The following is a 57,671-nucleotide window of genomic DNA, read 5'->3' as shown; positions in this document are numbered from 1 at the left end:
GCCGGCCACCGCGGCGACGAGCGGCCAGCCGCCGTGTTCGTACAGCGGGCTCGCGAGCGCGGAGCCGATGGCGCCGCCGACGAAGATGCTCGTCATGTACAGCGCATTGAGCCGGTTGCGGCTCGCCGCATGCAGCGCGTAGATCTCGCGCTGGCCGAGCACCATGTTCATCTGCACCGCGAAGTCGAGCACGATGCCGGTGACGACGAGCCCGTACAGGCCGGCGCCGTGCACGACCCCGACCGCATACGCGAGCGCGCCGGCAACCAGCGCGATCAGCGTCGCGCGCACCGTATGGCCGGCATCCGCGAGGCGTCCGGCCACCGGCGCCGACGTCGCGCCGATCGCGCCGACCAGCGCGAACAGGCCGATCGCCGATTGCGACAACCCGTAGTGACGCGTCAGCTCGACGGGCACGGCGGTCCAGAACAGGCTGAACGACGCGAACATCAGGCCCTGGTAGAACGCGCGGTGACGCAGCACCGGCATCGTGCGAACGAGGTGCAGCAGCGAGCCGATCAGTTCGAAATAGGTTGCGCGATGATCGGGCTGGCGCGACGGAATCGTCAGCGCGAGCACGGCCGTGACGAGCGTCATCAGCACGGCCGCGGCCGCGAACACGAAGCGCCAGCCGAACGCGTCGGCGACGACGCTCGACAGCGGCCGCGCGAGCAGGATGCCGAGCAGCAGCCCGCTCATGATCGTGCCGACGACGCGGCCGCGCGAATGGTCGGGCGCGAGGTGCGCGGCGAGCGGCACGAGGATCTGCACGGCCACCGAGCTGAACCCGATCAGCAGCGAAATCGCGAGGAAGAGCCCGGGCGTGCGCACGAACGCGGCCGCCGCGAGGCTCGCGATCGACACGATGGCCGTCACGATCATCAGCTTGCGGTTTTCGAGCAGGTCGCCGAGCGGCACGATGAAGAACAGCCCGAGCGCGTAGCCGATCTGCGTCAGCGACACGATCAGGCTCGCCGTGTTGCCGGACATGTGCAGGCTCGGCGCGATGAGCTCGGTGATCGGCTGTGCGTAATACAGGTTCGCGACGATCGCGCCGCAGCTGAACGCGAACAGCAGGATCAGCCCCTGCGTGAGTTTGACGCCGTGCGCGGGCGGCGCGAGCGGTGTTGAATCCGTTGACATGATCGACTCCTGGAAAAGGGAAAGGCCGGACACCGAAGCGTCGCGCCGGCATCGGGTTCGCTCGGCCGCGCTACGGTGCACCGCATTGCCGTCCATACTATTGATCAATCGATAAAACCGGAAGCGAGACGCCGCGCAATCGAGCGTTGCGCGGCACGCAAAAGTGCCGCGCCCGGTGGGGTCAGCCGCGTTTGCCCTGCAGTGTCGGAATCTGCTCGAACAGGCCCGCGAGCCAGTCGACGAACACCTTCAGCTTGACCGGGATGTGGCGATTGGGCGGGTACAGCACCGAAATCGGCCTGGCCGGCGCGTTGAAATCGGTCAGCACCTCGCGAAGCCGGCCCGATTTCAGGTAAGGCTCGACGAGGTACAGCGATGTCTTGATCAGGCCGATGCCGGCGACGCCGCACTCGATGTAGTTGTCCGCGTCGTTGACGGCCACCGTGCCGCACATCTGCACGATGCGCGGCTCGCCGTCGACGACGTAATCCCACGGGCGCGGTCGCCCGGTGTCGGCCGAGATGTGACTGACCGCCACGTGCTGCGCGAGATCGTCGACGGTCTCCGGCTCGCCGCACCGCGCGAAATACGCGGGCGAGCCGCACGTGCAGGTGGTCAGGCTGCCGATCCGCCGCGCGATCATCCCCGAATCGTCGAGCGCGCCGATGCGCACCACGCAGTCGACCCCTTCGCCGACGAGGTCGATCTGCCGGTCGGTCACGCCGAGTTCGATCATGATGTCCGGATGGGCGTCGAGAAACGCCGGCAGCGCGGGCACGACGACCTGCTTCGCCATCGCGGGCGGCAGGTTCACCTTCAGCCGGCCGCGCGGCACGTTGCGGGCCTGCGACACCGACGCCTCCATGTCGTCGATCTCGCGCAGCACCGCGACGGCGCGTTCGTAATACGCCTGGCCGTCCTCGGTCAGCGAGATGCGGCGCGTGGTGCGGTTCAGCAATCGGCATCCGAGATGCTGCTCGAGTGCGCTCAGCAGCGCGGACACGCGCGGCGTGGTGAGGCCGGTCGTGTCGGATGCGCGCGTGAAGCTGCCGGTTTCGACGATGCGCGTGAACACGCGCATCGAAAGCAAGGTATCCATCGTCGGAAGTTCTCCCGCCTGTCGGCATGCGGCGCCGGTGCGTGCCGGCGCCGTCTTGTCGTGTATCGGATAGGGCGTGTCGCGCAGCGAATGCGACCGACCGCTACGCGTCGATGCGCTTTCTCAGCGCGTCGCCGGCAAACGGCATTTCGCGCAGGCGCTGGCCGGTCGCGTCGAAGATCGCGTTGGCCAGCGCGCCGGCGGTCGGCCCCATCGACGCCTCGGCCGCGCCGAGAAACGGCGCGCCGGGGCGATTGACCAGATGGACCTTCACGTTCTGCGGCGCGGCCGAGAAGCGCAGGATCGGGTAGCTGCTCCAGTCGAAGCTGCGAATCCGTTCCGTGTCGTACTTCAGCGCCTCGTACAGCGTCCAGCTCGCGGCCTGCACGATGCCGCCCTCGATCTGGTTGCGGATGCCGTCCGGCGACACGATCTGGCCCGCGTCGACGGCGGCTTCCGCGTGTTCGAGCGTCACCTGGCCGGTTTCCGGCACGACCGACACCTCGACCGCGATCGCGACGTAGGCCATCAGGTTCTTGTACTTGCCGAACGCGAAGCCGACGCCGCGGTTGCGCGCGCGCGGCGGCCGCGGCCAGCCGAAGTGCTTCGCGGCGAGCTGGATCACCTGCCGCGCGCGATGGTCTTCCATGTGGCGCAGCCGGAATTCGACCGGATCGACGCCGGCCGCGTGCGCGAGCTCGTCCATGAAGCTTTCGATCGCCCAGACGTTCGTGTGCGCGCCGAGCGAACGCATCGCGGACGTCTGCAGCGGCATCGTCGGCGAGAAGTGGTTGACGATGTGCTGGTTCGGCAGCGCGTACAGCGGGATCGCGTTGCGGTCGCCGCCGCCCTCCGGTTGAAGCATCGGCGTCGACGGCGCGGGCACGAACGGCGGCTCGAGCATGCGCGCGGGCAGCAGCCGGCCCGCGTTGACGATCCGCTCGTTGTGCGAGCTGCTCCACAGCGCATAGTTCCAGTCGACGATGCGGCCGCTCGCGTCGAGCGATGCGCTGACCTCGGTCACCATCGCGGGCGTGAAGTGATCCCACGTGTGTTCCTGTTCGCGCATCCATTGCACGCGAATCGGCTTGCCCGGCATCGCGGCGGCGATCAGCGCCGCATGTGCGGCCACGTCGTCCGCCGCGTTGTGGCCGTAGCAGCCGGAGCCTTCGGTGTGAATGCAGCGAATGTTCGCCTTCGGCATCGACAGCATCTCCGCGAGCGCGTCGCGCAGCGGATAGACGCCCTGCGAGTGGGTCCACACCGTCATCATCCCGTTCTCGAGATGCGCGACCGAGCACGACGGCCCGATCGACCCGTGCAACAGGTAGTTCTTCAGGAACGTCGCGTTCAGCGTCTTCGCGGCCGGCGCGGTGGCCGCGTGCGTGTTCGCGATCTCGATGCGCTGCGTCGAGATCCGCTTCAGGTCCGCGTGCACGGTGCTGCGCTCGGGCAGCTTGCGGCCCGGCGACCACTGGCAGCCGGCGGCGAGCGCGCGCTGCGCGACCACCGCCTGCCACTCGCCCTGCGCGACCACCGCGAGCATGCTGCCGTTGCGCACGATCCGCACGACGCCCGGCAGCTTCAGGATCGCGGCTTCGTCGAACGACAGCAGCTTCGCGTCGTACACCGGCGGCATCACGACGCGCGCGTGCAGCATGCCGGGCAGCTGCATGTCCTGCACGTAGCTGACGCCGCCCGTGACCTTGTTCGGGATGTCGACGCGCGGCAGCGACGTGCCGATCACCGCGAACGTCGCCGGGCTCTTCAGCGGCGACGTGGGCGTCGCGTTGCGGTGCAGGTCGACCGTGCGGATCGCGTCGCCGTAGGTCATCGTGCGGCCGTCGGGCGCCGTGATCACCGCGTCGGCGGTCGTCAGCACGCGCGGATCGACGCCGAAGCGTTTCGCCGCGCCTTCGACCAGCAGCGCGCGCACCTGCGCGGTCGCGTTCAGCAGCGCGGAGCCGCTGTCGGCCATCGTATGGCTGCCGGCGGTCAAGCCTTCGTCCGGCGACGCGCCGGTGTCGGCGGTCAGGAACGTGATCAGCGACGGCTTCATGTCGAGTTCCTCGGCGGCCACCTGCAGCAGCGCGGTGCGCACGCCGGTGCCGAGCTCGACCTTGCCGGTGTACACGGTGACCTTGCCGTCGGGCGCGATCTTGACCCATGCATCGAGCAGCGGATTGGTCTTCAGGCTGCCGGCGAGCGCCTGCGTGGCCTTCGCCACGTGCACGGCCGCGCCTTCGTCGGCGATCACCAGCTGCGCGGCCGCGCGCGACGCGGGCGCGAGCGTGAACGCGACGAACAGCGCGCCGGAGACGATGAAGTGCCGGCGGCCTTCGTCGATGTCGTCGTGGGAATTCATCACAGCCCCTTGCTGATCGTGACGGGAGCGGAAGCCGGTTCGGGGGCTGGCAGCCCCGCGACCGAGCGCACCGCCGCGAGAATCCGCATGTGCGTGCCGCAGCGGCACAGGTTCGGTTCCATGTGCGTGCGCAGTTCCTGTTCGGTCGGCTTCGGATTGCGTTCGAGCAGCGCCTGCGCGCGCATGATCATCCCGGCGATGCAGTAGCCGCACTGCGCGGCCTGGTGCTCGATGAACGCGCGTTGCAGCGGGCCCGGATGCCCGGCGGTGCCGAGGCTCTCGATGGTGCGCACGCTGCGCGAACCGACCGCGGCCACCGGCATCAGGCACGAGAAGGTCGGCTTGCCGTCGACGATCACGGTGCAGGCGCCGCATTGGCCGAGGCCGCAGCCGAACTTCGCGCCGTGCAGGTGCAGGTCGTTGCGCAGCGCGTACAGCAGCGGCGTGGACGGATCGATGTCCAGCGTGTGCCGCACGCCGTTGACGGTGAGGGTAATCATCGTGCGGTGTCCTCTTTTCTGAGCTTCGCGGCCATCGCGTCGACGCCCGCCCACGCGGGACGATCGGTATAGGTCTCGCGCACGTACGCGGCGAGATCGGCGATCTGCGCGTCGTCGTACTGGTCGATGAACGACGGCATGTAGTTGAGCGTGTCCTCGCCGTGCCAGCCGATGCCGTTGAACATCATCTGGATCGCGTTGCGCGGCGTATCGGCGTTGACTGCCGTGCTGAACGCGAGTGTCGGCCGTTCGCCGATCGACTGCATCGGCGCGGCCGGCCCGTGGCACTGCGCGCACGATGCCTGGAACAGCGTCGCGCCGCGCTGCGCGGCCGGCGTCGTCGCGGTGTGTTCGCCCGCGGCCGTTGCCGCGGCCGCACGCGCGGTCGCCGGCTTCTGGATCGACAGGATGTACGCGGCGATCGCGTCGACGTCCTCCACCGGCACCGTCGCGAGGTCGCGCGTGACCGGCAGCATCGGCCCGGCCGCCGCGCCGTGCTCGCTCGCGCGGCCGGTGCGCAGGTAGGTCACGAGCTGCGCCTGTGTCCAGGGGCGCGCGGCCTGGCCGAGCGCATTGAGCGGCGGCGCTTCCCAGCCGTCGACGATGCCGCCGTCGAATGCACGGCCGCGCTGCTCGCCGCCGATCGCGTTCAGCGGCGAATGGCACGATGCGCAGTGACCGAGCCCGTCGACGAGCATCCTGCCGCGGTTCCATTGCGCGGACTGCGCGGGGTCGGGTTGATACGCGCCTTCGCGCAGGAACAGCACATTCCAGAACGCGACCAGCGGCCGGAAGTTCAGCGGAAAGATCAGGTCGTTGGCGGGCGCCGTCGCATGTACCGGCTCACGCGTCATCAGGTACGCGTATGCGGCGGCGATGTCGTCGTCCGACATCCGCGTGAAGTGAATGTACGGAAACGCCGGGTAAAGCGGCTGGCCGTTGCGGCCGATGCCGGTGCGCAACGCACGGGCGAAGGCGTCGCGCGACCAGCGCCCGATGCCCGTTTCGGCGTCCGGCGTGATGTTGGTCGCGTAGATCGTGCCGAACGGCGTCGCGAGCGGCAAGCCGCCCGCGAACGGCTTGCCGTTCTTCGCGGTGTGGCACACGATGCAGTCGCCGAGCGCGACGACCCGCGCGCCGGCGCGCACCAGTTGCGGATCGAACGAAGCAGGGGCGGGCGGATCGATCGGCGCGATCGACGGCCGCACCATGATGCCGATCGCGACCGCGATGCCCGCGATCGCGATGCCGGCCGCGCCGAACCAGAGTCGTTTGTGCTTCATGTGCGCTCCGCGCGAAGCGGTGCGCCGCACGTCGTGCGCGGCGCGCCCGGGGCGTCGTGCGTCGGCTGGCCGGGCCGCGAACGCGTGGCTGCGCGGCGGTGATTGGCAACTGGATCCACGTTGTCACTCCATCAATCGAAAAGGCGCGCAGGCTGGCCAGCGCGGTCGCTCTTGCAGCCAGTCTACGCAGACGCCCGCGTCATTTCCTGAAACCGGGCTGAAACGTTCTGAACGGGTTCCGGCCCGGTTCGACGGCACCCGGCACACACGCGCTAGATCCGCAGCAGCCGGCCCGCATTGCCGCCGAGCACCAGCGCGCGCTGGTCGTCGGGCAGGTCCAGCCGGTCGAGAAAACGCACCGGTTGCGCGTAGCCCATGTCGAAGCAATAGTCGCTGCCGAGCACCAGCCGGTCGATGCCGACGTTCTCGATCAGAAAGTTCAGCACCGGCCCCGAGTGGGACACCGTGTCGTAGCTGAAGCGCCGCAGATAGCTGCTCGGCTGTTGCGCGAGCCGGCGCGTTTCCGGCCGGACGGTCCACCCGGCGTCGAGCCGGCCGACGAGGATCGGCAGCGCGCCGCCCGCATGCGGCAGCGTGACGTGCAGCGCCGGATGGCGATCGAGCACGCCGCCGAGTATCAGGTGCGAAGCGGCGATTGCCGTATCGAACGGATTGCCGAGCAGGTTGCTCAGGTAGAAATCGCCGAGGCGCGCGCCGCCGACGGTTTGCTGCGGGTGCAGGAACACCGGCAGCCCGAGTTGCTCGATGCGCGCGAACACCGGCGCGAACCGCGGATCGTCGAGGTCGCGGTGGTCGATGTTCGTGCCCATGTACACGCCGCGCACGCCAGGCAGCGCCGACGCGCGCTCGAGCTCGTCGATCGCATCGGTCGCGTCGAGCATCGGCAGCGTCGCGAGGACGACGAAGCGCGCCGGATGCCGCTGGTGCACGCGTGACGCGGCCGTATTCCATGTGCGCGCCAGTTTCGCGTTGAACGGCCGGTCGCCCCAGTACGCCATCGGCACGCTCAGCGACAGCGCCTGCACGTCGACGCCCGACGCGTCCATGTCCTCGAGCCGCGCGTCGACGTCGATGAATTTCATCGGCAGCGGCCCGAGGCCGCCGGCCGGCGTGCGGAACGTGAACGTCGTGTCGTCGCACGCGAATGCGCCGCCGAACCGCTTGCCTTCGCCGCCGACGAGGTCGCAGAAGCTTTCCGGGTAATAGTGCGCGTGGATGTCGATCGCGCGTGGACGCCGGGCCGGCAGCGTGGCTGCAGCGGCCGAGGCGGGCGCCGGTTGCGCCGCCGCGGCCGGGCGTCCGGCAAGGGCCGCGACGGCAAGCGCGGCGAATGTGCCGAGCATGCGGCGCCGGCCGGTGGGCAGGCAGCAGGGGCAGGTCATCGGATCGTCTCCAGGTCGTGATTGTCGTGTTGTGGCGTGCCGTGGCGCGGCAGGGCGCCGAGTTCGCATGCGACGAGCTGCGCGTCGAACCGCGCGCGTTCGCGTCGCGCGCGGGCCGAGCCGTCGGTGGCCGACACCGCGACGATCGCGACGAACGCGGCGGCCATCGAGAACAGCGCCGGATATTCGTACGGGTAGGGCGCGTGCGCGTGGCCGAGCACCTGTACCCAGACGGTCGGGCTCAGCACGGTGAGCGTGACCGCCGTGACGAGCCCGATCGTGCCGCCGACCACCGCGCCGCGCGTCGTCAGGCCGCGCCAGTAGATCGAGAGCAGCAACACCGGGAAATTCGAGCTGGCGGCGATCGAGAACGTGAGGCTGACGATGAACGCGATGTTCTGCTTCTCGAATGCGATGCCCAGCACGATCGCGAGCACGCCGAGCACCAGCGTCGTCGCGCGTGCGACGCGCATTTCTTCGCGGTCGGTCGCCTGGCCGCGGCGCAGCACGTTCGCATAGAGGTCGTGCGAGATCGCCGACGAGCCGGCGAGCGTCAGCCCGGCGACCACGGCGAGAATCGTCGAGAACGCGACCGCGCAGATGAAGCCGAGGAAAAAGTTGCCGCCGATCGCATGCGCGAGATGGATCGCCACCATGTTCGCGCCGCCGGCCACCGCGCCGGACGCATCGTGATACCGCGGGTCCGCCGCGACGAGTGCGATCGTGCCGAAGCCGATCACGATGATCAATGCATAGCCGGCGCCGACGATGCCGGTTGCATGGAGGATGCTCTTGCGCGCCGCGCCGACGTCGCCGACCGTGAAGAAGCGCATCAGGATGTGCGGCAGGCCGGCCGTGCCGAAGATCAGCGCGAGCCCGAGCGACACCGCGGACACCGGGTCGGACACGAGGCCGCCCGGCCGCATGATGGCCGCGTGCTTCGGATGGACGCGCAGCGCCTGCGCGAACAGTGCGTCGAGGCTGAAGCCGAAGCGGCTCAGCACCATGAACGCCATGAATGCCGCGCCGGCGAGCAGCAGCACGGCCTTGACGATCTGGATCCACGTGGTGGCGAGCATGCCGCCGAAGAACACGTAGACGACCATCAGCACGCCGACGATCACCACCGCGGCCGTGTAGTCGAGCCCGAACAGCAGCTCGACGAGCTTGCCGGCGCCGACCATCTGCGACACGAGATACAGCAGGACGATGACGATCGAGCTCGACGCGGCGAACGCGCGGATCGGCCGTGGCTGCAGCCGGTACGACACGACGTCGGCGAGCGTGTACTTGCCGAGGTTGCGCAACGGCTCCGCGATCAGGAACAGGATGATCGGCCAGCTCGCGAGAAAGCCGACCGAATAGATCAGCCCGTCGTAACCGCTCGTGAACACGAGCGCGGAGATGCCGAGCAGCGATGCGGCCGACATGTAGTCGCCGGCGATCGCCCAGCCGTTCTGCAGCGCGGTGATGCGGCCGCCGGCCGCGTAATGATCGGCGACGCTGCGGTTCTGGCGGGCGGCCCAGCGCGTGATGACGAGCGTCGACGCGACGAACAGCACGAACATGCCGATGGCGACCGGATTGTGCGGGTGCGCGAGCGGCGCGGAGCCCGCCGCGAACGCCGGCGCCGCGGCTGCGCTCGCGGTTGCAGAGAGGAGGATGGCGAAGGTGCGTTTCATTGGCCGCCTCCGTCGCGGATCGACGCGACGAGCGCGTCGTGCACCGCATTCGCACGCCGCACGTACAGCGCGACGAGCGCGAACGTCGCGACGAACATGCCGAAGCCGACCGGGATGCCCCACGTGGTCGGGCGGCCCGGCACGATCGGCCGGCCGAGCCATGCCGGCGAGAACGCCAGCGACAGGATGAACGCGAAGTAAAGCGCGAGCATGACGGCGGTCAGCGACCACGCGAATCGCCGCCTTCGCGTGACGAGATGGCGGAAGCGGGCATCGCGCAGCAGCGGATGCGTGGCCGCGGCGGGCACGTCCTGATCGGGTGCGGGGCCGGCGGCGGCCGGAATCGAACGGTTCACGGTGTCTCCTTGTCGGTATTGGATGGGGCGCGATGCGGCGGGCGCGAGACGTCGTCCATGCGCCCGCCGGCGGTCAGAACCGCGGCGGCACGGCCGTTTCGCGCATCACGACTTCCGCGGTGCGGTAGCGTTCGGCCATCTCGCGTTCGGTGTCGTTCTTCAGTTGCGCCTGCATGTATGCGCCGAGATGGCGCGCGTGTTCCACGATCGCGGCGCCGAACGCGGTGCGCGTTTCGCTGTACGCGTGCAGTGCATCCAGCGGATCGGCATGCGCGGCCAGCGCGCCGACCAGCGCAAGCGCATCGCCCGCGGCCTTCGTGACGCCCATCCCGCAGTGCGGCCGCGCGACGAATGCCGCATCGCCGAGCAGCGCGATGCGGCCGAACGCCATGCGCGGCACCTCGAGGTCGTAGATCGGCTGGAACAGCGGCTGTGCGGCGCGCGACACGACTTCCGCGAACTGCGGCGCGAGCAATGCATGCGCGGCGTCTTCCATGTCGGCGAGCACGTCGCGGCGGATCAGCGTCGGCGGAATGCCGGTCGCCCACAGCTTGCCCGTCGCGTCGGTGAGCAGGTTCGGCAGGTCGGTGTCCTCGCGGGTCGCGCGATACCACACGAAGTTGTAGCGGCGCTCGCCGGGCCGCGTGCTGTTGTGCTGGCCGGCGACCGGGTAGCCGAGGATCTGCTCGCGCGGCGGCAGGCCGAACGCGAACTTGTCGAACAGCGTCGCGTGCGTGCGCTCCGACAGTTCGCGCTCGTCGACGAGGCCGCGCCACGCGACGTAGCCTGCGTACTGCAGGCGCGCGTGCGGCAGGAATCGTTCGCGGATCGCCGAACGGAAGCCGTCGGCCGCGACGACGAGGTCGGCATGCACCACCGACCCGTCGGCCAGCGTGAGCGTGGCGTGCTCGGGCCCGTCCGCGACGTCGGCGACGACGGCCCCCGCGTGATGGTGCTGGTCGGGCAGCGCGGCGCGCAGGACGTGGTACATCTTGCTCCATGCGGTCAGCGTCTGCGGCAGTTGCCGCTCGGATGCGAGCGAGCCGTCCCGCGCGAGCGTGACGCGCGATTCGACGTTCACGCCGATCGATGCGTCGACGCGCACGCCGGCCGCGCGCAGCACGTCGAACAGCTCCGGATGCGTGACGATGCCGGCGCCACGGCCGGACAGCGCGTCGGGCACGCGTTCGAACACGTCCACGTCCCAGCCGTTGCGCAGCAACAGGTTCGCGGCGAACAGCCCGCCCAGCGAGCCGCCGACGATGGCGGCCTTGCGATGCGTCGAATGGATGCTCATGTCAGTCTCCACGAGTAGCGGCGGGCGCTGCGGCGCCGTGCATGTCGAGGCCGGCGACTTCGGCGGCCGGGTAGTTCAGTTCGATCGTCACGCCCGACGGATCCTCGATGAAGACCTGATGCAATCCGAGGCTCGGCACGGTGCGGTCGCGCCACGCGATGTGCTCGGCACGCAGCGTGCGCCACATCGCCTCGACGCCGGTCGCGACGAATGCGATGTGGTCGACGGTGCCGGTGCCCGCGGCCGGCACGGGCTTGTCGCCGAGATACGCGGCGAGCCCGTTCGGGTTGGCCGGATCGATGCCGATCAGGTGGACCGTGCCGTAATCGGCTTCGTCGTCACCGAGGTAGAGCCACGCGCCCGGAAAGTCGAACGGCGGGCGGTAGCCGCGTCTGAAGCCGAGCACGCGTTCGTAGAAGCGGCACGATGCTTCGAGATCGGGCGTGCGGATCGAGTAATGCGCGAGTCGAGATACGGGCATGACGAACCTCTTGTTTATCGAAGGATAAGTTATCGTTCGATAAATTGTAGGTCGAAAACGGCGCAGCGCAAAGCCGTGATCGAGTCGTGTTAACCCTTGGCCCGGAATCGGGGGCGAATCGGGGATGAACGGGCGCCGATGGCGCCGCGTGTCGCGTTACGACGGAACGTCGCCGGCGACGACTTCGTCCGCGTAGCACCAGATCCAGCGCTCGCCGGGCTCGATCGAGCGGACGAGCCGGTGGCCGGTTTCGCGGAAATGCCGGCTCGCGTGGCGATTCGGCGACGAGTCGCAGCAGCCGACGTGCCCGCAGATCAGGCACATCCGCAAATGTACCCAGCGGCTGCCCGATTTGACGCATTCCTCACAGTAGTCCTTGTCGGTGTCGAACACGCGTGCTTCGTCGAGATGCGTACAGGCGTTGGCCATCTTGCGCTCCGGTGCCGGCGCGGGAGCGACGCTTGCGGCACGGCCGGCGCGAAGCCGCAAGCGGAAGGGGTACGCGGCATTGTGCAGCGTCGCGTCGCGGTCGCACCTTAATTGTCATGAAGCGGCCCGCGCGGCGCGCGGCGACGGCGTACAGTCGCGAATGCGTCCGGCGCGGGCACCGGCCGGGCCGCATTCGACATCGACATCCTCGGGAGGCGCTCATGGATCAACCGCAACACGTGCGGATCGTCGGCCTGCCGCGCAGCAGGGACGCGTATGCGATCCGCGATTTCCTGCAGCGGCGCATGATTGCGTACGACTGGTGCGAGCTGACATCCGACGCCGACTGCGCGCAAGTGCTCGGCATCGCGCCGCTGCACGACATCCGGCTGCCGGTCGTGATCTTTCCGGACGGCTCGCGCCTGTACCAGCCGACCCTGGCCGAAATCGCGGCGCGGCTCGGCTGGGTCGCGCGCCCGCGTTTCGTCGAATACGACGTGTCGATCTACGGCGCGGGGCCCGCCGGGCTGTCGGCGGCGGTCTACGCGGCGTCCGAAGGGCTGCGCGCGGTCGTGATCGAGCGCGGCGCGATCGGCGGGCAGGCCGGCACGAGTTCGCTGATCGAGAACTACATGGGCTTCCCGGACGGCATCCCGGGCGCGGAGCTCGCCGAACGCGCGCGCGAGCAGGCGGTGAAGTTCGGCGTCGAACTGCTGACGATGCATGAAGGCGTGCATGCGACGTTCGTCGACGGCAAGATCCGCGTCGAGCTCGCCGACGGATCGATCCTGGTCGCGCGCGCGAACATCTGCGCGACCGGCATCGAATATCGCAGCCTCGGGCTGCCGGAGGAGCCGGCGTTTCTGAATGCGGGGTTGTTCTACGGCGCCGGGTCGAGCGAAGCGCCGATGTGCGCGGGCGAGCAGGTGTTCATCGTCGGCGGCGGCAATTCGGCCGGCCAGGCCGCGATGAATTTCGCGCGGCATGCGCGCCAGGTGACGATGCTCGTGCGCGGGGCGTCGCTCGCCGACACGCTGTCGCGCTACCTGATCGACCGGATCGAGCGGACGCCGAACATCGAGGTCCGCTATCGGTCGAGCGTCGCCGCGCTGCACGGCGACGGCTGGCTCGACGCGATCGAGCTTCGCTCGGCCGACGGCACGCGCGAACGGCTGCCGGCCACGCGCCTGTTCGTGTGCATCGGCGGCGCGCCGAATACCGACTGGGCGAAGGACACCGACATCATTCGCAATCCGGACGGTTATCTCGTGACCGGCGGCGACCTGTACGACTGTCCCGCGTTCGAGCGCGTATGGCCGCTCGAGCGGCGGCCGTACCATCTGGAAACCAGCGTGCCGGGATCGTTCGCGGCCGGCGACGTGCGATCGGGATCGGTCAAGCGCGTCGCGTCGGCGGTCGGCGAAGGCGCGATGGCCGTGACCTTCGTGCACCGGTTTCTCGGCGAGGATGCGCATCGGCTCGCGCTCGTGTGACGCGTTCGCCGGCCGTTCGGTCCATTCATCGCGCGTCGGCCTGCGTCGCGTCGCGTAACCCGGCCCGGCCGGCGCGCGCCGGCGGCGTCCATCCGCCGCCCAACGCGCGCACGAGGCTCACCGTCGCGACGGCCAGCGCCTGCCGGCTGTGAATCAGCTGGCGCCGCGCATTCAGCGCATCGCGATCGGCGTCGATCACTTCCAGGTAGCTGACGTAACCGTGCGCGTAACGGCTCAGCGACAGCCGCGCCGCGGCGTCCGTCGCGTGTGCCGCATGGTCGTAGCGCACGATCCGCTCCTTTTGCGCGGCGATGTCGTTGAGCGCGTCCTGCACGTCGCGTAACGCAGCGATCGCGGTCGCGCGATAGTTGGCGTCGGCGACGTCCGTGCCGGCCCGCGCGGCGGCCACCGCCGCGTCGCGCTTGCCGCCGTCGAACAGCGTTAGCGCGACGTTCGCGCCGAGACTCCACAGCGAGCTGTTGCGGTCGAGAAACGAGCGCAGGTCGCGGGTGGCGAAACCGCCGTCGGCGGTCAGCGTCAGCGTCGGCAGCCACGCGGTGCGCGCGATGCCCAGCTCGAGCGACGCCGCGTCGGCGCGCCGGGCCGCCGCGAATACGTCCGGGCGTTGGGCGAGCAACGCGGACGGCAGCCCGGCCGGCACATCCGGCACCTGCACGGGCACGGCGCCCGTGTCGACGTCGAACGCGGTCGGCGACACGCCGGTCAGCACCGCGATGGCGTCGACGAGGTTCTCGCGCAGCCGGCGGCTCTCCGCGAGATCGGCATGCGCGGTATCGAGATCGGCGGACGCGCGCAGTCCGTCGAGATCGCTCGCCGCGCCGGCCCGCACGCGCGCGGCGATCACGTCGAGCGCGGTGCGCCGCAGCCCGATCGCGCGCGTGAGCGTCACGAGATCGTCGTCGACGTAGCGCAGCGTCAGGTAGTCGACGGCCACTTCGGTCGCCACCCGCAAACGCACCGCATCGCGGTCGGCCGCCGCCTGCAGCACGTTCTGTTGGCCGACGTCGGCGTCGCCGCGCAAGCGTCCCCATAGATCGACTTCGTAGCTCGCGGCGACCGGAACCGACCAGTTGTGCATCGTGCGCTTCGGCAGCGCGTTGTCGACCGTGCCGGATACGCGCGTGCGGCTGAACGACGGGTCGACGCGCACGGCCGGCGCCAGCGCGGCCTCGCGCACGCCGAGCAGCGCCTGCGCCTGGTCGACGCGCGCGGCCGCCGCGCGGATGTCGAGGTTGTGCGCGAGCGCGGCGTCGACGAGGCGGCCGAGTTGCGGGTCGCCGAACCACGCAGGCCACGCCGCGAGCGACGGCGCGCGCGCATCGGTCGACGGATCGGCATGGCGGAACCCGTCGCGCCCGACCGGGACGGGCGCGAGCGGCTGCGGCGCGATCGAGCAGGCGGCCAGCAGGCTCGCGGCGAGTACGGCGAAGGCGCGCTTCATCGCGCTGCGCCGCCGGGTTGCAGCGTGACGACGACCGACAGCCCGGGCCGGATGCGCGGCTCCGTCGCGGCCGGGCCGTCCAGCAGGATCTTCACGGGGACGCGCTGCGTGACCTTCGTGAAGTTGCCGGTCGCGTTGTCGGGCGGCAGCAGCGCGAATTGCGCGCCGGTCGCGGGCGACAGGCTGTCGATGCGGCCGCTGAACGCGCGTTCCGGCAGCGCATCGAAGCGCAGTTGCACGGCGTCGCCGGCGCGTACGTGCCGCAACTGCGTCTCGCGGAAATTGGCGACGATCCACGGATGCGGCTCGACCAGCGTGAGCAGCGCCTGGCCGGGCGCGACATGCTCGCCGGTCTCGACGGTCTTCTTGCCGACGTAGCCGTCCGACGGCGCGACGACCGCCGTGTAGCCGAGCTGCAGCAGTGCGTCGCGCAATTCGGCATCGTTCTGGCTCGACGCGGCGTCGGCGGCCTGGGCGGCGGCGAGGGCGCTGCGCCGTTGCGCATCGGCCGCCGCGACGCGCGCGCGGGCGGACTTGCGAGCGGCATCGGCCGCATCGAACTCCTGCTTCGACAAGCCGCGCGGCGTCTCGCGGGTCAGTTCGCGTGCCCGCGCGTAATCGAGTTCGGCTTTTTCGGCATCGGCGTGCGCCGACACGAGCGCCGCGTCCGCCTGCTCGATCAGCGCGTGGGCGCGGCTCGCATCGGCATGCGCCTGCGCGACGCGTGCGCGCTGCGCGGCGACGCGCACGTCGAAGTCGCGCCGGTCGATCTGCACGAGCGCGTCGCCCGCGTGCACGAACTGGTTGTCGTCGACGAGCACGCGCTCGACCGTGCCGGACACGCGCGGCGAGATCACGTGCAGGTGGCCGGTCACGTATGCATCATCGGTGCCGCGATCGCGTGCGTCGAACTCGTACGCGAGCAACGCGACGAGCAGCAGCGCGATCGCGGCGATCGCGACGATGGCCGGCTTGCGGGAACGCGCGGGCACGGCGGGCGACGGCGCGGGTGAGGGTGGGGTCATGATCGGCAAACTCCGTTGTACGGGCAGGATTCGACGCACCGCGTTATGCTTGCGCCAGCTTGACAGGCGGGAGCCGCTCGACGATGAACACGACGTTCGCCACCGGCAATGCCATGCCGGCGCCGGCCGCAGGGCCGGCCTCCGACATTCCGACGTTTCGGTCGATCGCCGCGATCGCGGCCGTGCTGCTCGGCGCGATCATCGCGACGCTGACGTCGCGCATCACGTCGCTCGGGCTGGCCGACGTTCGTGGCGCGCTGGGCGTCGGCTTCGACGAAGGCGCGTGGATCAACACCGCGTTTACCGCATCGCAGATGTTCGTCGGGCCGCTCGCGATCGCGGCGGCCTTCATGTTCGGCACGCGCCGCGTGCTGGTCGCGGGGGCCGTGGTGTTTCTCGGCGCGGAAACCGTGCTGCCGCTCTGCACGCAATTCGGCGCGTTCATCGTGTGCCAGGCGATCGCGGGGCTCGCGTCCGGCGTGTTCGTGCCGCTGACGATCGGCTTCGTCGTGCGCACGCTGCCGCCGCGGCTGATTCCGTTCGGCATCGCCGCGTATGCGATGAATCTGGAGATGTCGCTGAACCTGTCGGCCACGCTCGAAGGCTGGTACAGCGAACACCTGAGCTGGCGCTGGCTGTTCTGGCAGAACGCGGCGCTGACCGTGCCGTTCATCGCGTGCCTGATGCTGTCGCTCGCCGACGAGCCGATCAAGCGCTTCGCGTCCGGCATCGACGCGCGCGGGATGCTGCTCGGCGCGGGCGGGTTCGCGTGCCTGTGCATCGCGCTCGACCAGGGCGAGCGGCTGTTCTGGCTGCAGTCGCCGCTGATCGTCGCGCTGCTGGCCGTCGGCATCCTGATGATCGCCGCGTTCCTGATCCACGAACTCGCATCGCCGCGCGCGGGCATCGATCTCGGCTATCTGGCGCGGCCCAACATCGCGCTGCTGATCGTGCTCGTCGGCCTCGTGCGCTTCACCGTGCTCAACACGAGCTTCATCCCGTCGCTGTTCCTCGCAAGTACGTACGGGCTGCGCCCGCTGCAGATCGGCGATACGCTGCGCTGGATCGCGATTCCGCAACTGCTGTTCGCGCCATGCGTCGCGCTGTTGCTGCAGCGTGTCGACCCGCGCCGGCTGATCGTCGCCGGCTTCGCGATGGTGGCGATTGCGTTCGCGCTCGGCTCGCGGCTCACGCCGGTGTGGGCCGAGCCCGATTTCATTCCGTCGCAATTGCTGCAGGCGCTCGGCCAGACGATGGCGCTCACGTCGGTCATCGTTTTCTTCGGCCGGCACGTGACGGCCGAGCATGCGCTGACGTTCGGCGCGGTCGTGCAGACGACGCGCCTGCTGAGCGGGCAGCTCGGCACGACGTCGATCGCGGTGATTCAGCGGATCAGGGAGGCTACCCATTCGAATCTCGTCGGTCTGCATGTGTCGCTGTCGGATCCGGAAACGCTCGAACGGCTGCGGGCCGGCGCGGCGTCGCTGGTCGCGCATGGCGCCACGTTCGCGACGGGCAACCAGGCGACCTATGCGCTCGTCGATCGCGCGGTGCGCGTGCAGGCCACGACGCTCGCGCTGGCCGACAACTTCCGCGTGGCGATGGCGTTCGCGCTCGCCGGCGCGCTGCTCGGCATCCTGCTGCGCCCGGTGCGGGCGCCGTGAGCGCGGCGCCGCGCGATCTGAAATTTCCTGAAAAGTCCTGAACGGCACGTGTGCGGCGTCCGTCGCGGCGGCATGCGCGCCGCCGCGGCGGACGGCGCGCTTACGCCTGCAGGAACGCGAGCAGCTCGGCGTTGATGCGATCGGCGTTCACGACGCACATCCCGTGCGCGCCGCCCTCGATCACCTTCAGCACCGCGTGCTTGACGATTTTCGACGACAGCCGCGCCGAATCGTCGATCGGCACGATCTGGTCGTCGTCGCCGTGCAGCACGAGCGTCGGCACGTCGAACTTCTTCAGGTCCTCGGTGTAGTCGACTTCGGAGAACTCCTTCACGCACAGATACTGGCCGTGAATGCCGCCCATCATCCCCTGCGACCAGAACGCGTCGATCGTGCCCTGCGACACCTTCGCGTTCGGGCGATTGAAGCCGAAGAACGGCACCGCGAGATCCTTGTAGAACTGCGAACGGTTCTCCGCGACGTTCTTGCGGATGCCGTCGAACACGTCCATCGGCAGGCCGCCCGGATTGGTCGGCGATTTCACCATCTGCGGCGGCACCGCGCCGATCAGCACGGCCTTCGCCACGCGCTTCGTGCCGTGACGGCCGATATAGCGCGCGACTTCGCCGCCGCCGGTGGAGTGGCCGACAAGCGTGGCTTCGCGCACGTCGAGCGCATCGAGCAGCGCGGCGAGATCGTCCGCGTACGTGTTCATGTCGTTGCCGCGCGACGGCTGGCTGGAGCGGCCGTGACCGCGGCGGTCGTGCGCGATCACGCGATAGCCGCGCTGCACGAGGAACAGCATCTGCGCATCCCACGCGTCCGCGCACAGCGGCCAGCCGTGCGAGAACACGACCGGGCGGCCGCTGCCCCAGTCCTTGAAGTAGATCTGCGTGCCGTCCTTGGTGGTGATGGTGTTCATCGTCTGCGCGCCTGCATGGGCTGAAGAGGGGCTGTGGGACGGCGTGCCGGCGGCGGCCGCCATCGCGGGCAGCGCGGCTGCGGCAACGGCCGTCGCGCCGGCGAGCAGCATGTCGCGGCGGCGGGCCGACGCAACGGCATCGGTCGGTTCGGGATGCATCTGGACTCCTGGGGTATGCGGCGGCGAGGCCGCACGGGATGGTGGATCGGTGGCGGCCGGCCGCGGCCATCCCGCCCGGCAGCCGTCCGGCGTGCGCCGCCGCGCGGCGACTGGCGCGCGCGGACGAACGAATGCCGTCGGGAGCGTATCCCGATGCGGTGCGCGCCGTACTGAAATCCGGCTGAATTTTCTTGAACGCCGCGGCGCCGCGCGCGAATTTGCCGCATTGCAGAAAAATTAAGCGCGGGACAGGGACTCTTCAGCGCGCGGCGGCTATCGTCAACATCGGGTCACCGCCACACGTTGCGCGCCACGCGAACGGGCCGGCAGGGCCCGCGCCGCCCGTCACCTGCCTGGATATGCCGCCATGGACGCCTTCAATCGCTGGGAGCACATGATCACGTCGCTCGGACCGATGCCCGTCGCGGGCGTCCGGATGCTGCCGATGCCGCGCACGCGGGACACGGACGGCGCGCGTCGCCCGCATCGGGACGATGCGCCGGTGCCGTCGAGCGGCGACGTGCGCCGCCGCAGCGCGATCGTCGCCGTCGAGCGGCAGACCGATTCGTCGATGCTGGTGTCGTGGAGCGATCCGACCCGCTGCCGCTACGACGAACAACGCTGGATCTGCGCGAAGGCGCGCAGGCTGGCACGCTGCGCGCTCACCGGGCAGCCGATCCGGATCGGCGACGCGATCTACAAACCCCAGTGGCGCGGCGAGAAACGCCCCGCGAACTGCCGTGAGATGGTTCTCGCGACGGCGCTCGAGCAGTTCGTCGCCCGGCAGTCCCGGGCATGACGCGCCGCGCCGCACGCTTCGGCCGCGTCCGCGGCTTCCCTACCCGCAAGGAACCCTCATGAGCACGTTCACCACCCGCGACGGCGTGTCGATTCACTACAAGGACTGGGGCAGCGGCCGCCCGGTCGTGTTCATTCACGGCTGGCCGCTGAACGCCGACATGTGGGACGTGCAGATGCATCATCTCGCGTCGCACGGCCTGCGCTGCATCGCGTACGACCGGCGCGGCTTCGGGCGGTCCGGTCAACCGTGGAGCGGATACGACTACGACACGCTGGCCGACGATCTCGCGACGCTGCTCGACACGCTCGACCTGCATGACGTGACGCTCGTCGGCTTTTCGATGGGCGGTGGGGAGGTCGCGCGCTACATCGGCCGGCACGGCACGCGCCGAATCGCGAAGGCGGTGCTGATCGGCTCGGTGACGCCGCTCGTCGCGCGCCGCGACGATCATCCGGAAGGGGTGGACGTCGCGGTATTCGACGGCATCCGCGCGGGCATCGTGGCCGATCGCGCGGCGTTTTTCGACGGCTTCTGGCCGCTCTTTACCGGCTCGAACCGCGGCGGCTCGACGGTGTCGCGGGCGGCGCTGGGGTGGACGTCGGTCATGGCGCTGCAGGGCGGGCTGAAGGGCACGCTCGATTGCGTCCGCGCGTTTTCCGAAACCGATTTCCGCGCCGACCTGCAACGGTTCGACGTGCCGACGCTCGTGATTCACGGCGACGACGACCAGACGGCGCCGCTCGCGCTGACCGGCGCCGCCACCGCGAAGCGCGTCCCGCATGCGACGCTGAGCGTCTACGAAGGCGGCCCGCACGCGCTCTACCTGACGCACGCGGCCAGGCTGAACGACGAACTGCTGGCGTTCGCGCAGGCCTGAGCCGGCGCCGCAGGCCGGCCCGGCCTGCGGCGAATCGCGCGCAAACGCGGGCAAACGAGCCGACGGATATTCGGCGGCCACAATAGAGGCGTCTGAAATAAACCGGCCGGTCAATCAAAACGAAAATGCGCCGCATTGCGCCGAGCGAAAATCATTTCGTCTGATATAACGAAATCGCATTTATCGGCGCATCCACGATTTGCACATGAAACGTGCGTGACCCTGCCGCATGTCGGTGCGGGGGCGAAAAGCAGCGTTTCCCGACGGCATTGTTCGTCATTTCAAAAAATTCGTGTCGTTCATTCTGATAATTTGAATCATTCGACCATGCAAATACCGTAGCATTGATGCCGAACCGGCCCCCGATTTCAGTGGGGCGCCGTTGAATGTCACCCTCAAGAAATTCTCATGATCCGGATTGGAACACTTCACGTTTTTCTCGACAGACGTGAAATTCGTTCGAACGGCAAGCTGCTGCGCATCGGCAGCCGCGCATTCGAAATTCTCGAGCTGTTGATTCGGGCGGACGGTGCGCTGGTATCGAAAGACGACATCATGCAGCGCGTATGGCCGCACACCGTCGTCGAGGAAAACAACCTGCAGGTGCACATCGCTTCGCTGCGCAAGGCGCTGGCCGGCGACCGGAACCTGATCGTGACGGTGCCCGGCCGCGGCTATCGTCTGGTCGTCGGGCAGGACGACGGCGACGCGCCCGTGCGTCCCGCGATGGGGCGGCCGTCCGCCGCGCCGAGCGCGTTGTTCGGCCGCGAACAGACGGTCGCCGACGTGCTGACCGCGCTGCAGGGCGCGCGCGTCGTGACGCTGGTCGGCGCGGGCGGCATCGGCAAGACGCGGGTCGCGATCGAAGCGGCGGCGCGCGCCGCCGCACGTTTTCCGGAAGGCACCGTATTCGTTTCGCTCGCCACCGTCGCGTGTCCCCGCTTCGTGCCCGATGCGCTCGCCGGCGCGTTCGGCATCACGCAGCCGATCGGCTCGCTGACGCTCGAAGCGGTGCTCGCCAGCGTCGCGCGTCGGCGGATGCTGCTCGTGCTCGACAATTGCGAGCACCTGCTCGACGCCGCCGCGCAGATCGCGAGCGCGCTCACCGATGCGGACGACGGGCTGTGCGTGCTCGCGACGAGCCGGGAATCGCTGCGCATCCACGGCGAGCGCGTGTGCCCGGTGCCGCCGCTCGACGTGCCCGACGAAGGGGCCGGCGATCGCGAAGCGATGAGCGCGAGCGCGGTGCAGTTGTTCGCGGCGCGTGCGCGCGCGGCCGATCCGCGTTTTCCGCTCGATGCGCGCAGCCTGTCGTTGATGGCGTCGGTCTGCCGCCGCCTCGACGGCCTGCCGCTCGCGATCGAACTGGCTGCGGCCCGCGCCGCCGTGCTGGGCATCGACGTGCTGGCCGCCCATCTCGACGATCACTTTCGGCTGCTGACCGGCGGTTTTCGCACCGCGTTGCCGCGCCATCAGACGCTGCAGGCGATGGTCGACTGGAGCTACCGGTTGCTCGGCGACGCCGAGCGCCTGCTGCTGCGATGGCTCGGCGTGTTTCGCGACGGCTTCTCGATCGAGGCCGTGCGCGAGGTCGTCGGCGCTAACGGGCTGGCCGGCGCCGACCTGCTCGATACGATCGCCGGCCTCGTGTCGAAGTCGCTGCTGATCCTCGAGACCGCACACGGCGCACCGCGCTACCGGCTGCTGACGACCACGCGCGCCTACGCGCAACAGCAGCTCGACAGTCACGGCGAAGGGGCGGCTGCCGCGCGCGCGCATGCGACCTACTTCCTCGCGTTGTTCCGGCGCGCGGCCCACGGTGGCGGCGAGCCGCGCGGCGAGGCCGGCAGCACGACCCGGCTCGATGCGGTGCGGCGCGAGCTCGGCAATCTGCGGGCCGCGCTCGACTGGGCGTTTTCGGCACAGGGCGACGCGGCGCTCGGCACCGCGCTCGCGGCCGTCGCGGTGCCTTGCCTGTTTGATCTGTCGCTCGTCGACGAATGCCGCGAGCGGGCGCGCGTCGCGCTCGATGCGATGCGCGACGCGGACGCGACCCCGGTGTCCGACGATGCGCGCGTGCGGTTGCTGGCCGCGTATGCGGCCGCGCTCGCGCATACCGCAGGGTCGACACAGGTCGTGCACAATGCGTGGTCGGAGGTGCATGCGCTCGGACTCGATGCGGCCGAGGCCGAGCGGCCGACGCGCGAGTCGTGACGCCGGGTTCGTCGCGCGTCTCCGATGCTTCAGAACGATTCAGCCCGGTTACAGGACGGCGGCAGGCGGCACGCGTAGATTGCGTGGACGGAGGGCGCCCGCACTCCGTCGGCACGCGTGCGCGCCGACCCCGCGCGCTCGCCGACATCGCGCGACATCACTGAACGCCGGCGCGGCGAAACGCCCCGGGGTGCACGTCGCCGCGCATCCCGCTCAATCGACGAACCGGCGCATGAAACCTGATCCTTCCGACCTTTCCCGTCACGCGACCGACCTCGGCCTGCTGTTCCTGCGTGTCGCCGCCAGCGTGCTGCTGCTCGTGGTGCACGGCTTGCCGAAGATCGTCCATTACACGGCCGAAGCCGCGGCCATCGAAGATCCGTTCCATCTCGGCCGCACGCTGTCGATCCTGTTCGCGATCTTCGCGGAGGTCGTGTGCCCGATCTTCATGATCGTCGGTCTGTACCCGCGGCTGGCGGCGCTGCCGGTGATGGTCGTCACGCTCGTCGCGCTGGTGTTCGTCCATCCGGACTGGCCGCTGCGCGACGCGCAGTTCGCGTGGATGCTGCTGATCCTGTTCGGCACGATCGCGATCGCGGGCGCCGGCCGCTATGTGTTGCCGTTGCCGGGCATCGTGCGTCGGCGTGACTAGCCGCAGCCCGCGCGTCGGCGGGCAGCACGCGATGTGCCTGACGATGCCGTTCCCGCGGCGAGCTGCGTGCTGCCGCTTCGCCCTTTTCGCGCGCCGCGCTGGCGCTCCGACATGTTGAATTTCTCCGATACGGCGATCTACGGTGCGCCGATCGTGCTCGCCGATCTCGCCGCGTGGCGGCTGTTCGCGCGCGATCGCCCCGTGGTTCGCGCGATCCGGCGCTGCGCGGCGTTCGCCGCGCTGAGCGCGGTGCTGTTCGCGACCGGCGTCAGCCCGCTCGCCGTTCCCGCGTCGCTCGGCGGGCTCGACCGGATCGTGGTCCAGGCCGTGTGCATCGCGTGGTGGCTCCAGTGCGCGATCGTGTTCAGCCTGCTGCTCAATCATCTGCTGCTGCCGCGTGCGTGGCACAGCCAGCGGCTCTTTCACGACATCGCCGCGGGCATCGTGTTCGGCGCGGCCGCGGTGGCCGCGCTGGGCTACGTGCTCGGCCTGCCGTTGAGCGGTCTGGTCGCGACCTCCGGCGCGGTCGCGGTGATCCTCGGTCTCGCGCTCCAGAACACGCTGAACGACGTGTTCTCCGGGCTCGTGCTGAACACCACGCAACCGTTCAGGCTCGACGATACGGTGTCGATCGGCGAGCTCGAAGGGCGGATCGTCGAGAGCAACTGGCGTTCGACGAAGCTGATCGACAACCTCGGCAACCTGGTCGTCGTGCCGAACAGCTCGGCGGCGCGCGCCACCATCGTGAACCTGAGCGAGCCGGCCGGCCTGCACGGCGTCACGCTCGTGCTCGACCTCGATCCCGCGGTGCGGCCGGCCGTCGCCGTCGGCGCACTGGAGCGGGCCGCGGCGAGTTCGCTCGACGTGCTCGCGCGCCCCGCGCCGATCGCCGTCGTGAAGGCGTTCCGCGCGAACGCGATCCAGTACGAACTCGTCTGCTACGTCGACGCGCTGCAGAAGAAAACGACCGTGCGCAACGCGCTCTACGATCTCGCGCATCGGCACCTGGCCGCGGCGGGCGTCGTGTGGCGGCCGCTCGTGGGGCCGGCGCCGGTGTCCGCATCGTCGTCGACGTCGCAAGCGGATCCGGTATCGCGTCGGCTGCTGCTGTTGCGCGCGGTCGAACTGTTCGCGCGCGTCGACGACGACGATCTGGCCGTGCTGGCCGATGCGCTGGTTTCGCGTTCGTTCGGCAAGGGCGACGTGATCTATGCGTCGAATTCGGAGTCGCGCGTGCTGACGATCGTCGAATCGGGTGTCGCGGCGGTGTTCGTGCCGGGCGCGTCCGGCGACGTCGAAGTCCGGCGGATGGCGCCGGGCGATGCGATCGGGCAGTCGGTCGTGCTCGCCGGCACGCGGCTTCACGCGACCGTCCACGCGGTGACCGCGATGACCGTGCATCAGCTTCGCAGCGAGGATCTGTCGGCGCTGATCGGCCGGAAGCCGGCGCTCGGCAGGCTGATGTGCGAGTCGCTCACCGACCATATCGCGACCGAGGAACGAATGATGATTCCGCCGGTCGAGAAGGCGCACGCGGGGTTCAGCCTGATCGGCTGGCTCGAGAAGGAAATGAAGCGGCTGCACGATTCGCTCGGCTGACGCCGGGGTGGGCCGCGAGGGGCCGGCAGCGGGGGGATCGGCATGCGCTTTTTTTCACGGCGCGTGGCGCCGTGCCGGGGGCGCTGGATGACGCGCGCTGCCGGGCCGTCAGCCATCGACGAGGCGGCCGCGCGCGCGACCCCGCCGTGCCGCCGGGCCGTGAACGCGCGCGTCAGTCCGGCGTCGTGAAGCGTTCGACGAGATCGGGCTGGTCGAGTTGCTCGACCCACCAGTGCAGCGCGCGGCCGGCCTCGTCGCCGCGCCACGCGAGATAGCAGTGCGTGGTGTCGCGCATGCCCGTCACCTGCCGCGCGACGAGCTTGCCGTCGGCGATCGCGCGCGCCGCGATGCATTCCGGCAGGGTGCCGACCGCGAGCCCTTCGCATTGCGCTTCGAGTTTCGCGGCCAGCGTCGGGACCGCGAGGGTCGGCTGGCCCGCATCGATCGCGACCGACTGCGGCTGCAATTCGCGCGACGTATCGCTGATCACCGCGCCGCGATACCGAACGACCGACGCCATCGCCAGCGGTTCGGGCATCGATGCGAGCGGATGGGTCGGCGCGACCGCGAACACGTGTTTCAGCGAGCCGATCGGCCGCGCGACGATGCCCGGCAATTCCGGCGGTTCGCCCGCCGCGCCGACGACGAGATCGGCCCGACGCGAAATCAGCGCATCCCACGCGCCGCCGAGCACTTCGGTCGACAAACGCAGCCGCGTGTCCATCCCGAGCGCGTAGAACCGGTGCACGTACGGCCACAGCGCATCGAACGGCAGAATTTCGTCGATACAGACACGCACTTCCGTTTCCCAGCCCTGTTGCGCACGCAGCGCCTTCATTTCGAGTTGCTCGGCCGCGCGCAGCAGGCGCCGGCCTTCCTCGACGACGATGCGTCCCGCATGCGTGAGCTTCGCGCGGCGTCCGCTGCGGTCGAACAGCGCCACGCCGAGATCGCTTTCGAGTTTCTGCACCAGGTAGGTCAGCGCGGATGGCACGCGATGCAGCAGTTCCGCGGCTTCGGCAAAGGTTCCGGTGCGGTCGATCGCGTCCAGGGCTTCGAGCGCTTCGAATGACAGCTTCATCGCGGATTCCGGTAGAGGTGGCTGGCGCATCATACCAGCGCCGGGGCGGCATGAGCAGCGTGCGTCGCCGCGATTTGCTAGAGTGGCGGGTATCGTCATTCGCGATCCGCATCGCCCCATGAGCGCCCCTCAGCCGGACACCGCACCGTCCGATTTCCTCCCCGCCGACGTCAGGCAGACCGTCGTCACGCAAGCGTTGCCGCACGGGCAAATCGGTATCGTCCGACTCCAGAGCTTGCGCCGGAACATGGGGCTGACCGCACCGTACGAACTCGAGAATACGGATCTCATCGTATTGCAGTTGCGTCCGTTCGGCGAACAGGATCTGTGGCTCGATGGCCGCCCCGCGCCGTTCGTCCCGTATGACGCGGGAACCGTGTCGATCTACGATCTCGACCGTCGCTGGGTGGCCGACCTCAAGGGCGCGTTCGATTGCCTGCATTTCCACCTGCCGCGCCACACGCTCGAGGAAACGGTCGACGACCTCGGCGGCCGGCAGCGGCCGCAGCTTTACCTGCCGCCGCATCTGAGCACCCACGACTCGATCATCCACGCGCTCGGCCAGTCGCTACTGCCGGCGCTGGCCCGGCCGGGCGAAGCATCGCAGATCTTCATCGATCACGTGGGGCTGGCGTTTCAGGCACACGTCGCGCACCGTTACGGCGGCGTCGGCGAACGGCGGGAAAGGTCGGACGGCAAGCTCACGCCGTCGCAGGCGCGCCGTGCGCAGGAGCTGTTGCTCGCGCACCTCGACGGCAACATCGGGCTGGCCGACGTCGCGAGCGCGTGCGGGCTGTCCCGCAGCCATTTCGTCAAGGCGTTTCATCGAACGACCGGGCTGCCGCCGCATCGCTGGCTCGTCGTGCAGCGCGTCGAACGGGCGAAGGAATGGATGCGCAACCCGAACGTGCCGTTGAGCATGATCGCCGTTGCGTGCGGCTTCGCCGATCAGAGCCATTTCTCGCGAACCTTTGCGCGATTGACCGGTGTCACGCCACGCCGGTGGCGCGCGGACCATACGTGAGCGTCGCGATACGACGGAGGCGGGGCGCGCGGCATGACACACGCGGCGACGTGCAGGCATGCGACTTGCGTGCGAGCACGGGCCGCATCACTTCGGAGGTTTTCATGAAACGACACTGGCCGCGACAATCGATGCTCGCGATAGGTGTGTTCGCAACGTTCGGCTTGCATGCCGCCATCGCATCGGCGGCAGCCGACGTGTCGATCAGCCGGGCCGATTACGGGACGACCGCGAGCGGGCAGGCGGTGAGCCAGTACACGCTCGCGAACCGGCACGGCGTGACGCTGAAAGTGATCACGTACGGCGGCATCGTGACGGCGCTCGACGTGCCGGACCGCACCGGCCACGTTGCCGACATCGTGCTCGGCTTCGATTCGCTGCGCGACTACGAAGCGCACAACGGCAACATCCATTTCGGCGCGCTGATCGGCCGGTATGCGAACCGCATCGCGGGCGGGCGTTTCGCGCTCGACGGCAAGACGTGGAGGCTGCCGGTCAACGACGGGCCGAACACGCTGCACGGCGGCCCCGACAGTTTCGACGCGAAGGTGTGGAAGGTCACCGGCAAGCACAGCGACGCGGCCGGTTCGAGCGTCACGCTGCGCTACGTGAGCCCCGACGGCGAGAACGGCTTCCCCGGCACGTTGACGACGGACGTGACCTACACGCTGACCCGCGACGACCAGATCCGCATCGACTACCGCGCGACGACCGACAAGGACACGGTCGTCAACCTGACCAACCATAGCTACTTCAATCTGGCGGGGCACGCCGGCGGCAGCGTCGAGCGGCAACTGATCGAGATCGCCGCCTCGCGTTTCACGCCGACCGACGATACGTCGATTCCGACCGGGCAACTGACGAGCGTCGCGGGCACGCCGATGGATCTGCGCCAGTTGACGCCGATCGGCGCGCATTTGCGCGATGCGTATCCGCAGTTGGCGATCGCGCATGGCTACGACCAGAACTGGGTGCTCGACCAGGGCGGCCAGCCGGCGCCCGCGTTTGCCGCGCGCGCCTACGACCCGGCGTCCGGGCGTTTCCTCGAGCTGTACACGACGCAGCCGGGGCTGCAGTTCTATACGGCCAACGGGTTGAACGGCAGCGTCGCGGGCAAGGGCGGGACCGCCTACCGGCAAACCGATGCGTTCGCGCTGGAAGCCGAGCATTTTCCCGATTCGCCGAATCGCCCGGCCTTCCCGTCGACGGTGCTCAAGCCGGGCGACACGCTGCACGAAGTGACGGTGTGGCGGGTGGGCGCGCGCTGAGCGTCGGCGCTGGCGCGCGCGTGTCGGTCACACGTTGATCGTGCCGCGCCCGATTTCGATCACGCGCCCGCCGACGCCGATTTTGCCCGCCGCATCGACCGACAACCGCAGCACGCAAGGCCGGCCGACGGCTTCGCCTTGCTCGACCCGAAACGCGGCCGGCAGATCGTGACTGGCGGCAAGCAGCCAACCGCCCAGGTTCGCACAGGCCGAACCGGTGCCCGGATCTTCCGACACGCCGCCGCCCTGCTTCACGAAGAAGTAGCGGGACACGACCGTTCCCGGCCGTTCGGCGTCGAACGCGAATACATAGGCGGTCTTCCGGCCGAGGCTGCTTCGCGGCCAGATGTCGAGGTGCGCGCTGTCGGGCTGCGCGCGTCGCACGGCGGCCGGGTCCTTGAGCGCGACCAGCAACTGGTCGGCGCCGGTGTCGACCCACAGCGGCGGCGCGAGCAGGTCGTCCTCGGCGAGCCCGAGCAGCGCCGCGATCCGCGCATCGGACAACGTGCACGGCGCCGTGTTCGGCATGCCGACGTGCGGGGCGACGAAGGTCCACACGTCGTCGCGCGCGGTGGCGTCGACGACGCCGGCCTTGAATTCCAGCGTCAGCGCATCGCCTGCGTTGAGCCGCTCGCGCACGACGTGCGCGGTGCCGAGCGTCGGATGGCCCGCGAACGCCATCTCGTAGCCGGGCGTGAAGATGCGCACGCGTGCATGCGCCCGCTCGGACGGCAGCACGAAGGTCGTCTCCGACAGGTTGAACTGCACGGCGAGCGCCTGCATGGTCGCGTCGTCCATGCCGCGCGCATCGTCGAACACGCAAAGCGGATTGCCGCCGAACGTCGATTCGGCGAAGACGTTCAGCAGGCGGAAGGTGTAGGGGGTCATGGGCATTTCGTATGGATCGCAGCCGGGAAGGGCATGCCGTACGCCATTGTGCCTGCATGATTCGACGAAGGTGGCGGCACACGTGCCGTCCGGTTTTCATGCATGATCGGTGTGCACCGATTCGCTGATGGCGAGCCGGCAGCGGCAGTCGGTTTTTGCGCCGGAACAGACGATCACGTTCGAAGGGGTGCGATGAGCAATCGCGTGCGGCCCCGGCTTTCACGCATGCAGGAGGAAGACATGACATCCGACGAAGGCGTCCTGCATCCCCGCGACGCGCCTACCGGTTCACCGTACACCGCGCTGGAAACGATCGTGCGCGGCGTGGAAGCGCTCCGGATTCCCGCCGATACGGAGTGGCCCACGGCGCGGCTTTACCTCACGGACAACGACCGCCAGTGGAAATTCTCCGCCGTGCTGGTCCCGATCGTCGCGCGGCGCGAGCCGACGATCCTGCTCACCAAACGATCGTCGGGGCTCAGCGAATATTCGTCGCACGTGAGCTTCCCGGGCGGCCGCCCGACCGAGTCCGACGCGAGCATCGGCGCGACCGCATTGCGCGAGTCATTCGAGGAAATCGGCCTCGATCCCGCTGCGGTGCGCGTGATCGGCAGCCTGCCGATTCACAAGACCCGAAAGCGGAATCACGCGATCTTTCCGGTGGTCGGCATCGTGCCGGAAGCCGCCGCGTGGGCGGCCGCGCCGGCCGAAGTCGAGGAAATTTTCGAGTTCCCGTTCGCCGCGCTGCTGAATCCGGATCTGCCGCGGCAATACGCGGACGGCGAACGTGCCGGCGGCTGGTATTGGGCGGATCAGCCGCAGGACATCTGGGGAGTGACCGCGTTCATCCTGAAGTCGCTGGCCGGCCTCGCGCTCGATGCCGCGCGATGAACGCGTGCGTCGCGGTCGGCGTTCAGCGCACGTGAATGGCATCAATGCGACGACACGAACACCGCATCGTCGAACGCTTCCGGGATCGCGAAGCTCGCGCGCATGCGCTGCGCTTCCTTCGCCGGCGTCGAACCGAACAGGCGCTTGAACTCCCGGCTGAACTGCGACGGGCTCGTGTAGCCGACCGCGTAGCCGGCCGCCTCCGCCGTCAGGTCCTGGCGCACCATCAATAATCGCGCCTGATGCAGGCGCGTCGACTTCAGGTACTGCATCGGCGACACCTGCGTGATCGCCTTGAAGTGACTGTGAAAGCTCGGCACGCTCATGCCGGCTGCGTCGGCCAGTTGCGACACGTCGAGCGGCCGCGCGTAATCGGCGTGGATCATCCGCAACGATCGGCCGATCCGGCCGAATTGCCCGCGCATCGCCAGCGCGCTGCGCATCGCGTTGCCCTGCGCGCCGGTCAGCACGCGGAAATACAACTCGCGAAGCAGCGCCGGGCCGAGCACCGCGGCGTCGAGCGGCCGCTGCATCGCGTCGACGAAACGCAGCACCGATGCGTGCATCGCTTCGTCCATCGGCGTCGACATCATGCTCTTCGGCGCCTGCACGGTTTCCGCGACGCCGGCGCGGTCGATCTGCGCGGCGAGTTCGGCGGCCAGCGTGAAATCGAGGTGCAGGTACAGCGCGAGCAGCGGGCGCTCGGGCGTCGCGTCGGTCTCCATGCTGAACGGGACGGGCACGGACACGGCCAGGTAATGGTGTTCGTCGTACAGATAGCGCTCGCCGCCGAAGTAGCCGCGCTTCGACCCCTGGCACACGATCACGATGCCCGGGTCGTACAGCACCGGCGTGCGCGACAGCGCGCGGTTCGAGCGCAGGACGCGCACGCTCGGCAGCGCGGTCAGGTTGTAGCCCTCGTCGGGCGCCAGCGCGCGCAGCAGCGTCACCAGGCGCTTTCGGTCACGCGGCGACAGCAATGGAGGTCGGGCGGAGGCGGGCACTGTGCTCATAGTTTTGTGCAAGAAAATCAGCGGAATCGGGCTTATTCGGCGTCGTTCGTCAGACTAGTATGCACGCTTCAATCCACATTCGGGAGAAGCTCGCATGGCATCCGGCAACCTCATGCTCATTACCGGCGTCAGCAGCGGTTTCGGCCGCGCGCTGGCCCAGGAAGCGCTGGCCGCCGGTCACACGGTGGTCGGCACGGTACGCAGCGAGCAGGCGGCGCGCGCGTTCGAAGCGCTGTCCGCGCAGGCGGCCGTCGCGCGCGTGCTCGACGTGACCGATTTCGAGCGCATCGACGGCGTCGTCGCGGACATCGAGGCGAACGTCGGGCCCGTCGACGTGCTGGTGAACAACGCCGGTTACGGGCACGAAGGGATCATGGAGGAGTCGCCGCTCGACGCGATGCGGCGGCAGTTCGACGTGAACGTGTTCGGCGCGGTCGCGATGATGAAGGCCGTCGTGCCGTTCATGCGCGAGCGCCGGCGCGGCCGCATCCTGAACATCACGTCGATGGGCGGGCACATCACGATGCCGGGCATCGCGTACTACTGTGGCAGCAAGTTCGCGCTGGAAGGTATTTCCGAGACGCTCGTCAAGGAGCTCGAGCCGTTCGGCATCGCGGTGACGGCCGTCGCGCCGGGTTCGTTCCGCACCGACTGGGCCGGCCGCTCGATGGCGCGCACGCCGCGCTCGATCGCCGACTACGATGCGCTGTTCGACCCGATCCGCCGCGCGCGCGAGGAAAAAAGCGGCAAGCAGCCGGGCGATCCCGCGAAGGCCGCGCGGGCGATGCTCGCCGTGATGGCAGCGGACCATCCGCCCGCGCATCTGCTGCTCGGCAGCGATGCGTTGCGGCTCGTGCGCGATAAGCTGGCGGCGCTGGACGACGAAATCCGCGCGTGGGAAGCCGTCACAGTGTCGACGGACGGCTGACGCGCTGCGTCGTTCGTTTCCTGCCGGTGAATGATCGGCCATCGCATTGCACGATGGCGTCGCGGTTTCACAATAAAGCCGATAATGACGGCGGCCCGTTCGCCACGTTCATCCACCTCACAGGAGCACCGCGATGCCGTACGTCACCACGAAGGACAACGTCGAGATTTTCTACAAGGATTGGGGCCCGAAAGATGCGCAGCCCATCGTGTTCCACCACGGCTGGCCGCTGTCCAGCGACGACTGGGATGCGCAACTGCTGTTCTTCGTCCAGAACGGCTATCGCGTGATCGCGCACGACCGGCGCGGCCATGGCCGCTCGGCGCAGGTGTCGGACGGTCACGACATGGATCATTACGCGGCGGATGCATTCGCGGTCGTCGAGGCGCTCGACCTGCGCAATGCGGTGCATATCGGTCACTCGACCGGCGGCGGCGAAGTGGCGCGCTACGTCGCGAAGCACGGCGAGCCGGCCGGCCGCGTCGCGAAGGCCGTACTGGTCAGCGCGGTGCCGCCGCTGATGCTGAAAACCGAATCGAACCCCGAAGGCCTGCCGCTCGAGGTGTTCGACGGCTTCCGCAAAGCGCTCGCCGACAATCGCGCGCAGTTTTTCCTCGACGTGCCGAGCGGCCCGTTCTACGGGTTCAACCGCGAAGGTGCAACCGTGCATCAGGGCGTGATCCGCAACTGGTGGCGGCAGGGGATGGAAGGCAGCGCGAAGGCGCATTACGACGGCATCAAGGCGTTTTCGGAAACGGATCAGACCGACGACCTGAAGTCGATCTCCGTTCCGACGCTCGTGCTGCATGGCGAGGACGACCAGATCGTGCCGATCGCGGATGCCGCGCTGAAGTCGATCAAGCTGCTGAAGAACGGCACGCTGAAGACGTACCCGGGCTATTCGCATGGGATGCTGACGGTCAACGCCGACGTGCTCAACGCCGATCTGCTCGCGTTCGTGCGGGCGTAAGGATGGCGGCGCCGGCCCGCTGCGGCGGGCGGCGCCGTGATTGAAGGCGGGCGATCCGGCCGCTGCTGCGATCGCCCGCGCCGTGTTTTCACCCGCTAACCGTTGCGCAGGAATACGACATAACCGCGAAACCACGGATTCGACGCGAGATACGGCGGCGCATCCCACTCGCCGCCCTGGATCACGCCGATCCGAAACGGCAGTTGCAGCCGCGCGACGCGCGGCAGGTACGCGGCATAGTCGGGAATCGTGCGGCGGCCCTGGTAGGTCTGCACGACCACCTCGTCGACGATTCCCTTGAGCTGGTTGACCTGGTCGGTATCGATGCGGCTGCTCCAGTCGAGCAGCCCCGTGATGCTGAGCCGGCAATCGGCGGGCAACGTGTCGCGCAGCGTGCGCAGGAACGCGAGGTAATCCTGAAGATGACGCGTACCGGCATCGAAGTCGATCTGGATGCCGGCGATCGTGCGACCCGACGCACGCCAGCGTGCGAGCTGCGCGAGCATGATCTGCGTGACGCGCGGCGTCCAGCGCAGCGTATGCGCCCGATACACGAGCCACACGCGCGCATCGGGCGCGGGCGGCAGCGCGACGCCCTGCGCGATCACGCGCACCTGCGACTCGTCTTGCGGCGACGCTTCGATCTGTCCTTGCAGCACGTAGACGATGCGCGCACCGCGCACGACCGCCTGCGGCTTCACGCCCGCCCACAGCCAGAACGCGTCGTACCGCGCGGCGTCGACGGTGCCGCCGAGCGCGACGCGCGCGGCCAGCAGCAGCGCGACGCACGCGATGCGCTTCATGCGGCGCTTACCAGTAGTAGCGGAGCTTCTGCGCCCACGGGCTGCCCGGATAGGCGGTCTTCAGCGTGTCGAACCAGCGCTTGCGCGTGCTCTTCGGCACGTCCTTGCCGCCGCATTCGTTGGAGCCGCCCGGTGCATAGCACTTGATCGCGCGATAGAACGCGTACGCGCGGTCGTTCGGGTTCGCCTGCGTATCGGCCATCACCGTCACGTAGCTCGACATCCGCTCGTACGGCTTGCCCGCGAACTGCGACGGCGTCGCGCCGAGCGTCGGCGGCACGCGCGTGGCGGCCGTATTCGACGCGTTGCGGATCCACAGCGGCACCGGATCGCTTTCGAGGCCGGGCATGGGCGGATGCAGCCGCACGAAATCGGCGAGGCAGTTCAGCCCTTTCGGATCGGCGGGATTCTGCTGCAGCGTCGCGGCGATGTCGCGCGCCGACAGGCACGTGTAGCCGTCTTCGTTTTTCGCGCCGGCCGCGACGAACGGCTTCACCGGATCGGTGGGCGTGCCGGGCACCAGCGCGGTATCGGCGAGGAAGTCCGCGTAGTGCGAACGCGTGAGCTCCTTGTACAGCAACGTGTACAGCGCGGTGCTGCGCAGCGCGCCGGTGGTCGCCTGATTCTGCGCCTGCGCGCGCAGCAGGTCGGCATTGGCCGTGCGCTGCAGCAGCACCCCGCGGATCGCGGCGTTCTGCACGGGCGAATCGTCGGCGAACGCGTCGTTGACGAGCCCGGCCTGCTCCAGGTTGATCGCGAGCGCGAGTTCGAGCATTTCGCGCTGGAAGCGGAACGTCGCGAGCGGGATCAGGTCGCGCCACAGCTGGCGGGCCTTGTCGTTCTGGCCGCTGTCCTCCAGCGCGAACCCGCGCAGCGCCTGCTGGCTCAGCCCGAAGTAGTCGAGCGGCGCGGCGGGCGTCTGCGGCAACAGGTCGAGGGCGGCGTCCGGCTTGTGCCCGAGCTGCACGTACCAGGTCGCGAGCAGGTAGTCGTACAGCGCGGGCGCGTTCGCGAAGCGCGGCTTCTGCGCCTGCAGCTCGTCCAGCGTCATCGGCTTGCGGCTCGCATCGGTGCTGTCCGACGTGCGCATGCGCTGCAGGTCGACGGTGGCGAGCACGGTCGGCGACTGGATCTGGCGCGCGTCGAATTCCGACCCGAACAGCAGCTTGCTGTCGAGTTCGTTCGCCAGTTGCATCAGCGGCACGTTCGACGTCGCCGGCGACCAGCGCGCGAGCGCATGGCCGTACAGGTCCGCCTGCTGCGTGACATTGCCGCCGAGCCACGCGACCCGTCGCAACAGCCCGCTCGCGGACACCGCGTAGCGCCCCTTCGGATACACCTTCAGGTAGGTCTGGAACACCGTGTTCGCCGCGTCGAGCGATACCTTCGTCACGCGCGCGCGCGTCGGCGTCGGGCTGTCGTTGTCGAATGCGTTGGCTTGCGCGGCGTTCAACTGCGCGCGCCCGGCCATGTACAGGCCGGTTTCCTTCAGCCACGGGTCCGCGCTGTGCGAGGCGTTCGCGAACGCGCGGGTCGCGGTGAGGAAGTCGGCGCGGTAGAACGCGTTCGTGCCGTCGAGGTACGCGGCGAACTGCTGGCCGAGCGGCGACTTGACCGGCGGCTTCGTCCACGCGGCACTCGCGCCGCCCGCGGCACAGGTCTTCTGCGCGATGTCGGCGCGCGCCGCGCGCAGGCGCGCGGCTTCGTCGGCGGGCAGGCCGCCGGCGCCGCCCAGTGCATCGTTGAACGCGTCCGCGCCCGCGCTCATGCTGCGGCAGATGCTGCCTTCGCCGTCCGCGTACCGGTTCGACGACGCATCGGCATCCACCCCGCCGCCGGTCTTGTCGGGCGCCTTCTGGCCGATGTCGATCCATCCGGAGAAGTCCATCGGGAACGGCACGATGATCCGGTCGATCCGCTCTTTCGCGGGGATGGTCTTCGGGTCGGGAAACACCTGCGCGACCTTGGCGCTGTCGACCATCATCAGCATCGCGTTGATGCGCGTGTCGTTGGCGGGCGTCAGCATCGGTACGTTGCCGCACGAGTAGGACGTCTGCCGGAGCGTGTTCGGCACGTAGCAGCCGTCGTCTCCGCTCGCATGGGCGGCCGGCATCCACAGCAGGCTGGCCGCCAGCGCGGCGAACAGGTTTCGGTTCAGCGTCGGGTTTCTTGGCATTTTTCTTGTGTCGGGTAGGGGGCCGCGACGGCCGGTTCTCTCAGGGGGCGCGTTGCCCCGGCGCGTATCGTACCTCACGGGCCGTCATGTCCGGCAGTGTGCCGGCCTGCCAGCCGCGCCGGGGGCCGGCGCCCGCGAAACGGAAATCCACTCAGTGTGGACGCAACGCCACCTTGAATCCGGATCGCTTGAATTAAGATGCAGCCGGCAGTGGCGGACGTCCGACGATGGACGACCTGACGGGGGCCGCGCTGCACGACGGGGAGGGCTGCCGAAAGTGGCATTCGCGTCGATCCGCACGACGGAAGCGATCATGAAATGGACACGGGAAGATGCCGGTTTCCATGCCTTTTCAATAGCATTGCTTAACGATTGTGCGGGCGAAACGATGCGTCGTATCCGCCCAACGGCAGACGAGAGTACGCCGACAAATGAAAACAAGAGGATTCCGATGAAACCCATTACATGGATGGTCATGGCGGCCGCGCTCGCACTGACCGCATGCGGCGGCGACGATGTCGCGACGAACGGCGGCGCGTCGTCGTCGACGCCGACGAATCCCGGTTCGCCGTCCGGCTCGACGTCGCCCGGCGGCGGGTCGACAGGCGGCCCGACCGGCGGCGGCGCCACGCAGCCGCAGGCCGGCTGGTCGACGGCCGCCGCGGTGGACGGCAAGGGGCCGGAGGGCGCCCCGAGCGTGACGCTCGACGCGAGCGGCAATGCGCTCGCCACGTGGATGACCAACGGCCCGACCGGCGCGAACGGCAACGAGATGTGGGGCGCGCGCTATGCCGCTGGCTCGGGCTGGGGAACCGCGACGCGGCTCGACACGGGCGACGGCTCGCATTCGATGAACACGACGAGCTCGAGCCCGTCGCGCGTGGTCGGCAACGCGAGCGGGCAGGCCGTCGCGTTCTGGACCGAATGGATGCCGGGCCCGAACACGTATGCGCTGTGGGCACGCCCGTACAGCCCGGCCGGCGGCTGGGGCGCGGCGTTCGAAGTCGCGCCGGACGTGACGGGGTCGACCTATTCGGCCGGCATCGACGGCCAGGGCAACGCGCTCGTCGCGTGGACGCAGTCGATCAGCCTGCTCGATACGCGTATCGCATGGACGCGCTACACGCAGTCCGGACAGTGGTCGCCGACGGCGCTGATCCAGATGCCGGTGCAGACCGGGCCGGGCGCGGTGACCGGCGACACCGACAACGTGGGGCCGATGATCTCGGTGCTGTCGTCCGGCCGCGCCGTGCTCGCGTGGCGGCAGACCAACCATACGCACTCGGCGCTGTGGACGGCCACGTACGACCCGGCCAACGGCTGGACCGACGTCAATCAGGCCGTATCGAACACGAGCCTGTTCACGACGATCATCTCGCCGGTGGCCGGCATGGACGCGAAGGGCAACATCACGCTGCTCTGGGGGCAGCTCGACGTGACGGGCGGGAAGCTCACCACCACCACGATGTCGCAACGCTACGTGTCCGGCACCGGGTGGCAGCCGTCGCAACCCGTCGCGCCCGCCATCGTCGAGCCGACCGGTTTCATCGCGACGCCGATGCTCGCCGTCAACGAGAACGGCGTGGCCGCCGCGATGTGGGCGGAAGGCGGCGCGGCGCTGCAGGTGAGCGTGTCCGATGCCAGCGGCAACTGGGGGCCGTTGCAGCGGCTGACCGAACACCTGAACGGCGCGGCACTCCAGTACCCGCCGCTCGTGGTCGATGCGGGCGGCAACGTGACGGCCGCGTGGCAGGACACCGGTTTGCCGGGTGCGTCGGCCGTCATCGCGGCCAGCTACCGGAAGGGCGCGTGGAGCGCGTCGACGGTGGCGCCGCAGAGCGCGTCGTGGCCCGCGCTGGCCGTCAACGCGACGGGAGCGATGGCGCTGCTCTGGCAATCGTACGTCGCGACGATCGGCAGCCAGATCCAGGCCAGCTTTTATACGCCGGGCACGTAAGCGCCTCGCATTGGGAAATCGAAGGAGAAACCATGAAGCAAACCTTGCATTGCACCGTACGGACCGCGCTGGGCGTCACGGTCGCCGGCCTCGTGCTCGCCGCGTGCGGCTCGACGCAGATGAACATGGTCGACGTGCAGACGTCGACCGCGAAGACGCTCGGGCTCGCGTCGTCGGACGAGATCACGATCGCCAACGTCCAGTACGGGAAGAAGGACGGGCTCGGCGGCCAGAAGGTGAGTTACGACGCGACGACCGGCAAGGGGCGGCGTTTCGGCTGTACGGTGTTCATGATTCCGGGGCTCACGCCGATCGATCGGCCGACGTACAACAACTGGGAATGCCATCCGCAACGCTGATGGCCGCGATGAGGACCGCGCCCGCCATCGGGCGTCGGTCGATCGCTTAGGGGGACGATGCATCGCGTGGGCCTTGCTCCCGCGCAATTTGGTCCGATAATCGACGAACCGATTCTTTCCTGCCCGCCGGTTCGATAAAAAAACTGTCATGGATCAAGCTGCATTTGTCCCTGTTTTCAAGTTCCGCACGATCGACTACCCCGAGCCGGACCGGTTCCACGTCTGGGTCAAGGACATGCTGTGCGACTATCGCCTCGACGACGACGGCGGCCACGGCCCGTGCGACGCGGAAGCCAGCGGCGCGGCGCTCGGCCCGCTGATCTTGTCGGGCCGGCACTGGCACTCGCGCGCGCCGACCTATACGGTTCGCCGCACCCCCCGGCGGATCCGGCTCGACGGGCAGGATTCGATCCGCTTCACGTTGCTGCTCGGCGGTCGGCTCGCGAGCCATACCGGCGGCCCCGAATTGATCAAGGGCGCCGGCGACCTGTTCGTCTACGACGTCGCGCAGATCAACGACTGCAAGGTCGAGGCCGGCGACGTGATCAGCATCGTCGTGCCCCGCTACCTGCTGCCGAGCCATGCGGCGCAGATGCACGGCCAGACGCTGACGAGCGGCGTGGGCCGGCTGGTCGCCGATCAGATGCTGTCGCTGTTCCGGAACCTGCCGAACCTTCGCATGCAGGACGTGCCGAGCATCGTGCAATCGATGCTGTTGCTGCTGGCCGCGGCGGTGTCGCCGACCGCGCAGGCATTGAACGACGCGCGCGGCCCGATCGAACATGCGCTGGTCGACCGCGTGCGTCGCTACATCGACGTGCATTTGCTGGAGCCGGACCTGACGCCCGAACGGATCTGCCGCGACATCGGCGTATCGCGGGCGCGGCTCTATCAGTTGTTCAAGGAAGAGGGCGGCGTGATGCGGCAGATCACGCGGCGGCGCTTGCGTCACGCGTATCACGTGCTCGGCGATCCGCAGCGCCGGCATCAGCGCATCGCGGAAATCGCGTGGGCGCACGGCTTTCCCGACGAGAAGTATTTCCACCGGCTGTTCAAGGCGGAATTCGGCCACACGCCGAAGGAGACACTCGAGTGCGCGGCCGCGCCGATCCTGCTGCCGTGCGGTGCGACCGATGGGCGCTGGGGCGACGGCGGCCGGCTGGCGGGGTGGACGCTGCCGTTCGGGGTGCTCACCAACTGAGCGGTCCATGCGCGAGCGCCGTGCGGCGGCCGGCTGTATTCGCGCATCACGCGCACACGCTGCTGGCGATGCCTCCGTCGTCCATCTCGTCCAGCGCGACGCGCAAGTCGTCGATGGCCACCATCAGCTCACGCACCTGCCGTAACGACGGGTACTGATGCAGCACGGCCTGCCATTGCGGCAGGGTCAGCAGCGCGTGCCAGATGACGCCGAGGCCGTCCGGATCGGCATCCGGCCGTTGCGCGAACACGCTCGCGTATTCGAGGCTCGCCTGCGCGGACAGCAGCTGCATCCGGCTCGCGGCGCTCAGCAGCCGCGGCGTCGCATCCGCCGACGCGTCGCAGCAATACAGCACTTCGCGGGGCAGCGCCGCTTCGTCGGTCGTCAGCGCATGCAGCGATGCGCCATGCACGCGTACCGTGCCCTGGTGCGTCTCGAACGCATAGACCGTGTCGGGGGCCGCCTGCGCGAGCAGGGTCAGGCCGCGCAGCAGCCGCGGCAGATCGGTCGTCGCGGCATCCGCGGACGCCTTCGCCTCGACGAGGAAGCGCACGTTCCACGCGGGCGCCGGGTCGTTGCCGCGCGCGCGTTCGAGCAGGATCGCATCCCATTCGGTTTTCGCGCGGTCGTGCCGGCCCGGGATCGACGACGGCACGCGCATCGACGTGACGACGCGGTAGGTGCGCTGCTCGTCCACCGCGTCGAGCCTGCGCGCCAGTGCGTCGAGCGCCTGCGCCGCCAGCGCTTCGACGGCCGCGCCGCGCTGCTGCGACGCGACGCCCTGCGCGACGGCGACCGTGCTGCCGACGAGCGGCCCCTGCCGGACCCACAGCGCGCGGTAGCGACGGACGTCCTCGTCCGCGGCCAGCGCATCGAGCCGCAGCATGCGTTCGAGCGCGGGGCTGTCCTTCAGTTTGACGATGTCCTGCTCGAACGCCGCGTCGGTCGCCATCTCGGGCAGTGCGAGCAGATGCGCGAGTGCCGCGTGCAGCTCGGCCCACGACGCCGAAGTGGCCGCCGCATGCAGGCGCGCGAGGCCGTCGCGTTGCCAGGCCTGGGCGCTTCGTTCGAGCTTGGCCGGGTGCGCGATCGCATTGACGGCCGAGTGGAGCGCGCGCCGGTCCTGCTCGGCGTGCGCGGACAACGACGCGTATTCGCGCACGTTCGGCGCATCGTGACGCAGCACCGACGCCTGAAACGACGGATCGCCGGATGACGGATCCATCGCGTCGCGGATCATCCGCGCGAGCGCATCGATGAAGCGCTGCCGCAAGTCGGCGCCGGGCGCGTGGCCGTCCGCCCGCATCCTGCGCGCTTCCTCGATCACGATCGCCAGCGCGGTGGCCGGATTCGTCGCGTCGGTCAGCGACGACGCGCGCTCGAGCGGCGGCAGCCGGTAACGGCGCGCGACGGCGCGCAGGATGGCGTCGAGCAGGGCGGGAAGCGGTGTCAGCGACATGGCGGTCTGGGCGAGAAAGAGACCTGACCCGTCAAGCGGTCAGCGTCACCGACAGGCTGCCGAGCTCGCCGAAGCGCACCGTCAGCGCATCGCCGAGCGGCACGTCGATCGCGCCCGCGTACGAGCCGGTCGTCACGATCTGGCCGGCGCGCACCGCGTCGCCGCGCGACGCGAGGAAATTGACGAGCCATACCAGCGGCTTCAGCGGATCGCCGTCCGGATGGCGGCCGTCGATCGTGCGGTTCAGCGCGCCTTCGAACGATAGCGCGAGCGTCGCGAGCGGCACGTTCAGCCCGTCGGGCACGACCGGGCCGACGCACAGCCCCTGGTTGAATTGCCCGTCGGCCAGCAGCTCGAACTTCGATGCGCGCGCCGGTTCCGCATAGCGGCAGCCGAGTACCTCGAGCACGATGCGCACTTCCCGGATCGCCGCGCGCACGTCGCCTTCGTCATACGGCTGCGCGCGCGCGGGCAGGTCGCGATCGAGCACGAACGCGATTTCCGGCTCGATCCGCACGATCGGCCCGCCGACGACGCGGTACGGCGCATCGGCTTCGCGGATCGTCGACGCGAAGATCGGCGCGAGGATCACGCGATCGGGCGGCGGCAGCGCGCATTTCCATCCGCCGACGGGTTCGCCGAGCAGATCGGCCACGCGCTGCTGGATCGCGAGCGCGGTGTCGATGTCGTCGGGGCGCAGTGCATCGGGCAACAGCGGGCCGGGCGAGCCGGCATGGCGGGCGGCGACGAGATGCTGGGCGGCGCCGTCCACGCGTTCGGTAGTCGTTGTCATGTCGGTTGAGCGAGTTGAAAGTGGGGCCGGCAAAAAAGGGCCGGACGAAAGTCGCATAGTCGATGATAGCGCCTTCGGCGCGATGGGCGCTCGAAAGGGCAGCGGCGTCCGCATCGCCTGCCCGGTTCGGGGGCTGAGCGACAACGCAAGCCGGCCGCTTCCCGTCGCGTCGCTTTGCCGCATGCGGCGGTAGCGCCGGAGCTTGACCGCCGTCAACATCCGGACCCGCCGCCGGCCGATGATGGTGGCATGGCCGCACGCGACAGCGCGTGCGGCAACTCACCCCAGCGAGGTTCGCATGTACGAGAAAATCATGGTGGCCGTTGACGGCAGCGCTTCGTCGAAACAGGCGCTCGCCGAAGCCGTGAAGGTGGCGCTGGCGGGCGACACGCCCGTCAACGCGGTGTATGTGGTCGACAAGTCGGTGCTGTTTACGTATGCGGGCCGTCTCGATCCGCACGCGCTCGTCGAGGAAATCCGCGACGACGGGCGCAAGGTGCTGCGCGAAGCCGAACAGATCATCGCGCTGGCCGGCGCGAAGGGCGAAGCCGAACTCGTCGAGACCGAGAGCATCGGCGAGGACGTCGCGGAACGCCTGCAACGCTACGTGAACGAGCACGGGATCGATCTCGCGGTGGTCGGTACGCACGGGCGGCGCGGCATCCGGCGCGTGCTGCTCGGCAGCGTCGCCGAGCGTTTCGTGCGCGGCTCGAAGTGCCCGGTGCTGCTGATTCGCGGCGACGACGCCGACGCGGCGGCCGCCGCGGCCGCGGCATGACGCGGCGCGCGCGATGATACGCCGCCAGTACCGGATCGTCGTCGCGGCGATCGCCGTGTTCGTGTCGCTCGCCGGCATGATGGCCGTCGTGACGGGCCTGCTGTTCGATGCCGCGACGGCGCTGCGCGGCGGCGCGCTCGCGTTGATCGTCGGCGTCGCCGGCTTCGTCGTGATGCTGAACCCGGGGCCGAAAGGCGAGGAGTGACCCGCACGGGCGGGGCGGCGGCGCACGTTCGTCGACGGTTCCGCGACGACTGGCGACAGCCGTTACGCCGCCGCGATGTCGCCTAGTCGCTTGTCATCGACGGCGCGTTCGTGTCGTCCTGCCCGTTCCCAATCATCAGCCGCTTCAACGTTTGCGCCAGCTCGGTGCTCTCCGGCTGAATCTTCCCTGCCTGCGCGAACGCGTCGCGCGCCTCATCCTGGCGCCCCAGCTTCCACAGCACTTCGCCCTTGTGCGCCAGCGCGGTCGCATGCGCTTCGCGTGCAGCGCTTGCTTCGTCGCCGTCCGCCGCGAAGGTCGCTATCGAGCGGTCGAACCACATGAGCGCTTCGTCGTGGCGGCCGACGCGATACAGCGCCCAACCCTTGCTGTCGAGCGCATACGCATCCGCCGGTTGCTTCGCGAGATACGCGTCGATCATCGCGAGCCCGCGCTCGACTTCCACGCCTGCGTCGACGAGCCGATAGCCGACGTCGTTCAGGTGATCGTCGGAAATGTCGCCGAGGTCGAGCACGGCGGCGATACGCGCCGTGTCGCGTTCCGAGATGGCCAGCGACAGCAGCTTGGCGACGATCTGCTGCCGTAATTCGCCGCCGACCCGGTTGCCGTTGGCGATCAGGCTGCCGAGATATTGCGTGTACAGGTCCGGCGTGCCGGGCGCGTTCGTGCCGTTCGCGATGGCCGCGCCCGGGCCCGCGCACCAGTCGGTGTCGTCGGGGGCGATCAGCACGCTGGTGGAGAGATTGATGTTCCGACGCGTACGCGATTGCGCGTAGTAGGTATTGCCACGGGCATCCGAATAGCCGCACGCGAGATATTCGTCCTGGACGTCCAGCACGTACGGCACGCCGCCGAGCGGCGCGTCGCTGGACGAATCGACCAGGCGGAACGATTGACCCATCTCGCCTTCGCCGATGATCGGGTTGAACACCCACTGCTGCTCCGGATGGAACTTCGGCAGCCGGATCCTGGCCGTGCGGCCGGCCGCGTCCGTCGTGCCGAAGATCACGTTGTCGTGCTCGGCCGATTTGCCGGGCAGTCCCGCGATGGCCTGGTCCGGCAGGAACAGCCGATAGCGCGCATTCGGCAGCGGTCGTTGCGTGACCGGGTCGCGCAACACGAATCGATGAACGTAAGCCCCGTTGCCGAACGACGCCGTCGGTGGGACGTAGGTGCGGGCGTGGGCGGCGGGCAGGGCGGCGCACCCGATCGCTGCTGCGACACAGGCAGTGAAAAGGCGTGAGGTCATGAAAATGCGGTTCTTATTGGTGGCGACGTCATTGCCCGACGGCCGGTAAAACGGTCGAACGCATTGCGCGGTCTTCCATGAACGGCCCGCTGCCGGCCGGCGATTCCGCATGACACCGTCGTTCGTTCAATGCCATTCGATGCGGTTGAGTCCGATGTCCCGATTCAACGGAAAACGAACCGGCAGGACGCGGCACTGCCGTGCGAAGCATAGCAGGCGACACTATCAGTCCCTATTTCTGGACGTTGCAGCTCGATGAACGATGTCGTGATTTGTATCAAGTTGTGATACGTCGATCCGAAAGACAATTCATCCGAGCCGGACGAAAAGGATGCAGAAGGCGGACTGATTCCAATCCGACCGTCCTTTACAACCAGTATTTCCCCTCCTTAAATAATCAGGGTCTGCCAAAGACCGGAAAAACGAGATCCCCATGAGCCATTTCCTGGATAGATTGCGTTATTTCTCCACCACGAGGCCACGCTTTTCAGACGGGCACGGCGCCGTCACCGACGAAGACCGCAAGTGGGAAGACGGTTACCGGATGCGCTGGCAGCACGACAAGATCGTGCGCTCGACCCACGGCGTGAATTGCACGGGTTCCTGCTCGTGGAAGGTCTATGTGAAAGGCGGGATCGTCACCTGGGAAACCCAGCAGACCGACTATCCGCGCACGCGTCCCGACATGCCGAACCACGAGCCGCGCGGCTGTTCGCGCGGCGCGTCGTACTCGTGGTACCTGTACAGCGCGAACCGCCTGAAGCATCCGATGGTGCGCAGCGCGCTCGTGAAGCTGTGGCGCGAACGCCGCCGCACGCTCGCGCCCGTCGACGCATGGCGCTCGATCGTCGACGACGATGAAGCACGGCGCTCGTACCAGAGCCGGCGCGGGCTCGGCGGCTTCGTGCGCGCGAGCTGGGACGAGGTCAACGAGATCGTTGCGGCCGCAAACGTCTACACGGTGGCGCGCTACGGTCCCGATCGCGTGGTCGGCTTCTCGCCGATTCCGGCGATGTCGATGGTGTCGTACGCAGCGGGCTCGCGCTACCTGTCGCTGATCGGCGGCGTGTGCCTGAGCTTCTACGACTGGTATTGCGACCTGCCGCCCGCGTCGCCGCAGACCTGGGGCGAGCAGACCGACGTGCCGGAATCGGCCGACTGGTACAACTCCACGTTCATCATGATGTGGGGCTCCAATGTCCCGCAGACGCGCACGCCCGACGCGCACTTCCTCGTCGAGGCGCGCTATCGCGGCACCAAGGTCGTGTCGGTGTTTCCCGACTACTCGGAAGGCGCGAAGTTCGGCGACCTGTGGCTGCACCCGAAGCAGGGCACCGACGCGGCGCTCGCGCTCGCGATGGGCCACGTGATCCTGAAGGAATTTCATCTTGCAGGGAAGAGCGATTATTTCGCCGACTACTGCAAGCGCTACACCGACATGCCGTGCCTCGTGCGGCTCGTGCCGCACGGCGACGGCTACGTGCCCGAGCGCCTCGTGCGCGCATCCGACTTCGACGACGCGCTCGACGAAGCCGCGCATCCGCAGTGGAAGACCGTGATGATCGACGACGCGAACGGCGAGTTCGTCGTGCCGGTCGGCTCGATCGGCTTCCGCTGGGGTCAACAGGCGGACGCCGACAAGGGCAAGTGGAACCTGCGCGGCGAGACGTCGAAGGGCGCGGTGCTGTCGCCGCGGTTGTCGTGCACGGCCGCGCACGACGACGTGGTCGACGTGCTGTTCCCGTATTTCGGCAACCAGCCGCACGCGCACTTCAACTCGACGCAGCATGCGTCCGTGCTGTCGCGCCGGATCGGCGTGCGGCGCATCGCGACGCGCAACGGCGACATGCTGGTCGCGACCGTCTATGACCTGTTCGTCGCGAACTACGGGCTCGACCAGGGGCTCGGCGGGCGCGACGTGGCCGCGAGCTACGACGACGATCTGCCGTACACGCCGGCGTGGCAGGAAGCGATCACCGGCGTGAAGCGCGCGGACGTGATCTCGGTCGCGCGGCAGTTCGCGGAGAACGCGCACAAGACGCAGGGCAAGTCGATGGTGATCATCGGCGCGGGGATCAACCACTGGTTCCACATGGACATGTCGTACCGCGCGATCATCAACATGTTGATCATGTGCGGCTGCATCGGCAAGCCCGGCGGCGGCTGGTCGCACTACGTGGGCCAGGAGAAGCTGCGGCCGCAGACGGGGTGGACCGCGCTCGCATTTGCGCTCGACTGGAACCGCCCGCCGCGCCAGATGAATGCGACGTCGTTCTTCTACGCACATACCGACCAGTGGCGCTACGACCCGATGGATCCGGCCGCGCTGCTGTCGCCGCTTGCGGACAAGTCGCGGTTCCACGGCGCGCCGATCGACTACAACGTGCGCGCGGAGCGGATGGGCTGGCTGCCGTCCGCGCCGCAGCTGTCGGTGAATCCACTGAAGGTCGGCGCGAGCCTGGGCGACCCGTCGCAGGCGGGTGCGGACGTCGCGCGGCAGTTGCAGGCCGGCGCGCTGCGGATGGCGTGCGAGGACCCGGACGCACCGGACAACTTCCCGCGCAACCTGTTCGTATGGCGCTCGAACCTGCTCGGCTCGTCGGGCAAAGGCCACGAGTACTTCCTGAAGCACCTGCTCGGCACCACTCACGGCGTGCAGGGCGAGGACCTCGGCGCGACCGGCGGCCGGCGTCCCGAGGAGGTGACGTGGCACGACGAAGCGCCGCGCGGCAAGCTCGATCTGCTCGTGACGCTCGACTTCCGCATGTCGACGACCTGCATGTACTCGGATGTCGTGCTGCCGACCGCGACGTGGTACGAGAAGGACGACATGAACACGTCCGACATGCACCCGTTCATCCATCCGTTGTCGGCGGCGGTCGATCCCGCGTGGGAATCGAAGAGCGACTGGGAGATCTTCAAGGGGATCGCGAAGCGCTTCTCCGAGCTGTGCGACGGGCATCTCGGCGTCGAGCGCGACGTCGTGCTCGCGCCGATCGCGCACGATACGCCGGGCGAACTCGCGCAACCGTTCGACGTGCAGGACTGGAAGCGCGACGAATGCGAACCGGTGCCGGGCCGCACGATGCCGGCGGTGGTCGCGGTCGAACGCGACTATCCGAACACGTATGCGCGCTTCACGTCGCTCGGCCCGCTGATGGACAAGCTCGGCAACGCCGGAAAGGGCATCGGCTGGGATGCGAAAGACGAAGTGAAGCTGCTCGGCGAACTGAACTACAAGGTCGCTCACGGCGCCGCGCAAGGGCGCCCGCGGATCGACACCGCACTCGATGCGGCCGAGGTGATCCTCGCGCTCGCACCTGAAACCAACGGCGAAGTGGCGGTGAAGGCATGGTGCGCGCTGTCCGGCATCACCGGCATCGATCACACGCACCTGGCCGCCGCGCGCGCGGACGAGAAGATTCGTTTCCGCGACATCCAGGCGCAACCGCGCAAGATCATTTCATCGCCGACGTGGAGCGGGATCGAATCCGAGCACGTGTCGTACAACGCCGGCTACGTGAACGTGCATGAACTCGTGCCGTGGCGCACGATGAGCGGCCGCCAGCAGCTCTATCAGGATCACGCGTGGATGCGTGCATTCGGCGAATCGCTGTGCGCGTACAAGCCGCCGGTCGATACGGGCAGCTACGAACACATGGTCGGCTCGCGCTCGAACGGCAACCCCGAACGTGTGCTGAACTTCCTGACGCCGCATCAGAAGTGGGGCATCCACAGCACGTACACGGACAACCTGCTGATGCTGACGCTGTCGCGCGGCGGGCCGATCGTGTGGATGTCGGAGGACGACGCGAAGGCGATCGGCGCGGTCGATAACGACTGGATCGAGTGCTACAACGCGAACGGCGCATTGTGCGCGCGGGCGGTGGTGAGCCAGCGGATTCCGTCCGGGATGGTGATGATGTATCACGCGCAGGAGAAGATCGTGAATACGCCGGGCTCCGAGATCACCGGCACGCGCGGCGGCATCCACAACTCGGTCACGCGCATCGCGCTGAAGCCGACCCATATGATCGGCGGCTACGCGCAGCTCGCGTACGGGTTCAACTACTACGGCACGGTCGGCTCGAATCGCGACGAATTCCTGATCGTGCGCAGGATGAACAGGGTCGACTGGCTCGACGGCGAAGAAGCCGCGACCGATACGTCGAACGTCCGCACCGGAGAAACGTCATGAAGATACGCGCACAGATCGCGATGGTGCTGAACCTCGACAAGTGCATCGGGTGCCATACGTGCTCGGTGACCTGCAAGAACGTGTGGACGAGCCGCGAAGGGATGGAATACGCGTGGTTCAACAACGTCGAGACGAAACCGGGCATCGGCTATCCGAAGGACTGGGAGAACCAGGACCGCTGGCGTGGCGGGTGGCAGCGGCGCGCGGACGGCAGGATCGAGCCGCGACTCGGCGGCAAGTGGCGGTTGCTCGCGCAGATCTTCGCGAACCCGCATTTGCCCGAGATCGACGACTACTACGAGCCGTTCACGTTCGACTACGCGCATCTTCAGGAAGCCGGCAACACGCGTGCGATGCCGGTCGCGCGGCCGCGCTCGCTGATCAGCGGCCAGCGACTCGAGAAGATCGAGTGGGGGCCGAACTGGGAGGAAATTCTCGGCGGCGAATTCGAGAAGCGCGCGAAGGACACCAACTTCGAGAACGTGCAGAAGGACATCTACGGGCAGTTCGAGAACACCTTCATGATGTACCTGCCGCGCCTGTGCGAGCACTGCCTGAACCCCGCGTGCGTCGCGGCGTGCCCGTCGGGCTCGATCTACAAGCGCGAGGAAGACGGCATCGTGCTGATCGACCAGGACAAGTGCCGCGGCTGGCGCATGTGCGTGTCCGGCTGCCCGTACAAGAAGATCTACTACAACTGGCAGAGCGGCAAGGCCGAGAAGTGCATCTTCTGCTATCCGCGTATCGAGGCCGGCCAGCCGACCGTGTGTTCGGAAACCTGCGTGGGCCGCATTCGCTATCTTGGCGTGCTGCTGTACGACGCGGACCGGATCAGCGAGGCGGCCAGCGCGGAGAACGAGAAGGATCTGTACGAAGCGCAGCTGTCGCTGTTCCTCGATCCGGAAGACCCGGCCGTGATCGCGCAGGCGGAGCGCGACGGCGTGCCGGCCGCGTGGATCGACGCCGCGCGGCGTTCGCCGACCTACAAGATGGCAATCGACTGGAAGATCGCGTTCCCGCTTCATCCGGAATACCGGACGCTGCCGATGGTCTGGTACGTGCCGCCGCTGTCGCCGATCAACGCGGCCGCCAACAGTGGCGATCTCGGCATGAACGGCTACCTGCCGGACGTCGAATCGCTGCGCATTCCGCTGCGCTATCTGGCAAACCTGCTGACGGCCGGCGACGAAGCGCCCGTGAAGCTCGCGCTCGAACGGCTGCTCGCGATGCGCGCGTTCATGCGCGCGCGCCACGTCGACGGCATCGACGCGCGCGCCGTGCTCGACCAGGTCGGGCTGTCGCTCGCGCAGGTCGAGGAGATGTACCGCTATCTCGCGATCGCGAACTACGAGGATCGCTTCGTGATCCCGACCACACATCGCGAGTATGCGGAGAACGCGTACGACCTGCGCGCGTCGTGCGGCTTCTCGTTCGGCAACGGCTGTTCGGACGGCCGGTCGTCGGCGAGCCTGTTCAGCGCGAAGAAGGAGAAGGGCACACGGACCATTCCGATCCGCGAGGTCTCCCGATGAGCACCGCACCCGATCCGACCTATGCGGCGTTCGCCGCGCTGCTCGACTATCCGGACGACGCGCTCGTCGACGTGCTCGATTCGGTCGAAACGCACCTGCGCGAAGCGGCGCGTTTGCCGAGGACGGTACGCGCCGGGCTCGACCGGTTCTTTGCGTACATGCGCGAGCGCGACCTGCTGACGCTGCAGGAGAACTACGTCGCGCTGTTCGATCGCGGCCGCGCGACGTCGCTGCACCTGTTCGAGCACGTGCACGGCGAATCGCGCGACCGCGGACAGGCGATGGTCGACCTGCTGCAGATGTACGAGCGGCACGGGCTGTTCCTGAACCCGGGCGAACTGCCCGACTATCTGCCCGTGTTCCTCGAATACCTGTCGCGGCTGCCGGCGCCCGATGCGCGCAGCCTGCTCGCTGAAACCGGCGAGATACTGCGCGCGGTGGCCGGCCAGCTCGCGCAGCGCGGCAGTCATTACAGCTTCGTCGTCGGCGCGCTGTTGCCGATGGCGGGCCTCGCACCGGTCGACGCACCGGCCGCCGCGGACGACGACGTCGCCGCCGAGCGGCCGAGCGCCGACGACTACCGCGCGCTCGACGCGTCGTATGCGGACGAAGCCGTGCGCTTCGTCGGCGCTGCAACACCGGCGACCGCGGAGCAGACGGTGCGGTTCCACGACAAGCGGCCGGCCCGCGGCGCGTAAGCGCGGGCCCAACTGGGGAAACACATGAACGCTTACCTGCATCAGTTCCTGTTCGGGATCTACCCGTACATCTGTCTCGCGGTGCTGCTGGTCGGCAGTCTGATCCGCTTCGACCGCGAGCAGTACACGTGGAAAAGCGATTCGTCGCAGCTGCTGCGCCACGGGATGCTGCGGCTCGGCAGCAACCTGTTTCACTGGGGCGTGCTGGTCGTCGTGCTCGGGCACTTCGCGGGCTTCCTGGCGCCGCACTGGCTCGTGTCGCCGTTCCTGTCGGCGTCCGGGCACCAGTTGGTCGCGATGGTGGCGGGCGGCGCGGCCGGCGTCGCGTCGATCGTCGGGCTGACGATCCTGATCTGGCGCCGCCTGGGCGATGCGCGCATCCGCAAGAACAGCCGCACGTCCGACATCGTGATCGTGCTGATGCTGTGGGCGCAGCTCGCGCTCGGGCTCGGCACGGTCGTACTGTCGACGCGCCACATGGACGGCGTGATGTTCGAGCAACTCACCGACTACGTGAAGGGCGTCGTCACGTTCCGCCCGGACATCGCGAGCCTGCTCGTCGGCGTGCCGCTCACGTACCGGCTGCACATCCTGCTCGGCTTCACGATCTTCCTCGTGTCGCCGTTCACGCGGATGGTGCACATCTGGAGCGGGATCGCGTCGATCGCGTACCTGATCCGTCCGTACCAGCTCGTACGCAAGCGCTGAGGAGGAAAAAGCATGAACGAGGTTCTTTCCGAAGTCGCGACGATGCCGCTGATCGTCAACGGCATCGAGATCGACGCTGCGTCGATCTCGGCGGAAGCCGAGCACTACCACGATGCAGCCGATCCGCTCGACGCGGCGCGGCGCACGCTCGCGGTGCGCGAGCTGCTGCGGCAGCGCGCGGTGTCGCTGGCGCTGCTCGACGAAGGCGCGCCGCTCGACGACGCGGCCGTCGACGCGCTGCTCGAACGCGAACTCACGCATGTGCCCGAACCCGATCGCGCGGCTTGCGAGCGTTATTACGCGCAGCACCCGGCGCGCTTTCGCCGCGACGACATCGTCCATGCGAGCCACGTGCTGTTCGCGATGACGGACCGCGTGCCGCTCGCGCCGCTGCGGCAGCGCGCGGAACAGGTGCTCGCCGACGTGGTGACCGCGCCCGATACGTTCGAAGCGGTCGCGCGCGCGTCGTCGAACTGCCCGTCGGCGGAAGTCGGCGGCAGCCTCGGGCAACTGCTGCGCGGCGACACGGTGCCGGAATTCGAGGCCGCGCTGTTCGATACCGACGGCACCGGCGTGCTGCCCAAACTCGTCAACACGCGCTTCGGCTTCCACATCGTGCGCATCGAGCGCCGCGTGCCGGGCGACACGGTGCCGTTCGACGAAGCCGCCGACCAGATCGCCGCGTACCTCGCGGCGCGCGTGCGGCGGCAGGCGATCCGGCAGTACGTGGCGATTCTCGCGGGCGGCGCACGCGTCGAAGGCGTCGAATTCGACGGTGCGAACGGGCCGCTGGTTCAATGAAACGGGGTTTGGCGTATGGCAACTCAACAAGGTAATGCCGGGCGGGTGGTGAACGCACCGGCCGTTCCGCTGCGTGCGTGGTCGGTGCTGGCCGCGAGCACGCTCGCGTTCATGGTGTGTTTCGTCGTGTGGATGATGTTCGGCGTGCTCGGCGTGCAGTTGCGCACCGATCTCGGGCTGAACAGCACGGAGTTCGGGCTGCTCACGTCGACGCCGGTGCTGACCGGCGCGCTGATGCGCTTGCCGCTCGGCACGTGGACCGACCGCTTCGGCGGTCGCATCGTGATGACGGTGCTGCTCGTCGTGTGCGCGGTGCCCGTCTACGTCGTCAGCTACGCGACGCAGCTGTGGCAGTTCCTGCTGATCGGGCTGTTCCTCGGCTGCGTCGGCGCGTCGTTCGCGGTCGGCACGCCGTATGTCGCGCGGTTTTTCCCGCCGCAGCGACGCGGGCTCGCGATGGGCGTGTTCGGCGCGGGCACGTGCGGCGCGGCCGTCAACCTGTTCGTCACGCCGCTGCTGCTCGACGCGTATGGCTGGCGTTTCGTGCCGCGCATCTATGCGGTCGCGCTGCTCGTCACCGCGCTGATCTTCTGGTTCGCGTCGGCGCCCGATCCAGGGGCGGGCAAGCGCGGCGGATCGATGCTCGATTCGTTCAAGGTGCTGCGCGACCCGCGCGTGTGGCGGCTCTGCCAGTACTATTCGATCACGTTCGGCGGCTTCACCGCGCTGTCGCTGTGGATTCCGCAGTACCTGAAGAGCGAATACGGGATGTCGCTGGTGATGGCGTCCGCGTTCGCGGCCGGCTTCTCGCTGCCGGGCTCCGTGCTGCGCGCGCTCGGCGGCGCGCTGTCCGACCGCTTCGGCGCGCACGCGGTCACGTGGTGGGGGCTGTGGGTCGCGTGGATCGCGCTGTTCCTGCTGTCGTACCCGGCGACCGATTTCGTGATTCACACGATCGACGGAACCGCGACGCTGAACGTCGCGATGCCGGTGGCCGGCTTCGTCGCGCTGACCTTCGTGCTCGGCGCGGTGTTCGCGCTCGGGATGGCGTCGACCTTCAAGTACGTCGCCGACGATTTCGCGGACAACATGGGCGTCGTGACTGGCATCGTCGGGCTCGCGGGCGGGCTCGGCGGCTTCCTGCTGCCGATCCTGTTCGGCATGCTGCTCGACCTGCTGCGCGTGCGCACGACGTGCTTCATGTTCCTGTACGGAATCGTGTGGGTGTCGCTGATCCTCATTTACCTGTCGGAAGTGCGGCGCACACCCGTCGTCACGGGCTGACCTCCTTTCGATCGATCCGATGCGCCGGTGCGATGCCCGAGGGAGCCCGGGTCGCGCCAGCGCATCGTCCCGTTCGGAAGGGCGCGCGCGACGTATCCGGCCGCGCGCGCTTCTGTCAAACTGGCGCCCATGAAACCGCGCCTCGCTTCATCGCATTCCGCCGATTCCGCGCCTGCGCCCGCAGGCTTTCCCGACGCCGACGAACTGGCCGCGCTGCGCGCGTGGTACGCGGGCATGACCGTGCGTCAGGCCGTCGAACGCTACCTGCCCGACCGGCTCGGCGCGGTGCGCTCGGCGCGCGGCGTGATCGGCGCGATCCGCCGTCGCCTCGTGCGCGTCGCGCGGCAGGTTGGCCGCCCCGATCTCGCGGAACGGCTCGGCCATGCGGACGGTGAGCGTTTGCGGGAGGCGAAAGCGGCCACCGACGCGATCGCCCAACTGCGCCATGCACGCGCGCCGGCACCGCAGATCAGCGACGACGTCGGCCTGTGGCTGCCGGCGCGCGCGGTCGTGGCACTGCGTGCGCACGGGATCGCGACGCTCGCCGACCTGACGGTGCGGATTCCGCGCCGGCGCCAGTGGTGGCGGGCGATCGCGGGCCTCGGCATGGCCAGTGCGCGGCGCATCGACGCGTTCTTCGCCGCGCATCCGGACCTGACCGAACGGGCGCGCGCGCTGATCGCCGCGACGCCGCGCGGCAGCATCGTGCCGTGGGAACACCTGAAGCTGCCGCACGAAGTCGACGGCTCGGCCGGCACGTTCCGCGCGCCGCGCGCGACTAGCACGCTCGATGCGGACAACGATTACGCGGCCGTGCACGCGTGGCTGTCGCTGCACGAATCGGCCGCGACGCGGCGCGCGTACCGGAAGGAAGCCGAGCGGCTGATCCTGTGGGCGATCGTCGAGCGCGGCCGCGCGCTGTCGTCGCTGACGACCGAGGACGCGCTCGCGTATCGCGCGTTCATCCGGCGGCCGACGCCGCACGAGCGCTGGGTCGGGCCCGTGCGGCCGCGCGGCGCGCCCGACTGGCGGCCGTTCTCGGGCGCGCTGTCCGCGCGCTCGGCGGCGTACACGCTGTCGGTGCTCGGTGCGCTGTTCCGCTGGCTGATCGAGCAGCGCTACCTGCTCGCGAATCCGTTCGCGGGCGTGAAGGTGCGCGACACGCGCGGCGCGACCGCGCTCGATACGTCGCACGCGTTCACCGAAGGCGAGTGGCTGCTGGTCCGCACGATCGCCGACGGGCTCGAGTTCGGCCAGCGCGCGGGCGACGGTGCGCCGCAGTCGGGCTGGACGCCGGCCGCCGCGCAACGGCTGCGTTTCATTCTCGATTTCGGCTATGCGACCGGGCTGCGCGCGAGCGAACTGGTCGGCGCGACGCTCGGCGACATCGAGACGGACGCGCACGGCGACGCGTGGCTGAAGGTGATCGGCAAGGGCAGCAAGGCCGCGCGCGTCGCGCTGCCGCCGCTCGCGCGCACGGCGCTCGACCGCTATCTGGTCGCGCGCCGGTTGCCGGTCACGCCGGCGCGCTGGCGGCCCGATACGCCGCTGATTCCGAGCCTCGCGGAAGACGACGCGGCCGCCATCACGAGCGTGCGGCTGTGGAAGGTGATGCAGCGTTTCTTCGCGCAGACGGCCGTTGCGGTCGAAGCCGACCACCCGGTGCTCGCGCACAAGCTGCGCCAGGCGAGCCCGCACTGGATGCGCCATACGCACGCGACGCACGCGCTGGCGCGCGGCGCGGAGCTGACGACGGTGCGCGACAACCTGCGGCATGCGTCGATCTCGACGACGTCGATCTATCTGCATGGCGACGACGTGAAGCGGGCGCGGCAGATGTCGAGCGCGTTCGGCATCGACAAATGAGTGGAACGGCGCGGCATCGGCGCCGGTCAGACGATGTTTCGATCCCGGGGGTTCGTATGGCGTCGAGCCAGCGCACGGTCGATTTCATCGTCGAGCAGATCGCGGCGGCCGGTACGGTATCGGCCCGCAAGATGTTCGGCGAATACGGCGCCGCGCCACGCCGCGCGGCGGCCAGGCGTATTCTGTGACACATGCACGCGACCATCGTGCGCCAGGGAGTACCAACATGGAGACATCCGCATTGACGCGCGGCACGCGCCCGGCGCGCCGCGCATGGCATGTGCTCGTCGTGAGCCTGTGTGTCGGCTGGAGCGCGCTGTCGTTCGGCGCGGAAGGCGCGAGCGGCGCGGCCGCGCTGCTCGACCGCTACCGCAGCCTCGGGCCTCAGCTGAAGGACAACGCGTTTCACCGGCCCGTGGTGCTCGAATCGTCGGAAGCATCGTCGTCGCTGAAGGGCGACATCTATGCGGTCGTCGATTATCCGTTCGCGGCCGTGAACGGCCAGCTCAACGATCCCGCGCAAGGCCCCGCGAACTGGTGCGCGGTGCTGATCCTGCACCTGAACACCAAGTACTGTCATGCGTCGAGCGGCGGCAACGGCCCGGTGCTCGACGTGAACCTCGGCCGCAAGATCGAGCAAAAGCTGTCGGACACCTATCGCGTGCAGTTCCGCTATCGCGTGGCGGCCGCGACGCCCGATTATTTCCAGGTCGACCTGACCGCCGACAGCGGCCCGATGGGCACGAAGGATTACCGGATCGCGCTCGAGGCCGTGCCGGTCGGCGCGTCGCGCACGTTCCTGCATCTCACGTATTCGTATGGTTTCGGTACGGTCGGACGGATGGCGATGAAAACCTACCTCGCGACGGTCGGCAGCGACAAGGTCGGGTTCACGACCGTCGGCGCCGCGTCGGCCGGGCAGCCCCAGTACGTCGGCGGCGTGCGCGGGCTGCTCGAGCGCAACACGATGCGCTACTACCTTGCGATCGACACGTATCTCGCGACGCTCGACAAGCCGATCGACCAGCGCCTCGCGCGCTGGTTCGACGCGACCGAGCAGTATCCGCAGCAACTGCACGAAGTGGAGCGGGGCGCGTATCTGCAGATGAAAGCGCAGGAGGTGCAGCGGCAGCAGGCGGCGCGATGACGCCGCCTGTTGCCTGCTGCTCGGTGTCGATCAGTTCGACGCGCCGCCGACCGTGCGAATGCTGTGCCACTGCCCCTGTTCGACGCGGAACAGCGTGTAGGGCGGCTTGATCAGGTCGCCGCGCTCGTCGAACGAGATCTTGCCGGTCACGCCGGTGACCGACACGCCGGGCAGGCTCGCGACGATCTTGCCGCGATCGGGCGAGTCGGCCTTGCGAACCGCCGCGATCATCGCGAGCGCCGCGTCGTACGCGAACGGCGCATACAGCTCGACGTCCTGGTTGAAGCGCGCCTTGTAGTGCTTGTCGCGCTGCGCGAACGCGACGGCTGACGGCAGCTTGTCGAGCGCGGGGCCGGGCTCCAGATCCTGCGTGCCTTCGCCCGCGTGTCGAACGCGCGGAACTCGGGCTCGGCGTGCGCATCAATCTGGCACGTGCGGCTACGCGCGGCTACGTGTTCGATCGTGGACCGCATCGTGTGGCTCTCCCAACGAAAACCCTGCAGTAGTGCCCCCCAATTGCCTCGCCGGTACGGCGGCGTCCAGGCCGATCCGGCCGCCTCGTGCCGGCCAACCGACCGTCCGGCCATTTCATAAGACGTACAGTTTTCCCGTGATGCGCGATTCGGGCGGAACTGTACTCTTGTTCGCGCGTTCGATGTGTGTACCCGCCGCAAACTGTTCTTCTCTTAAGATCAAACCATCAAGTGCACAGTGCCGCAGATCCAGTTGATCCGGAACCCTGGCGGCGCATCTTCAAGAGAGAGCCAGTGCGATGGAAAAGGCAAAACCGGAGGGGAAGATCAGGAATCACGACGGCCCGGTCGGCGGGCGAAACACGAGCAACACGTGCGTATCGGACGCACACGGCGGGGCGGCGCGGCCGCGCGCGTCGGCGGGAGACGCACGATGAAACTCTATGAAAAACTCGCGGACGATATCGAGCGCCTGATCCGCCAGGGCGTGTACCGGCATGGCGACCGGATTCCGTCGGTGCGGCAGGCGAGCCAGCAGCACCGGATCAGCATCACGACGGTGCTGCATGCGTATCTGCTGCTGGAAAGCCGCGGGTTGCTCGAAAGCCGGCCGCAGTCGGGCTATTTCGTGAACCTGCGGCGCGACGACGGGCACGCGCCGGTGCGCGAACTGCGGCCGTCGAAGCCGATCGCGATCTCGTCGTCGGTCGACGTGAGCCGGCTCGTGCTGTCGACGCTGCGCTCGATCGGCACGGACGACGCGGTGCCGCTCGGCTCGCCGTATCCGGACCCGAGCCTGTTCCCGTTCGAGAAACTGAACCGCTACGCGTATGCGGCCGGCCGCGACAAGTCGCTGTGGGGCGTGACCGACGGGCTGCCGCCCGGCCATCCGCGGCTGATCCGGCAGATCGCGCGCCGCTACCTGGAGAACGGGATGTCGGTGGACCCGAACGAGATCATCGTGACGGTCGGCGCGACGGAGGCGATCAACCTGTG

At 68.7% G+C, this 57,671-nt stretch carries 48 protein-coding genes and 2 pseudogenes (2 of these 50 only partly in view); 27 read left to right on the top strand and 23 right to left on the bottom strand.

Going from position 1 to position 57,671, the window contains the following annotated elements:
- The 11 genes from KR541_RS34465 to KR541_RS34415 all read right to left on the bottom strand — a co-directional run.
- On the bottom strand, positions 1-1,143 hold the 5' portion of the coding sequence (locus KR541_RS34465; RefSeq protein ID WP_204384617.1) for an MFS transporter. Its footprint begins 75 nt before the window's first position; the window shows 1,143 of its 1,218 coding nt (coding positions 1-1,143); its start codon is at positions 1,141-1,143; its stop codon lies off the left edge, out of view.
- A gap of 181 nt (positions 1,144-1,324) precedes the next feature.
- Positions 1,325-2,242: a LysR family transcriptional regulator gene (locus KR541_RS34460; protein WP_050014126.1), complete on the bottom strand. Its 918-nt coding sequence runs from the start codon at positions 2,240-2,242 to the stop codon at positions 1,325-1,327.
- A 103-nt stretch (positions 2,243-2,345) separates the two neighbouring features.
- A complete protein-coding gene (locus tag KR541_RS34455; RefSeq protein WP_124557085.1) occupies positions 2,346-4,607 on the bottom strand; it encodes a xanthine dehydrogenase family protein molybdopterin-binding subunit in 2,262 nt (753 codons plus the stop codon).
- Positions 4,607-5,107 carry a (2Fe-2S)-binding protein gene (locus KR541_RS34450; protein WP_216090165.1) on the bottom strand — a complete coding sequence of 167 codons (501 nt, stop codon included), beginning with the start codon at positions 5,105-5,107 and terminating at the stop codon, positions 4,607-4,609. Before KR541_RS34450 ends, KR541_RS34455 begins: the two co-directional genes overlap by 1 nt.
- Positions 5,104-6,390: a c-type cytochrome gene (locus KR541_RS34445; protein ID WP_209928322.1), complete on the bottom strand. Its 1,287-nt coding sequence runs from the start codon at positions 6,388-6,390 to the stop codon at positions 5,104-5,106. The genes KR541_RS34450 and KR541_RS34445 overlap by 4 nt, the downstream gene beginning before the upstream one ends.
- A gap of 272 nt (positions 6,391-6,662) precedes the next feature.
- Complete coding sequence (locus tag KR541_RS34440) at positions 6,663-7,793, bottom strand: amidohydrolase family protein (protein ID WP_050014130.1); 1,131 nt, start codon at positions 7,791-7,793, stop codon at positions 6,663-6,665.
- Complete coding sequence (gene actP / locus KR541_RS34435) at positions 7,790-9,475, bottom strand: cation/acetate symporter ActP (protein WP_216090164.1); 1,686 nt, start codon at positions 9,473-9,475, stop codon at positions 7,790-7,792. The genes KR541_RS34440 and actP overlap by 4 nt, the downstream gene beginning before the upstream one ends.
- The gene (locus KR541_RS34430; RefSeq protein ID WP_050014132.1) at positions 9,472-9,831 is read right to left on the bottom strand and encodes a DUF485 domain-containing protein; all 360 of its coding nucleotides are present in this window, start codon (positions 9,829-9,831) and stop codon (positions 9,472-9,474) included. Before KR541_RS34430 ends, actP begins: the two co-directional genes overlap by 4 nt.
- Before the next feature lie 73 nt (positions 9,832-9,904).
- Positions 9,905-11,128, bottom strand: coding sequence for an FAD binding domain-containing protein (locus KR541_RS34425; protein ID WP_124639736.1), 1,224 nt, complete (start codon positions 11,126-11,128; stop codon positions 9,905-9,907).
- Position 11,129: 1 nt separating this feature from the next.
- On the bottom strand, positions 11,130-11,609 hold the full coding sequence (locus KR541_RS34420) for a VOC family protein (protein ID WP_089490290.1): 480 nt from the start codon (positions 11,607-11,609) through the stop codon (positions 11,130-11,132).
- Positions 11,610-11,765: 156 nt separating this feature from the next.
- The gene (locus tag KR541_RS34415; RefSeq protein WP_050014135.1) at positions 11,766-12,038 is read right to left on the bottom strand and encodes a ubiquitin carboxyl-terminal hydrolase 14; all 273 of its coding nucleotides are present in this window, start codon (positions 12,036-12,038) and stop codon (positions 11,766-11,768) included.
- A 221-nt stretch (positions 12,039-12,259) separates the two neighbouring features.
- On the opposite strand from KR541_RS34415, the gene KR541_RS34410 reads away from it, so the two are divergent.
- Positions 12,260-13,531 carry an NAD(P)/FAD-dependent oxidoreductase gene (locus KR541_RS34410; RefSeq protein WP_216090163.1) on the top strand — a complete coding sequence of 424 codons (1,272 nt, stop codon included), beginning with the start codon at positions 12,260-12,262 and terminating at the stop codon, positions 13,529-13,531.
- Positions 13,532-13,556: 25 nt separating this feature from the next.
- Here KR541_RS34410 and KR541_RS34405 read toward each other — a convergent pair whose 3' ends face one another.
- Positions 13,557-14,993, bottom strand: coding sequence for an efflux transporter outer membrane subunit (locus KR541_RS34405; RefSeq protein WP_216090162.1), 1,437 nt, complete (start codon positions 14,991-14,993; stop codon positions 13,557-13,559).
- Complete coding sequence (locus tag KR541_RS34400; RefSeq protein WP_050014138.1) at positions 14,990-16,018, bottom strand: HlyD family secretion protein; 1,029 nt, start codon at positions 16,016-16,018, stop codon at positions 14,990-14,992. The genes KR541_RS34405 and KR541_RS34400 overlap by 4 nt, the downstream gene beginning before the upstream one ends.
- A gap of 83 nt (positions 16,019-16,101) precedes the next feature.
- On the opposite strand from KR541_RS34400, the gene KR541_RS34395 reads away from it, so the two are divergent.
- Entirely contained in the window at positions 16,102-17,682 is a 1,581-nt protein-coding gene (locus KR541_RS34395; RefSeq protein ID WP_216090161.1) for an MFS transporter, read from the top strand.
- A 100-nt stretch (positions 17,683-17,782) separates the two neighbouring features.
- On the opposite strand, the gene KR541_RS34390 is transcribed toward KR541_RS34395, so the two are convergent.
- Positions 17,783-18,604 (bottom strand): alpha/beta fold hydrolase, encoded by an 822-nt coding sequence (locus KR541_RS34390; protein ID WP_175978571.1) that lies wholly within the window; start codon positions 18,602-18,604, stop codon positions 17,783-17,785.
- 526 nt (positions 18,605-19,130) lie between these two features.
- Between KR541_RS34390 and KR541_RS34385 the strand changes: the two genes are divergently transcribed.
- The 5 genes from KR541_RS34385 (at position 19,131) to KR541_RS34365 (ending at position 24,907) form a co-directional block, all read left to right on the top strand.
- Entirely contained in the window at positions 19,131-19,562 is a 432-nt protein-coding gene (locus KR541_RS34385) for a DUF3331 domain-containing protein (RefSeq protein ID WP_050014141.1), read from the top strand.
- Positions 19,563-19,620: 58 nt separating this feature from the next.
- Positions 19,621-20,442 carry an alpha/beta fold hydrolase gene (locus tag KR541_RS34380; protein ID WP_050014142.1) on the top strand — a complete coding sequence of 274 codons (822 nt, stop codon included), beginning with the start codon at positions 19,621-19,623 and terminating at the stop codon, positions 20,440-20,442.
- Between the two features lie 408 nt (positions 20,443-20,850).
- Entirely contained in the window at positions 20,851-22,656 is a 1,806-nt protein-coding gene (locus KR541_RS34375; RefSeq protein WP_216090160.1) for an ATP-binding protein, read from the top strand.
- A 232-nt stretch (positions 22,657-22,888) separates the two neighbouring features.
- Positions 22,889-23,308 carry a DoxX family protein gene (locus KR541_RS34370; protein ID WP_050014144.1) on the top strand — a complete coding sequence of 140 codons (420 nt, stop codon included), beginning with the start codon at positions 22,889-22,891 and terminating at the stop codon, positions 23,306-23,308.
- Between the two features lie 111 nt (positions 23,309-23,419).
- Positions 23,420-24,907 carry a mechanosensitive ion channel family protein gene (locus KR541_RS34365; protein ID WP_216090159.1) on the top strand — a complete coding sequence of 496 codons (1,488 nt, stop codon included), beginning with the start codon at positions 23,420-23,422 and terminating at the stop codon, positions 24,905-24,907.
- 172 nt (positions 24,908-25,079) lie between these two features.
- On the opposite strand, the gene KR541_RS34360 is transcribed toward KR541_RS34365, so the two are convergent.
- Positions 25,080-25,988: a LysR family transcriptional regulator gene (locus KR541_RS34360; RefSeq protein ID WP_089471125.1), complete on the bottom strand. Its 909-nt coding sequence runs from the start codon at positions 25,986-25,988 to the stop codon at positions 25,080-25,082.
- 118 nt (positions 25,989-26,106) lie between these two features.
- On the opposite strand from KR541_RS34360, the gene KR541_RS34355 reads away from it, so the two are divergent.
- Complete coding sequence (locus KR541_RS34355) at positions 26,107-27,012, top strand: helix-turn-helix transcriptional regulator (RefSeq protein WP_050014147.1); 906 nt, start codon at positions 26,107-26,109, stop codon at positions 27,010-27,012.
- Positions 27,013-27,116: 104 nt separating this feature from the next.
- Entirely contained in the window at positions 27,117-28,280 is a 1,164-nt protein-coding gene (locus KR541_RS34350) for an aldose epimerase family protein (RefSeq protein WP_216090158.1), read from the top strand.
- 27 nt (positions 28,281-28,307) lie between these two features.
- Here the strand turns inward: KR541_RS34350 and KR541_RS34345 are convergent, their stop codons facing one another.
- Complete coding sequence (locus KR541_RS34345; protein WP_216090157.1) at positions 28,308-29,168, bottom strand: PhzF family phenazine biosynthesis protein; 861 nt, start codon at positions 29,166-29,168, stop codon at positions 28,308-28,310.
- Between the two features lie 240 nt (positions 29,169-29,408).
- On the opposite strand from KR541_RS34345, the gene KR541_RS34340 reads away from it, so the two are divergent.
- Positions 29,409-30,059, top strand: coding sequence for an NUDIX hydrolase (locus KR541_RS34340; RefSeq protein ID WP_245170479.1), 651 nt, complete (start codon positions 29,409-29,411; stop codon positions 30,057-30,059).
- 41 nt (positions 30,060-30,100) lie between these two features.
- On the opposite strand, the gene KR541_RS34335 is transcribed toward KR541_RS34340, so the two are convergent.
- Positions 30,101-31,072 (bottom strand): AraC family transcriptional regulator, encoded by a 972-nt coding sequence (locus KR541_RS34335; RefSeq protein ID WP_050014150.1) that lies wholly within the window; start codon positions 31,070-31,072, stop codon positions 30,101-30,103.
- Positions 31,073-31,166: 94 nt separating this feature from the next.
- On the opposite strand from KR541_RS34335, the gene KR541_RS34330 reads away from it, so the two are divergent.
- Together KR541_RS34330 and KR541_RS34325 are read left to right on the top strand one after the other, a co-directional pair.
- Complete coding sequence (locus KR541_RS34330; RefSeq protein ID WP_050014151.1) at positions 31,167-32,000, top strand: oxidoreductase; 834 nt, start codon at positions 31,167-31,169, stop codon at positions 31,998-32,000.
- Between the two features lie 133 nt (positions 32,001-32,133).
- Positions 32,134-32,970 carry an alpha/beta fold hydrolase gene (locus KR541_RS34325; RefSeq protein WP_050014152.1) on the top strand — a complete coding sequence of 279 codons (837 nt, stop codon included), beginning with the start codon at positions 32,134-32,136 and terminating at the stop codon, positions 32,968-32,970.
- Positions 32,971-33,065: 95 nt separating this feature from the next.
- Here KR541_RS34325 and KR541_RS34320 read toward each other — a convergent pair whose 3' ends face one another.
- A complete protein-coding gene (locus KR541_RS34320; RefSeq protein ID WP_050014153.1) occupies positions 33,066-33,773 on the bottom strand; it encodes a DUF3142 domain-containing protein in 708 nt (235 codons plus the stop codon).
- A gap of 7 nt (positions 33,774-33,780) precedes the next feature.
- Positions 33,781-35,949 carry a PA5441 family protein gene (locus tag KR541_RS34315; protein WP_216090156.1) on the bottom strand — a complete coding sequence of 723 codons (2,169 nt, stop codon included), beginning with the start codon at positions 35,947-35,949 and terminating at the stop codon, positions 33,781-33,783.
- A gap of 451 nt (positions 35,950-36,400) precedes the next feature.
- On the opposite strand from KR541_RS34315, the gene KR541_RS34310 reads away from it, so the two are divergent.
- The 3 genes from KR541_RS34310 (at position 36,401) to KR541_RS34300 (ending at position 39,466) form a co-directional block, all read left to right on the top strand.
- A complete protein-coding gene (locus KR541_RS34310) occupies positions 36,401-37,906 on the top strand; it encodes a hypothetical protein (protein WP_124595361.1) in 1,506 nt (501 codons plus the stop codon).
- 32 nt (positions 37,907-37,938) lie between these two features.
- Entirely contained in the window at positions 37,939-38,265 is a 327-nt protein-coding gene (locus tag KR541_RS34305) for a hypothetical protein (protein ID WP_124557104.1), read from the top strand.
- A gap of 148 nt (positions 38,266-38,413) precedes the next feature.
- Complete coding sequence (locus KR541_RS34300; protein ID WP_216090155.1) at positions 38,414-39,466, top strand: AraC family transcriptional regulator; 1,053 nt, start codon at positions 38,414-38,416, stop codon at positions 39,464-39,466.
- 46 nt (positions 39,467-39,512) lie between these two features.
- Here the strand turns inward: KR541_RS34300 and KR541_RS34295 are convergent, their stop codons facing one another.
- Positions 39,513-40,925 carry a 3-deoxy-D-arabino-heptulosonate 7-phosphate synthase gene (locus tag KR541_RS34295; RefSeq protein ID WP_124631720.1) on the bottom strand — a complete coding sequence of 471 codons (1,413 nt, stop codon included), beginning with the start codon at positions 40,923-40,925 and terminating at the stop codon, positions 39,513-39,515.
- Positions 40,926-40,956: 31 nt separating this feature from the next.
- A complete protein-coding gene (locus KR541_RS34290; protein ID WP_050014159.1) occupies positions 40,957-41,718 on the bottom strand; it encodes a 2-keto-4-pentenoate hydratase in 762 nt (253 codons plus the stop codon).
- A 298-nt stretch (positions 41,719-42,016) separates the two neighbouring features.
- On the opposite strand from KR541_RS34290, the gene KR541_RS34285 reads away from it, so the two are divergent.
- Complete coding sequence (locus tag KR541_RS34285) at positions 42,017-42,496, top strand: universal stress protein (RefSeq protein ID WP_050014160.1); 480 nt, start codon at positions 42,017-42,019, stop codon at positions 42,494-42,496.
- 13 nt (positions 42,497-42,509) lie between these two features.
- On the top strand, positions 42,510-42,701 hold the full coding sequence (locus tag KR541_RS34280) for a DUF2964 family protein (protein WP_027786097.1): 192 nt from the start codon (positions 42,510-42,512) through the stop codon (positions 42,699-42,701).
- Between the two features lie 82 nt (positions 42,702-42,783).
- Here KR541_RS34280 and KR541_RS34275 read toward each other — a convergent pair whose 3' ends face one another.
- On the bottom strand, positions 42,784-43,839 hold the full coding sequence (locus KR541_RS34275) for a tetratricopeptide repeat protein (protein ID WP_235356233.1): 1,056 nt from the start codon (positions 43,837-43,839) through the stop codon (positions 42,784-42,786).
- Between the two features lie 562 nt (positions 43,840-44,401).
- Between KR541_RS34275 and KR541_RS34270 the strand changes: the two genes are divergently transcribed.
- The 9 genes and pseudogenes from KR541_RS34270 (at position 44,402) to KR541_RS34230 (ending at position 56,202) form a co-directional block, all read left to right on the top strand.
- Entirely contained in the window at positions 44,402-48,166 is a 3,765-nt protein-coding gene (locus KR541_RS34270; RefSeq protein ID WP_216090154.1) for a nitrate reductase subunit alpha, read from the top strand.
- Positions 48,163-49,698, top strand: coding sequence for a nitrate reductase subunit beta (gene narH, locus KR541_RS34265; protein ID WP_089490303.1), 1,536 nt, complete (start codon positions 48,163-48,165; stop codon positions 49,696-49,698). Before KR541_RS34270 ends, narH begins: the two co-directional genes overlap by 4 nt.
- Complete coding sequence (narJ, locus tag KR541_RS34260; RefSeq protein ID WP_050014163.1) at positions 49,695-50,396, top strand: nitrate reductase molybdenum cofactor assembly chaperone; 702 nt, start codon at positions 49,695-49,697, stop codon at positions 50,394-50,396. The genes narH and narJ overlap by 4 nt, the downstream gene beginning before the upstream one ends.
- 24 nt (positions 50,397-50,420) lie before the next feature.
- Positions 50,421-51,104: a respiratory nitrate reductase subunit gamma gene (narI, locus tag KR541_RS34255; RefSeq protein WP_050014164.1), complete on the top strand. Its 684-nt coding sequence runs from the start codon at positions 50,421-50,423 to the stop codon at positions 51,102-51,104.
- Between the two features lie 12 nt (positions 51,105-51,116).
- Positions 51,117-51,905, top strand: coding sequence for a peptidylprolyl isomerase (locus KR541_RS34250; RefSeq protein WP_216090153.1), 789 nt, complete (start codon positions 51,117-51,119; stop codon positions 51,903-51,905).
- A 15-nt stretch (positions 51,906-51,920) separates the two neighbouring features.
- Positions 51,921-53,189, top strand: coding sequence for an MFS transporter (locus KR541_RS34245; RefSeq protein WP_050014166.1), 1,269 nt, complete (start codon positions 51,921-51,923; stop codon positions 53,187-53,189).
- A gap of 129 nt (positions 53,190-53,318) precedes the next feature.
- The gene (locus KR541_RS34240; RefSeq protein WP_216090152.1) at positions 53,319-55,055 is read left to right on the top strand and encodes a site-specific integrase; all 1,737 of its coding nucleotides are present in this window, start codon (positions 53,319-53,321) and stop codon (positions 55,053-55,055) included.
- Positions 55,056-55,111: 56 nt separating this feature from the next.
- Positions 55,112-55,204, top strand: a pseudogene (locus tag KR541_RS36985) (TfoX/Sxy family protein); the annotation flags it as partial.
- A gap of 77 nt (positions 55,205-55,281) precedes the next feature.
- Positions 55,282-56,202, top strand: a complete 921-nt coding sequence (locus KR541_RS34230) for a hypothetical protein (RefSeq protein WP_216090151.1) — start codon at positions 55,282-55,284, stop codon at positions 56,200-56,202.
- A 30-nt stretch (positions 56,203-56,232) separates the two neighbouring features.
- Here the strand turns inward: KR541_RS34230 and KR541_RS34225 are convergent.
- A pseudogene (locus tag KR541_RS34225) lies at positions 56,233-56,589 on the bottom strand (ABC transporter substrate-binding protein); the annotation flags it as partial.
- A gap of 519 nt (positions 56,590-57,108) precedes the next feature.
- Between KR541_RS34225 and KR541_RS34220 the strand changes: the two are divergent.
- Positions 57,109-57,671: the start of an aminotransferase-like domain-containing protein gene (locus KR541_RS34220; protein WP_089490305.1), read on the top strand. The gene runs 862 nt beyond the window's last position; 563 of the gene's 1,425 nt are visible here — the first part of the coding sequence; its start codon is at positions 57,109-57,111; the stop codon falls past the right edge of the window.

Origin of the sequence: Burkholderia sola (assembly GCF_905400185.1) — a bacterium.
Classification (GTDB): domain Bacteria; phylum Pseudomonadota; class Gammaproteobacteria; order Burkholderiales; family Burkholderiaceae; genus Burkholderia; species Burkholderia sola.
The sequence above is the reverse complement of the archived record's forward strand: the minus strand, read 5'-3'. Positions and strand labels throughout refer to the sequence as shown.

Bases quoted from the DNA above. Each gene is read 5' to 3' on its own strand.
- KR541_RS34460 (WP_050014126.1), bottom strand. From the start codon at position 2,242: ATGGATACCTTGCTTTCGATGCGCGTGTTCACGCGCATCGTCGAAACC.
- KR541_RS34455 (WP_124557085.1), bottom strand. From the start codon at position 4,607: ATGAATTCCCACGACGACATCGACGAAGGCCGCCGGCACTTCATCGTC.
- KR541_RS34450 (WP_216090165.1), bottom strand. From the start codon at position 5,107: ATGATTACCCTCACCGTCAACGGCGTGCGGCACACGCTGGACATCGAT.
- KR541_RS34445 (WP_209928322.1), bottom strand. From the start codon at position 6,390: ATGAAGCACAAACGACTCTGGTTCGGCGCGGCCGGCATCGCGATCGCG.
- KR541_RS34440 (WP_050014130.1), bottom strand. From the start codon at position 7,793: ATGACCTGCCCCTGCTGCCTGCCCACCGGCCGGCGCCGCATGCTCGGC.
- actP (WP_216090164.1), bottom strand. From the start codon at position 9,475: ATGAAACGCACCTTCGCCATCCTCCTCTCTGCAACCGCGAGCGCAGCC.
- KR541_RS34425 (WP_124639736.1), bottom strand. From the start codon at position 11,128: ATGAGCATCCATTCGACGCATCGCAAGGCCGCCATCGTCGGCGGCTCG.
- KR541_RS34420 (WP_089490290.1), bottom strand. From the start codon at position 11,609: ATGCCCGTATCTCGACTCGCGCATTACTCGATCCGCACGCCCGATCTC.
- KR541_RS34415 (WP_050014135.1), bottom strand. From the start codon at position 12,038: ATGGCCAACGCCTGTACGCATCTCGACGAAGCACGCGTGTTCGACACC.
- KR541_RS34410 (WP_216090163.1), top strand. From the start codon at position 12,260: ATGGATCAACCGCAACACGTGCGGATCGTCGGCCTGCCGCGCAGCAGG.
- KR541_RS34405 (WP_216090162.1), bottom strand. From the start codon at position 14,993: ATGAAGCGCGCCTTCGCCGTACTCGCCGCGAGCCTGCTGGCCGCCTGC.
- KR541_RS34400 (WP_050014138.1), bottom strand. From the start codon at position 16,018: ATGACCCCACCCTCACCCGCGCCGTCGCCCGCCGTGCCCGCGCGTTCC.
- KR541_RS34395 (WP_216090161.1), top strand. From the start codon at position 16,102: ATGAACACGACGTTCGCCACCGGCAATGCCATGCCGGCGCCGGCCGCA.
- KR541_RS34390 (WP_175978571.1), bottom strand. From the start codon at position 18,604: ATGAACACCATCACCACCAAGGACGGCACGCAGATCTACTTCAAGGAC.
- KR541_RS34385 (WP_050014141.1), top strand. From the start codon at position 19,131: ATGGACGCCTTCAATCGCTGGGAGCACATGATCACGTCGCTCGGACCG.
- KR541_RS34380 (WP_050014142.1), top strand. From the start codon at position 19,621: ATGAGCACGTTCACCACCCGCGACGGCGTGTCGATTCACTACAAGGAC.
- KR541_RS34375 (WP_216090160.1), top strand. From the start codon at position 20,851: ATGATCCGGATTGGAACACTTCACGTTTTTCTCGACAGACGTGAAATT.
- KR541_RS34370 (WP_050014144.1), top strand. From the start codon at position 22,889: ATGAAACCTGATCCTTCCGACCTTTCCCGTCACGCGACCGACCTCGGC.
- KR541_RS34365 (WP_216090159.1), top strand. From the start codon at position 23,420: ATGTTGAATTTCTCCGATACGGCGATCTACGGTGCGCCGATCGTGCTC.
- KR541_RS34360 (WP_089471125.1), bottom strand. From the start codon at position 25,988: ATGAAGCTGTCATTCGAAGCGCTCGAAGCCCTGGACGCGATCGACCGC.
- KR541_RS34355 (WP_050014147.1), top strand. From the start codon at position 26,107: ATGAGCGCCCCTCAGCCGGACACCGCACCGTCCGATTTCCTCCCCGCC.
- KR541_RS34350 (WP_216090158.1), top strand. From the start codon at position 27,117: ATGAAACGACACTGGCCGCGACAATCGATGCTCGCGATAGGTGTGTTC.
- KR541_RS34345 (WP_216090157.1), bottom strand. From the start codon at position 29,168: ATGACCCCCTACACCTTCCGCCTGCTGAACGTCTTCGCCGAATCGACG.
- KR541_RS34340 (WP_245170479.1), top strand. From the start codon at position 29,409: ATGACATCCGACGAAGGCGTCCTGCATCCCCGCGACGCGCCTACCGGT.
- KR541_RS34335 (WP_050014150.1), bottom strand. From the start codon at position 31,072: ATGAGCACAGTGCCCGCCTCCGCCCGACCTCCATTGCTGTCGCCGCGT.
- KR541_RS34330 (WP_050014151.1), top strand. From the start codon at position 31,167: ATGGCATCCGGCAACCTCATGCTCATTACCGGCGTCAGCAGCGGTTTC.
- KR541_RS34325 (WP_050014152.1), top strand. From the start codon at position 32,134: ATGCCGTACGTCACCACGAAGGACAACGTCGAGATTTTCTACAAGGAT.
- KR541_RS34320 (WP_050014153.1), bottom strand. From the start codon at position 33,773: ATGAAGCGCATCGCGTGCGTCGCGCTGCTGCTGGCCGCGCGCGTCGCG.
- KR541_RS34315 (WP_216090156.1), bottom strand. From the start codon at position 35,949: ATGCCAAGAAACCCGACGCTGAACCGAAACCTGTTCGCCGCGCTGGCG.
- KR541_RS34310 (WP_124595361.1), top strand. From the start codon at position 36,401: ATGAAACCCATTACATGGATGGTCATGGCGGCCGCGCTCGCACTGACC.
- KR541_RS34305 (WP_124557104.1), top strand. From the start codon at position 37,939: ATGAAGCAAACCTTGCATTGCACCGTACGGACCGCGCTGGGCGTCACG.
- KR541_RS34300 (WP_216090155.1), top strand. From the start codon at position 38,414: ATGGATCAAGCTGCATTTGTCCCTGTTTTCAAGTTCCGCACGATCGAC.
- KR541_RS34295 (WP_124631720.1), bottom strand. From the start codon at position 40,925: ATGTCGCTGACACCGCTTCCCGCCCTGCTCGACGCCATCCTGCGCGCC.
- KR541_RS34290 (WP_050014159.1), bottom strand. From the start codon at position 41,718: ATGACAACGACTACCGAACGCGTGGACGGCGCCGCCCAGCATCTCGTC.
- KR541_RS34285 (WP_050014160.1), top strand. From the start codon at position 42,017: ATGTACGAGAAAATCATGGTGGCCGTTGACGGCAGCGCTTCGTCGAAA.
- KR541_RS34280 (WP_027786097.1), top strand. From the start codon at position 42,510: ATGATACGCCGCCAGTACCGGATCGTCGTCGCGGCGATCGCCGTGTTC.
- KR541_RS34270 (WP_216090154.1), top strand. From the start codon at position 44,402: ATGAGCCATTTCCTGGATAGATTGCGTTATTTCTCCACCACGAGGCCA.
- narH (WP_089490303.1), top strand. From the start codon at position 48,163: ATGAAGATACGCGCACAGATCGCGATGGTGCTGAACCTCGACAAGTGC.
- narJ (WP_050014163.1), top strand. From the start codon at position 49,695: ATGAGCACCGCACCCGATCCGACCTATGCGGCGTTCGCCGCGCTGCTC.
- narI (WP_050014164.1), top strand. From the start codon at position 50,421: ATGAACGCTTACCTGCATCAGTTCCTGTTCGGGATCTACCCGTACATC.
- KR541_RS34250 (WP_216090153.1), top strand. From the start codon at position 51,117: ATGAACGAGGTTCTTTCCGAAGTCGCGACGATGCCGCTGATCGTCAAC.
- KR541_RS34245 (WP_050014166.1), top strand. From the start codon at position 51,921: ATGGCAACTCAACAAGGTAATGCCGGGCGGGTGGTGAACGCACCGGCC.
- KR541_RS34240 (WP_216090152.1), top strand. From the start codon at position 53,319: ATGAAACCGCGCCTCGCTTCATCGCATTCCGCCGATTCCGCGCCTGCG.
- KR541_RS34230 (WP_216090151.1), top strand. From the start codon at position 55,282: ATGGAGACATCCGCATTGACGCGCGGCACGCGCCCGGCGCGCCGCGCA.